Below are 53,933 nucleotides of genomic sequence, written 5' to 3'. Positions count from 1 at the left end.
TTTCCGCGAACGACGGAGCGGAACTCGAAAAAACCGTCGTGCCCGTCGTCTTCGGGCCGAAAATCGTCCCGGGCTACCGCAATTACCTCGAACACACCGTGGCGCAAGGCGAGACGCTCTGGAGCATCGCCAAGAAATACTACGGCTCCGGCAACCTCTACTACCGCCTCGCGGCGGCGAACCCCGGCACGATCACGAATCCGAACGTCATCAGCCCGGGGCAGGTCGTGCGCGTACCGCAAGGCGACTGACGACGCCGGACCGAATAAGAGGGGCGGCCGGTCTCCGCGAGCCCGCCGCCCCGGTGCGTTCTTCACCGACGAGACGAGGAACCCGCAGCAAGCGATCGAGGCGCGAACACGTCTCTCCTCGAGAATGCGAACTTCGAACCCGGCGCGGAATCCTGGTTCCGCTGCGACAAGTCCGAGGCAGTGAATTTCAGCGCGGAAAAGAACGTCTCCCTCGCGAAATCCGGAGACGCTTCTCTCAAGCCCCGGACCGCCGGCAAACGCGGTTCCCTGGCGCAGGACTTCACTCGAAGGCGTCCAGCGCCACGGCCCTCGCCTATCTGCCGGGTCCGCTGTTCCCCCGGCCGACGGCGTCAGCCCGCCTGGTCGTCAAGGCTGCGGGTGAACGCGACCCGGTCCAAGCCCGGCCCGTCGTAATCCGGAAGCACGCCGGACACCTCGAACCCGAGCCGCGCGTGGTACGCGCGCGAAGCGGCGTTCTGCGGACTGGTGATGCACTTCACCTTCCGCACCCCCGATTCCCGCACCTGCCCGAAGAACCATTCGTACAGCGAACGGCCGATCCCCTGCCCGTGCAGTTCCGGGTCGACGCCGACGAAGTGGATGTAGGCGGTGTCCGGGTCGGTCTGCGAGACGAAGCCGATCAGGAACGCCGCCAGCGTCCCGTCCGGACGTTCCACCAAGCGGCTCGTGGTGGTGAAATGCTGGAAGTACAGGCGCGGCACCAGCAGCGCCCGCTCCTTCGCGCCGGCTTCGCCCTTCAGCCCGCCCCACCACGGTCCCAGTGCGGCGAGCACGCGCGCGTGGTCGTTTTCGGTCGGCTGGCGGAAAGTCAGGTCGGCACTCATGCCCCGACCCTCTCGTTTCCGCGCCCGCCGGGCAACCTGGTTTACCGGCGCGGGTCTACGTGGATCTTCGGCGCCCCCGGCGGTCGCTGCCCGCCGAGCACTGCCGCGACGTCGCCCAGCCCGACCGTCGCCGCCACCAGCGGCCGCGGATCCACCTCGCCGGAGGCGTACGCGTCGATCGCCTGCGCCAAGCCCGGCGAACCGCTCAGCACGCCGATCGCGGTGACGTCCTTCAACGCCAGCATGCGGGTGTCCAGCAGGCTCGGCCGTCCGGACAGTCCGATGCAGACGATCCGCCCCGCCGGTTCGACGACCTCGGCCGCGAGCGCGGGGGCGGAGGGATCGCCGGTCGCGTCGACCACCGCGTCGAAAGGCGGCTCCGGAACGTTCGTGCTGGCGGAAAAACCCAAGCCGCGCGCGAATTCCACCGACCACGGCGTCGCGCCCACCAGATGGACCTCGCTGCCCGCGGCCTGGAGGAACAGGGCGGTGAGCAACCCGATCGTCCCCGGGCCGAGCACGAGCACCCGTTCTCCCGCGGCCGCTCGCGCTGCCCGGCAAGCGTTGCCGCCCGGTTCGGCCAACGCGCCCGCGACGGGATCCACCGTGTCGGGCAGTTCGTGCAGCGAGCGCACCGGCACGGCGAGGCGTTCGGCGAGCGCTCCCGCCCGGCCGCCGCGGATCCCGACCTCCTGCCGGTCCGCGCAGACGTGCTGGCGCCCGCCCCGGCACCGCCGGCAGTCGCCGCACCCGAGCATCGTGTCGCCGGTGACGCGGCGGCCGACCCACGCCGGATGCACGCCCCGGCCGACCTCCGACACCGTGCCGCACCATTCGTGGCCGAGCCGCATCGGGTACTCGGCGTGCCCGTCGGCGAGGTACTGCATCTCGCCGGTGAAGAACTCGACGTCGGTGCCGCACACCCCGGCCCGCTCCACGTCGACGACCACCTCGCCGACCCCGGCGGCCGGCTCCGGCACCTCGGCAGGCCCGGCCTCCCCCGGTCCGGTCACCACGAACGCCCGCATGGCCCCGATCGTAGCCGCGCTCAGCCGGTCACGCGCTCGCGCAAGAACGCCGCCGTCGCCGGATCGGCCGGGTAGAACGACTCGATCACCAGCTCGGCGACCGTCACGTCCAGCGGCGTCCCGAAGGTCGCGACCGTGCTGAAGAACGTCAGCTCCAGATCCCCGTGCCGGTAGCGCAGCGGCACGAAAATGTCGCCCGGGCCAGGGATCTCCACCTCGGGGACCTCGTCGTCGCACGGATATCCGCGCAGTTCCTCCAGCAGTTCGGCCAGCCCGGCGTCCGCGGTCTGCTCGACCTGACGGCGCAGCCTGCCCAGCAGATGGGCCCGCCACTCCCCCAGGTTCAGCACCCGCGGCGCCATGCCGTCCGGGTGCAGGGTCGCGCGCAGGACGTTCACCGGGCCGGTCAGCAGCGACGGCGCGATGCCTTCGGTGAGCACGCCGAGGCTGAGGTTGGCGTCGACGAGGTTCCAGCCGCGGTCGACCACCGCGGCCGGGTACGGGTCGTGCCCGGCGAGCAGCCGCCGGACGGCCTCGCGGATCACGGTCATCTCCGGCGCTCCGATGTCGGACTCGCCGTAGGCGGGCGCGTAGCCCGCGGCGAGCAGCAGGCGGTTGCGTTCGCGCAGCGGGATGTCGAGGTGCTCGCCCAGCCGCAGCACCATGTCCCGGCTCGGCTTGGACCGGCCGGTTTCCACGAAGCTCAGGTGGCGCGTCGAAATGTCCGCCGAAATCGCGAGGTCGAGCTGGCTGATGCGGCGGCGGTCGCGCCATTCCCGGAGCAGTTCGCCGATCGGGGCCTTCACCGTGGTCGTCACGCGTCCGACGCTACGGCGTCGCCCGCCGGGAGACCATTACTCCCGAGGTAACGGCGCGTGCACCACCAGCGCCTCGGCGAGCGGTTTGCGGTCGAGGTCGGGCACCTCGCAGTCCGGCGCGGGATAGCCGACCGGGAACAGGATGTACGGCCGTTCGGTGACCGGGCGCTCGAAGACCTCGTTGAGGAAACCCATCGGGTTCGGCGTGTGGGTGAGCGTCGCCAGGCCCATCGTGTGCAGTGCGGTGATGAACATGCCGCACGCGATGCCGACGCTCTCGTTGACGTAGTAGTTCTTCCGCAGCGAACCGTCCGGCAGCGGGGTGCTCTTCTGCGCGAACGCGACCACCAGCCACGGCGCGACTTCGAGGAATTCCTTGTGCTCGTCGGTTTCGAGCCGGGCGAGCGCCGCGTGCCAGTCCGGCGCGTTGCGTTCGCGGTAGAACTTCCGCTCCTCGACCTCGGCCGCCTCGCGCACCGCGCGCTTGACGTCCGGGTCGGCCGTCGCGACGAACGTCCACGGCTGGTGGTGCGCCCCGCTCGGCGCGGTGTTCGCGATCCGGACCGCGGTCTCGATCGCTTCGAGCGGCACCGGGTCCGGCGAGAACCAGCGGACCGACCGGCGCCGGTCGAGCAGCCGGTACAGCTCCTGCCCGCGGGCGAGGCTCTCCTCCGGGGACAGCCGCGGCGGCGTGTAGGGGACGAACGGGTGCTTGTGCCGGGTCATGCCCCGACCCTGCCGCGTCGGCGGTCATCGGTCCAGTTCACATTTCTCGTGAAGGACATAAGCTGAACTGATGTCTCCCTCGTTGCGCCAGCTCGAGTATCTGGTCGCGGTCGCCGACACCGGCGGCCTCACCGCAGCCGCGGACAGCTGCCACGTGTCGCAGTCGGCGGTGTCGCTGGCGATCGCTTCGCTGGAACGGACTTTGGGCGTGCAGCTCATCCTCCGCGGCCCCGGCCGCACGACCGCGCTGACCGACGCCGGCCGCCAGGTCGTCGGCGAGGCCCGCGCGGTGCTCACCTCGGTGGCGGAACTCGGCGCCACCGCCCGCGACTACGGCCGAGACCTCGCCGGACGCCTGAACTTCGGCTGCTACACCCCTCTCGCGCCGCTGCACGTGCCCGCCGCGCTGGCGACCTTCCGCGCCCAGCACCCGGAAGTCGACGTCTCCTTCGTCGAAGGCACCCTGCCTGACCTGCAGCACCTCCTGCTGGAGGGCCGCTGCGACCTCGCCGTGCTGTACCGGCAGGACCTGATGCCCGGGATCGCGGCGGACACGCTGTACGACCAGCCGCCGAGCGTGCTCCTCCCCTTGGCGCACCCGTTGGCCCGCCGCAAGACGGTTTCGCTGCGCGCCTTGGCCGGCGAACCGTTCGTCCTGCTGGACGTACCGCCGTCGGAACGCTATTTCCGGGACGTCTTCGCCGCTGTCGGCCTGCCGATGCCGGTCGCGCACCGGACGACGAGCTTCGAACTGGCGCGCGCGCTGGTCGCCCGGGGCCTGGGCTACACGCTTTCCGTGCAGCGGCCGCCGCTGGAACTTTCCGTCGAGGGCACGCCGTTCGCCGTACGTCCGCTGCGCGAGCGGGTTCCGACGACGCCGGTCGTGCTGGCCCGCGCGGAGGGCGCGCGGCTGACCCGGCGGGCGGAGACGTTTCGCGCTTTCTGCCGGGAGTTTTTCGGTTCTAGAGCGTGATTCCGCGTGGTTCGCGGCCGAGAAGCTCGGCCAGTACCGGGCTCGTCTCGGCGAAGTGGCCTTGCCGGGAGGCCTCGAACATCGACAGCTTCATCCGCGCCGCCTCTTCCGGCTCGCCCGCGACCCACTCCTCGTCCCCCACCACGACGCGCCGCACCGCACGCCCGCTGACCCGCGACGCGAGTTCGGCCACGTCGTCGAACGTCACCGCCTGCCGAGCGGTCAGCGTCACCGGTCCGTCGAATGCCCTGTCCCCGGCCAGAATCACCGCCGCCGCTTCCGCGGCATCCGCCCGATCGGTCCACGAAACCGGGCCGTCCGCCGGGGCCTCGATCACCCCGTCCTCCCGCCAGTTCCCGAGCAGCCAGCCGATGCTGTGCGCGTAGAACCCGTTGCGCAGCGCGGTCCACGCGACCCCGGACCCGGCGAGGATCCGCTCGGTCGCCGCGTGCTCCGGACCTGGCGGAAAAGGCGTGTCCATCCGGGAATTCTGATGACTGGTGTACAGGATCCGTTGCGCCCCGGCCGCTACCGCCGCCTCGATGCCCGCGCGGTGCAGACCGACTCCGTCCGCGTGCGGATCGTTCGAGGAGACCAGCAGGACTTTTTCCGCCCCTTCAAACGATTTCCGCAGTGCCGCGGGATCCTCGTAGGAGCCCTGCCGCACCCGCACACCCCGGTCCGCGAGGTGCCGCGCCTTGGCGACATCCCGGACGCTGACGCCGATCTCCTCCGCCGGGACGCGCTTGAGCAGATGCTCCACAGTCGCCCCGTTGAGCGCGCCGGTCGCCCCCGTGATCACGATCATGCCCGGATTCCCTTCAGCAATGGCAGCAGGATGTCGTCCACGAGATGCCGCAGGAACGGCTCGTCGCACGGCTCGCCGGCGAAGACGATCCGGTGCACGATCACTCCCGGCGCGACTTCGGCGAACAGCTCAGCCGCGCCAGGCGCCCATGCGGTGCGCGGCAGCCGATCCGCCATCGCCGTCTGGTCCCGGCGCAGGATCCGGCGCATCTCGTCCGCGAGCCGCGGATCGCTGCGCATCCCCGCGAACAGCGCGCCCAGCACCCCGATCTCCTGCTCGGCGATCTCGCGCGCCAGCCACCGCACGACGGCCAGCACGTTTTCCCGCAGTCCGCCGGAGACCGCCTCGGGCGGAACCGAGGTTTGCCGCTGCTCCACCGCCGCCGCGACGAGGGCCGCTTTGTCGCGGTACCGCCGGTAAACCGTCGTCTTGGCAACACCGGCACGGGCCGCGATCGCTTCGATGGACAGCTGGTCGTATCCGGCTTCGCGCAGCAGCGCCAAGGCCGCCTCGTGGATCGCGGCATCCCTGCGGGCATCGCGCGGCCTGCCCACTCCCGGCGCTTCCATCGGCTCCCTTTTCAATACGCTACCGTTTCGTATCGAAACTACGCCCGAGCCGGCACCCCCGTCAACCGGGCCACGGCAGAACGGTCAACTCCGGCCATTGTTCTTGCCAGCGCCGGGCTTTCGCCTCATAGCTGCTCCGCGGCGCGTGCCCGGGGTTCGGCCGCACGACGAGGTCGAACAGGTCCGAGAAGCCGTGCGGCGCGTAAACCCGCCACTCCTCTCCGACGAGGCGGATCCCGAGGCACGGCGTCGTGGAGGGGAACGAATCGATGGCCGCCTCGGTGGACGGGTACGGCGCGCACGGCACGCCGAAGCGGTCCTCGTACCAGAGGTGCACCCGCGCCTCGTTGCGGATCTCCACTGTCGCCGGGAGATCCCCGAACCTCCGGACGCCCTCCTCGATGACCGCGTTCTCCGCGTCCCAGCTGAGATCCGAATCGTCGAAGTAGAACAGGTCGTAGTCCTTGATGCCCTCGGCGGGCGGGCGTCCGGTCACCACGTTCCACACGGTCTGGCACAGGCAGCCCGCCGTCAGATACCAGCCGGGAAGAGCCGGCTCCGCCGCTCGCGCGAGCACTTCGGACACCAACTCGTTGCGTGTCACGATCTCGCGGAATTTCTCCAGTTGCCGGTCGATCGCCAGGCGGCCGTAGTCCATGCCCCGGTTTAGCACGGCGAACCGATTACCTCCCGCGTAATCGACCAGCCGCGGATCTTCGGACACGCTTGGCCCTGCCGAAAACGGGACGACACAAGGAGGACCCCGACATGACCGCCACCGCACCGACCGCGACCGACCTCGCCCGCCGCTACCTCGACGTCTGGAACGAGACCGACCCGCAGCAGCGCCGCAGGCTCGTCTCGGAGGTGTTCGCCCCGGGCGCGACCTACACCGATCCGCTCGGCGCGGTCACCGGACAGGACGAGATCGACGGATTCATCGGCACCGCGCAGGAACAGTTCGCCGGGCTGGTCTTCAGCCTGCCCGCGGAGCCGGACGCGCACCACGATCTCGCCCGGTTCCAGTGGTACCTGTCGGCTCCGGGCGCCCCCGAGCCGATCGCGATCGGGTTCGACGTCATCGAGATCGCCGACGGCCGGATCGCCAAGGTGCACGGTTTCCTGGACAAGATCCCGGGCTGATCCCCGGAAACGCCGGGGTTGTGGTCTTGACCACAGAGCCGAGGTTCAGACCTCCCGGGTGGTCTGAACCTCACCCGGCGAAGCCGCCACGCCGGAAAAGAGGCGTGGCCCTCCCCACTCTGTCCGTACCCCGCGGGGCGCCTGAGAGTTTCACCCGCGTGGATAGCCGGGTTTGCACCGTCGGCGGCATCGGCTGGTGGTCTCCTGCCGAGGCGCTTTCCAGAGGCGTCTCGTCCGCGCGGTCCAGGGTGCCTGAGAGGTTCCGGGGAGGACTTGCTCCTTCGGCGCCGGACCGGGGATGCCGGTTCGGTCTCTCCCGCGCGGGTTCGTCGATCGCGCGCCCAGTCTAGCGCGGACCAAGATCAGCCCGTGCGGCGGGCGTTGCGGCGCTGCGTCAGCTCGTCGGGCACGACGGCCTCGACCAGACCGCCGTCGGCGCGCTCGGCCGGGAACTCGTGGATCGTGCCGCTGATCTCCTGCATCGCCCCGCTGACCGCGATGCCGAACACGCCCTGGCCACCCTGGAGCAGATCCACGATCTCCTCCGGCGACGTGCATTCGTACACCGTGGTGCCGTCGGAGAACAGCGTGACCTTCGCCAGGTCGCGCACCCCGCGCACGCGCAGGTGGTCCACCGCGACGCGGATGTTCTGCAGGGAGACCCCGGTGTCCAGCAGGCGTTTCACGACCTTGAGGACCAGGATGTCCTTGAACGAGTACAGCCGCTGCGACCCCGAACCGTGCGCCGTCCGGATGCTGGGCGCTACCAGCTTCGTGCGCGCCCAGTAGTCCAGCTGGCGGTAGGTGATCCCGGCGATCTGGCAGGCCGCGGGACCGCGGTAGCCGACCAGCTCGTCGGGCAGCGAGGCGTCGGGGAACAGCTCGCCCTGCTCGCCGTCGGCGACAGGTCCGGCAGGTATCTCCGGACGACCAGCCTCGACCACCGCAAGCCTCCCCTCGCCCGGCCTCGCGGCGGGGCGTTCGACAGGCCGGTCGAGCCCAGGATCGGGATCGGCCGGGGAAAACTGCCACGAGCGCGCCGGGTCGGCGAATCACATCGTGGCGATTTACCGCCTTTGACGGTAAGGCTGCGCCGCGAGCCGGTCAACGCGACGCGCGGCGGACCTCAAGCCCGTGTCGAGGCTTTGGCCCGTTCGCCGTACGGGATTGACACTTTTTACTCAGCCAAGTAACTTGTTAGTCATGCAAGTAAACATCGACACGCAAGCCGAACTCGGCCTGAGCGTCACCGAGGCCACCACCCGGGCCCAGATCATCGGCGCGACCATCGCCACGATCGCCGACCACGGGTACGCGCGCACCACCTTCGCGCGCATCAAGGAACGGGCCGGGCTCAGCAGCACGCGGCTGATCTCCTATCACTTCACGAACAAGGCCGGCCTCATGCAGGCGGTGCTGAGCACGGTGTCCGAGACCAAATCGGAATACCTGCGCGAGCGCAGCCAGGGCGTCGACCCGGCGGACCGGCCGGGAAACCTGCGCGCGTACATCGAGACTTCCGTCGCGTTCCTCCGCGACTACCCGCAATGCGAGCGGGTGCTGGTCGAGATGGCCGCGCACGCCGACGACCGCGACGGATGGGCGATGACCGGCGTCATGGTCGGGCAGCTGCGCACCGGCGCGCTGCGGCGGCAGCTGGAACAGGGCCGCAAGGAAGGGGCGTTCGGCGACATCTCGCCGGAGATCGTGGCGCTGTCGATCGCGCAGGCCATCGACGGGGTCGCCGCCGCGTACGCCGCCGATCCGTCCGTGGACCTGGACCGCTACGGCCGGGAACTGGCGGACCTGTTCGCCCGCGCCACCGCGCGATGAGCTCGTGCCCGGCGGGAAACCGCCGGGCAGGGGCGATCAGGTGTCGGCGCCGCGGAAGTCTTCCGGGGACACCGAGTCGAGGAACTCGCGGAACTTCTCGACCTCGTCCTCCTGCTCGTCCGGGATGATCAGCCCGGCTTCCTCGAGCACGGCGTCGACCGCGTGGATCGGGACGCCGATCCGCAGCGCCAGCGCGACCGAGTCGCTCGGGCGGGCCGACACCCGGATGTCGCCGTCGAAGACCAGCTCGGCGAAGAACGTGCCTTCTTTGAGGTCGGTGATCACGACCTGCTCGAGCTCGCGCCCGAGCGCGCCGATGACCTCTTTGAGCAGATCGTGGGTGAGCGGCCGGGCGGGCCGCACGCCTTGCTGTTCCAGGGCGATCGCGGTGGCTTCGACCGAGCCGATCCAGATCGGCAGGTACCGCTCGCCCTCGGTCTCCCGCAGCAACAAGATCGGCTGATTGGCGGGCAGTTCGACCCGCACGCCGACGACGCGCATCTCGCTCATCGGGCTTCGCCTCCCTCTCGTGCACACGGGCCGCAGCGCTGGCGACGGCTGACGACCGTTGTCTCCGACGCTACCCGTCATCCGGGCGCTGTGCTCGCTCGCAGCGGACATTCTCGGTTCGTGGTCTCGCGAACCGTCTCTCACGGTACGGCATCCCGGCGCTGAGGTTCAGTCATTGACAAGTGACCGGAACCGCGTCTCGGGCATACGGGTCAGTCGCCGGCGACGCCGCGGATGCCGGCTTTGACGAGCAGCGTGTGCAGCGTGACCGACAGCGCGGCCAGTTCGCGCACGACCTCGTCCGCGCGCGCCTTCGCGTCCGCGTCCCGATGCCGGTACGCCGGGGTCACGATTTGCTCCAGCAGGCCGACCTCGCGGTCGGCCGCGGCGCGGAACGCGCGCAGGTGCCGCGGTTCGAGCCCGAATTCGGTCATCGCCTTGACGGTGCGGGCGATCAGGACCGATTCCGGGCCGAAAAAACCCGCCGCGCCGGGGCGCAGCAGGCCGTACTGGCACAGCTCGGCGAGCATCGCGTCGTCGATGCCCGCCTGGTCCAGCAGGTCTTCCTGGGTGAGCCGGAGCTCCGGCCCGGTCTCGAAGTCCGCCGCCGCGGGCAGTCCCGCCGGATCGCTCCCGTCGCCGAGCGGCACGAGCCGCCGCGGCAGCTGGGGAGCCGACGGGACCGGCGCGGGCGGTTGCGCACCCGCGTCGGCCGCGTCGAGCTGCTCCTTGATGACCTTGAGCGGGAGGTAGTGGTCGCGCTGCGCGGACAGCACGTACCGCAGGCGTTCCACGTCCGCGGGCGAGAACTGCCGGTACCCCGAGGGCGTGCGGCCCGGGCGGACCAGGCCTTCCGCCTCGAGGAAGCGGATCTTCGAAATCGTGACATCGGGGAAGTCCCCGCGCAGCTGCGCGAGCACCGCCCCGATGCTCAACCCGTCCCGCCGGGCCTCCTGACGACCGGGCTGCCCGGCCGCCGTCACTGCGCCCCCTGGCCCCCGTGCCCCGGGCCGGTCAGGAAGACCAGACGGAACTTGCCGATCTGCACCTCGTCGCCGCCGGCGAGGACGGCCTGGTCGACCGGCTCGCGGTTGACGTAGGTGCCGTTCAGGCTGCCGACGTCGATCACGACGAACTCCCCGCCCTCGCGCCGGAATTCCGCGTGGCGGCGGGAAACCGTGACGTCGTCGAGGAAGATGTCGCTGTCGGGGTGCCGTCCCGCGCTGGTGGTGTCGCGGTCGAGCAGGAAGCGGGAGCCCGCGTTGGGCCCGCGCTTCACGACCAGGAGGGCGGAACCCGGCGGCAGGGCGTCGACGCCCTGCACCGGTGCCTCGGCGGCCGGCGCGGACTCCTGCTGGCCTTCCATGTCGGCCAGGAAATCGGCCCGGAAGACAGAGGTCCGCTCCGGAGACTGCTCCGGGGGAACGCCGGGCCCGTCGTTCGTGCTCACCTGAGCTCTCCTCTACGCATGAAGTGTTGTCATCGACCAAGAACGTGCAGCTGTCAACGTACCGTGCCCGACCGGCCCGGAACCCTCGGGCTCCCCTTGAGGCTCACCGCGCCCGGCCGAACGGCTCAGCCCTTGATGAGCGCCTGGTACGCCTCGGCCTCGAGCAGCGCTTCGAGACCGGCCGGGTCGTCGAGCCGGATCTCCACGAGCCAGCCCTCGCCGTAGGGGTCGGAGTTGACGAGCTCCGGCGAATCGGCGACCGCGGAGTTGACCGCGACGATCTCGCCGTCGACCGGCGCGAACAGCTCCGAGACGCTTTTCGTGGACTCGACCTCGCCGAACGCGTCGCCCGCCCCGACCTGCTTGCCGACCTCGGGCAGGTCGACGAACACGACGTCGCCGAGCTGGTCCTGCGCGTATTCGGTGATGCCCACCCGCACGAGCGAACCCTCGCGGGTCGCGACCCACTCGTGCTCCTCGGTGTAGCGCAGTTCTTCCGGAGTGGTCAACGCCGCTCCCCTTCCTGGTGCTGGCTTTCGTGCCGACAATCTTCCATCACCGGGTGCGCAGCGCGCGAGCCGCCTGCACGACGTAGAGCGCCCCGGACCAGACATACAGGACGCCGCCCCACACCATGAACGCGTAGGCGATCGGCCGCGCGACCGCGGCGACCTCCGAGCCGCCCTGCGTGAGCAGCAGGAACGGGAAGGCGTACATGAGCACGAAGGTCGCGCCCTTGCCGATGTAGGTGACCTCGGGCGGCGCGAACCCGCCGCGCCGCAGCAGCATCACGCACACCCCGAGCACCAGCTCGCGCAGCACCAGCGGGACGACGACCCACCACGGGATGATGTCGCGGATCAGGAAGGCGACGAGCGTGGCGAGGATGTAGAGCCGGTCCGCGGCGGGGTCGAGCAGCTGCCCGAGCCGCGACATCTGGTCGAGCCAGCGGGCGAGCTTGCCGTCGAGCCAGTCGGTGAGCGCGGAGAAGATCAGCAGGGCGAGCGCCCAGCCGTCCTCCTTCGGGCCGAGCAGCAGCCACAGGAACACCGGGACGCCCGCCAGGCGCAGCAGCGACAGCAGGTTGGGGATGGTGAGCGCCTGCCGCCACAGGGAGGGCTCGGCCTTGGCCTCGTTCTTGGGCTCGTCGGGGACCGTGGTCACGCGGTCAGCCTAGAGCGAGCCGGGTCGCGAGGTTTCTCCCGGCGGGTGAAGTTCGGGGTTCCGCCTCGCCGGGCACCATGCCGAAGTCCGCGAGGGGAACTCTGATTCCCGCGGGGTTGCCCTCACGGACTTTCGCGGGAGCGACGCCGCAGCGCACCGCGCTGCCGGCGGCATTGGTGCGTCAGACGCGCCCAAAGCGGCATTGGGGCGCTCGGCCCGGCGGCGGATCGGAACGGCGCGGGCGGACCCGGCTCGTCCGGCACTGGGCCGCTTCCGCCGCGGCCGCGCGAGCGGATCCACAGCCCGGGGATGCGACGGCGCGGGCCGGCCGATGCCGGGAACGAATCGGCGCCGGGGACGAATCGGCGCGATGACGGGGAAAACGGCGGATCCGCCGGACGGCGGCCGGAACCCCTCCCCGGTTCCGGCCGCCGTCCGGCGGAAGTCTCAGCGGGCGCGGCGCCTGCTGGCAGCGCGGCGGTGGCTCCAGCCGCGGCGCTGCAGCTGCGCGTTGCTCAGCGTCTCGGGACGGCCGCGGCCGTCGGTGCCCACCCAGCGCGGGCGCACGGCTCCGGCTTCGAGAACGTAGGGGCGGCCGCCGCACCACACCACGCTGCAGGGTTCGGTCGGCGGGCCGGTCGGGGTGTCGGTCTCGGCTGCGGGGACGGTTTCGGTGCTCATGCTCTGGGTGACTCGTGCTCTCTGGCGTCGGGCTTCGGGGACCTGGAACGCGCGGGGCGCCTGCCCTCTACGTCGGCGCGGGACCGCCGGGCGTTAACCGCCTCGGGCCGGATTCCTCCGAACGATGCGTGCGGGCGATGCGGATTTCCCAGTCCGGAAACCGGAAAACAACCGTCCACAGTAGACAGAACCGGGTCCGTTCCGGTGTGTCGGTGCCGCTCAGCAGGGGCGCGAGGGGCCAGAATGGGCGCGACCCCGGAGAAAGGATCGCGGTGCTCCCGTCGAAAACCGTGTACGGGCCGCTGTGCGCGGCTGTGGTGGTTTTGCCCGCGCTCACCGCCTGTTCGGGGGATCAAGCGCCACCGGCGGCCGCCTCGTCGGCGCCCTCCGCGATCGCCTCGGCGGCGCCCAGCACGCACGCTCCCCCGCCGCTGCCGCAGACCGCGGGCGCGAGCAGTACGCCCGCCGCGCCCAGCAGCAGCGCGGCCGCGCCGAAGCCGTCGAAACAGGCGCCGCCGTCCGCTCCGGGCACGTGCGGCACGGTCACCGCGGCGAGCGGGATGACGTTGTACGTCTACGACGACAAAACCGTCCCGTGCGCGGACGCGATGGCGCTCGTCAAGAAGTTCCACCAGGCGATCAACGGCCGCCAGGCGGCGGGATCGAACAATCCGGTCAACGCGACCGTCGACGGCTGGCTGTGCGTTTCCGGCCCGCCCGCCGCGCAGGGCGGCACCACGTGCAGCAAGGGCGGGCAAACCGTGCTGGCGGCGGTGGTTCCGGCCGAGTAAGACCCCGGCCGGAACCACGGCTCAGGACTTGAGGTCCGGGAAGTCGTCCTCGCGGAACTCGCCCTCGGGCCGTTCGCCGCCCTCGCGGCCGCGCAGTTCGACCCGGCGGATCTTGCCCGAGATGGTCTTCGGCAGCTCCCCGAACTCGAGCCGCCGGATCCGCTTGTACGGCGCGAGGTGCTCCCGCGCGTACGCGAGGATCTCTCGCGCGGTCTCGGCGTTCGGCTCGCGTCCCGAGGCGAGCACGACGTACGCCTTGGGCACGGCCAGCCGGATCGGGTCCGGCGCGGGAACCACGGCCGCCTCGGCGACCGCTTCGTGCTCCAGCAGGACGCTCTCCAGCTCGAACGGCGAGATCCGGTAGTCCGACGCCTTGAAGACGTCGTCGGTGCGGCCGACGTAGGTGATGTAGCCGCGCTCGTCGATCGAGCCGACGTCGCCGGTGTGGTAGTAACCGTTCGCGAACGCGGCCGACGTGCGCTCGTCGTCGTCCGCGTAGCCCGCCATCAGGCCGACCGGCCGGTGCGCCAGGTCGAGGCAGATCTCGCCCTCGGTCGCGCGCTCGCCGGTCACCGGGTCGACCAGCGCGACCGCGAACCCGGGCAGCGGGCGGCCCATCGAACCGGCCACGACGTCCTGGCCGGGCGTGTTCGCGACCTGGACGCTGGTTTCGGTCTGCCCGAAGCCGTCCCGGATGGTGACGCCCCACGCCTTCTCGACCTGCTCGATCACCTCGGGGTTGAGCGGCTCCCCCGCGCCGACGACCTTCTTCGGCGGCGTCCGCAGCTCGGTCAGGTCCGCCTGGATGAGCATCCGCCAGACCGTCGGCGGCGCGCAGAAGCTGGTGACGGCGCACCGGTCCATCTGCGCCATCAGCGCGGCCGCGTCGAACCGCGCGTAGTTGTACAGGAAAACGGTCGCTTCGGCGTTCCACGGCGCGAAGAAGTTGCTCCACGCGTGCTTGGCCCAGCCCGGCGACGAGATGTTGAGGTGGACGTCGCCCGGTTCCAGCCCGATCCAGTACATTGTGGACAGATGGCCGACCGGATAGGACACGTGCGTGTGCTGCACGAGTTTCGGTTTCGCGGTGGTGCCCGAGGTGAAGTACAGCAGCAGCGGGTCCTCGGCGCGGGTGACCCCGTCCGGGGTGAATTCGGCCGACGACGCGTACGCGGTTTCGAAGGCGTGCCAGCCGGAAACCGGTTCGCCGACCGCGATGCGCGTGTAGCCGCCCGCTACGTCGGCGAACTTCTCCGCGTCGACGTCGCGCACGATCACGTGCTTCGCGTTGCCGCGCTCGACGCGGTCCACCAGGTCGGCCGGTCCGAGCAGCGTGGACGCCGGGATCACGACCGCGCCAAGCTTGATCGCCGCGAGGATGGTCTCCCACAGCTCGCCCTGGTTGCCGAGCATGACGATCACCCGGTCGCCGCGCGCGACGCCGAGGCCGCGCAGCCAGTTGGCGACCTGGTTGGACCGGGCCGACATCTCCGGGAACGTCCAGCGGTTCTCGGCGCCGTCCTCTTCCACGATCCACAGCGCGTACCGCTGCGCGTTCGCCGGATCCGCCGCGATCGCGTCGAACCAGTCGGTGGCCCAGTTGAACTCGTCCAGCCGCGGCCACGCGAACTCCCGGTAAGCGGTTTCGTAGTCCTCGCGGTGGGCCTGCAGATAGTCCCGCGCCGCGCGGAATGCCTGGTAGCCGGTGACCTCAGCGCCGTTGCTCACGTCGTACTCCTCGTGCTCGCTTTCCCGTGCCTGTTTTACTCGCCCTTGAATTCCGGCGCTCGTCGCTCCAGGAAGGCCTGCACGGCTTCCTGGAGGTCCTTGCTCGGCAGGAACGCGGAGTTCCACGCGGCGACGTAGCGCAGGCCCTCGGCGACCTGGCGTTCAGTGTTCGTCGACAGCACCTGCTTGGTGCCCTGGACGACCAGCGGCGGGTTCGCGGCGATCTCCGCGGCCAGCTCGCGGGCTTTGGCCAGCACGGTTTCCTGGTCCGGGTACACGTCGTTGACCAGGCCGATCTTCTCCGCCCGCGCGGCGTCGATGTCCTTGCCGGTCAGCGCGAGCTCGCGGACGTGGCCCTCGCCGACGATCGGCGCGAGGCGCTGCAGGCTGCCGATGTCGGCCACGATCGCGACCTTCACCTCGCGGACGCTGAACTTCGCGTCCGCACTGGCCAGGCGGATGTCGGCGGCGGTGATGACGTCCACGCCGCCGCCGATGCACCAGCCGGACACCGCGGCGACGACGGGTTTGCGGCATTCGGCGATCGAGCTGACCGCCTGCTGCAGCCGCTGGACCTCGCGGTGGAACTCGGTGCGCGGCCCGGCCAGCGCGTCGCCGGCCAGCAGCGGGGCCCAGCTGCCCATCATCGCGGGCAGGTCGAGGCCGTAGGAGAAGTGCTTGCCGCTGCCGGTCAGGACCACGGCGCGCACGCGCGGGTCGGCGTCGAGGGCGGCGAACACCTGCGGCAGCTCGCGCCAGAAGTCGGGGCCCATCGCGTTGCCCTTGCCCGGGCCGAGCAGGGTGACCTCGGCGACCGCGCCGTCGAGGTCGACGCGGAGCGAGGCGAGTTCGGGAAGGGCGGCTACTGGTTCGGTCATGCGGCCATCTTTACTCATCCCGGCCACCCCAGCTCATCCGGTTGACACTGTGCCAACGGCGCTGCGGGATGCTTTCCTGGAGACCCGAGGTGGAGAGGGAGGCGCCCGTATGGATCCGGCACCCGTGCCCGTCGCCGACGCCCCGCCGGCGGAACCCGCGGCGGCCCGCAGGGCGAGGCCGATCGAGCTGTCCGGCTCGTTCCGCCACGAGGGCCAGCGCCTGTGCTACACCGAATACGGCAGCGGCGACCGCGTCGTGGTGCTGATGCACGGGATCATGTTCACCCGGCGGATGCACGCGCCGCTGGCCAGGCGGCTCGCCCGCGCCGGGTTCCGCGTGGTGACCCTCGACCTGCTCGGCCACGGCGACTCGGACCGGCCGACGCAGTCGTGGCGCTATTCGATGCCCGCGTTCGGCGAGCAGGCCGTCGCGCTGCTCGACCATCTCGAGATCGAGGACGCGGTGGTCGGCGGCACCTCGCTGGGCGCGAACGTGGCGCTGGAGGTGGCGGTGGCCGCCCCGTCGCGGGTGCGCGGGCTGGTGGTCGAAATGCCGGTGCTGGACAATGCGATCATCGCCGGGCTGCTGACCTTCGCACCCCTGTTGTTCGCCGCGCGCTTCCTGCCCGCGACGGTGCGCGGGGTGGCGTTGGCCGCGCACCTGGTGCCGCACGGCAACCAGTGGGTGGACGTCATCACCGACACGCTGAGCCAGGAACCGGCTCCGATGGCCGCGTTGCTGCACGGCGTGCTGTTCGGCCGCGTCGCGCCGCCCAAGTCGATCCGGGGCACGATCACCACGCCGACGCTGGTGATCGGGCACGAGGGCGACCCGATCCACCCGTTCGGCGACGCGGGCAGCCTGGCCGAGGACCTGCCGAACGCCGAGTTCGTCCAGGCCCGCAGCCCGGTCGAGCTGCGCTTCGACCCCAAGCGGCTCAGCGCGGCGATCCGGGACTTCGCCTTTCGCCGCTACCCGGCCTGAGCCCGGAGCCTCGAGGTTCGTGCGGGGGTCCTGACGGAATCAAAGTCCCTCAGGACCCCCGCATGACCTTCCGCCGGGGCCATGTCAGTCGTCGTCGGGTAAGTGCGGAGGCGCCTGGAGGTCGTGTGCGCGGAACAGGACGGCGTGCTCCACGTCCATGGCCTTGCCGCTCATCGCCGCGAACTGCGGGATGAAGTCGGCGGGCGCGGGGTGGTCCGGGAGCGCGGCCAGGTACGCGGCGTGCGCCTCCAGAGACGCGACGCCGCGTTGCAGCGGTTCTCCCGTGACGTCGACACCGTGGGTCGCCCCGGAGCCGGGGAGGCCCGGGACGAGGTACCAGCGCGCCGAATGCGGGGCCAGGCCCTCGTCGTCGATCTGCTCCGGGAAGACCCACCGGTTGCCCGCGTCGCGGATCGCGTCGAGGGTCGCGAGTCCGACAGCGCGGTGGTCGGCCTGGTCGAAGCCGTAGGGCGTTTCGACGTCGAATCCGCAGCCGAGCACGACGTCGGGCTTGAACCGGCGGATCTCGCGGGAGATGTCCCGGCGCAGGTCGAGGCCGTAGACGAGCACGCCGTCCGGATGGTCGAGCACGGTGAGGCGCTCGACGCCGACGGCCGCGCAGGCGTTGCGCTGTTCGGCGACACGCAGGCGGGCCGTCTCCTCGGGCGGGTTCGGCATGCCTGCCTCGCCGCGGGTGAGCAGGAGGTAGGCGACCTCGATGCCGCGCGCGGTCCAGCGCGCGACGGCGGCGGACGTGCCGTACTCCATGTCGTCCGGGTGCGCGACGACGCAGAGCACGCGCCGGAATGACTCCTCGGGCAGGGCAGGCAAGGTCATACCGGACATCTTCGCGCGCGGACGGCGCGTTGTCCGGCGTTATCCGGCCTCATTCCGGTCAAGTCCGGCGACCGGGCCGAACACGATCACCGCGGGCGGGCGGACTCCCGCGGCCGCCGCCTCCTCGGCCACCGAGGCGAGCGTCGACCGCAGCACTCGCTGGGTCCGCATGGTCCCGTCCTCGATCACCGCGACCGGCGTGTCGCCGGGGCGGCCGCCTTCGAGCAGGGCGGCGGCGAACTTCGGCAGCCGTTCGACGCCCATCATCAGCACGATCGTCCCGCGCATCCGGGCCAGCAGCGACCAGTCCACCAGCGATCGCTCGTCCCCCGGCGCGACGTGCCCGGACACGACGACCACCTCGTGCGCGACCCCGCGGTGCGTCACCGGCACGTCCGCCACCGCGGGCACCGCGAAGGCCGAGGTGATGCCCGGGACCATCGTCACCGGCACGCCCGCCTCGGCGCACGCCTGGACCTCTTCGAACCCGCGGCCGAACAGGTACGGGTCGCCGCCCTTGAGCCGGACGACGAACTTGCCTTCCTTGGCCTTCTCGACGAGCGTCCGGTTGATCACCTCCTGGCTCGCCGCGCGGCCGTACGGGATCTTCGCCGCGTCGATGACCTCGACCTCCGGCGCGAGTTCGTCCAGCAGGTCTCGCGGGCCGAGCCGGTCGACGACCACGACGTCGGCGCGCGACAGCAGCCGCCGGGCGCGGACGGTGATCAGGTCCGGGTCGCCGGGCCCGCCGCCGACCAGCGCGACGCCGGGCAGCGTGCCTTCCGGATGCGGCTGGCGGCCGTCCTCGATCGTGCCCGCGTGCAGGCCGTCCAGCATCGAATCGCGGACCGCGGCCGAGCGGAGCGGCTCGCCGCCGGACAGGACGCCGAACAGGAGGCCGCCGTGCCGTCCGGTCGCCGGGGTCACCGCCGAACCGGACTCGCCCTCGTCGGCGCGGACGCAGAAGACGCGTTCCCGTTCGGCCTCGGCGCAGATCTCGGCGTTGGTTTCCGGGCTGTTCGTGCAAGCCAGCGCGTACCAGGCGGCCCGCAGGTCGCCCTCGGTGTAGCGGCGCCGGTGCCAGACCAGTTCGCCCGCGTCCGCCATCCCCTGCACCGACGGCGTCGTGTGCGGCGACACCAGTTCGACGCGGGCGCCCGCGCTGATCAGCCGGGGCAGCCGGCGCTGGGCAACAGAACCGCCGCCGAACACCACGACGCGGCGGCCGGTCAGGTTCAGGCCGGAAAGGTAGTGCGGGTCGTCCATGCGCGGAAGTTTATGGGCGGGGCGCCGTCTCGCACGCCGAGCGTGGGTCATGCCACGCCGGGGACGTCGCTTACGCCGCCAGGGTTAACACGACGGCAAAAATACGTCGGCTGTCCGCAGGCAAATCCGGCGCCACGGGAGTAATTCCGCGCGCAGGTCGTACCACCGCTGCCTCGGGAAACGACTGCTTGTCGCACACTGCCGCATCAGATGGGGAGTCATGATGACCAGGAACAGTGCGACCGGACGAAGACGCGCGTGCTCGCTCGCCGCCGCCCTGCTCGTGTTCGCGGGCGCGACGACCGGGACCGCCCGGGCCGATCCGCTCGCGCCGACTGATCTCGCTCCGCTGCCCGGGGACGACCAGAGCCTGGCGCTGGCGGTCAACGAGGCGGGGACGGCGGTCGGCACGTCGTCGGCGGGCCGCGACCCGCGCCTCGACCACCCGGTCCGCTGGGACACCGCCGGGCGCCCGACCGCGCTGCCGACCCCGGGCGCCGCTCAGGGACAGGCACGCGCCATCAACAGCCAGGGCGTCGCCGCCGGGTACGTGCTGACGCCGACCATCGCCATCCCGGCGCGGTGGGACGCCGCGGGCCAGGCGACCTTGATGCCGCTTCCGCCCGGCTACCACAACGCGATGGGCGAGAAGATCAGCGACACCGGCGTGGTCGTCGGGGAATGGCAGACGCCGGACGGCCTGCAGCACCCGTTCCGCTGGGACCCGGACGGCCAGGTCACCGACCTCGGGACGCTGCCGGGCGACACGTGGGCCGTCGCCACCGGCATTTCCGCCGACGGCACCATCGTCTCCGGCCAGGATTCCAACCCCGCGAAGGCGCACTCCGTGCGGTGGGTCAACGGCGGTCCGATCACCGATCTGGCCCCGGCCGCGTGGGCCAGCGCGAACAACGTCATGAACCGGAACGGCACGATCGCCGGGCACCTGACCGACGTCGAGCACGGGAGCTCTGCCCCGGTGACGTGGGACCGCGACGGGGTCCTGCGGCGCCTGCAATGGCCGAGCGCGAATCCGGTCTGGCTCAACCAGGTCAGCCCCGCCGGGTATGTGACCGGGAGCGGCTATCTCTATCCGCCGGACCGGGATTCGGTGCTGTGGGATCCGGACGGGAATGTGTATCTGATCGACGGAGACGTCGCCGGGGTCGACTCGAACGGGAACGCGGTGGGGGCTTCGCAGAACCGCGCGACTGTTTGGTACGACAACGGGAACACCGTGCGGTTCGGGATTCTGCCGGGCGGCAGTCACAGCAAGGGCGAGTGGATCACCGACAGCGGGTATGTGGTCGGGAGCGCGGACACCGCTGGCTACAAGATGCACGCGGTGGCTTGGAAACTCGGGTAGCGCCGGATGCGGCCGGGCGAGCCTCGCGCCCGTCCGGCCGTGTGGGCGGGGATCGCTCCGCGTTGCCTGTTTCTGTTGCTGCGGCGGCAATCCTGCGATCTGGCACCGGACTCACTCCACCCGGAAAACCGGACCGCGCGGCACGAACGGCAGCCGGGCGCCGCGCGGAACCAGGAACGCGTGTTCCCGCAACGGCCGCACGTGGTCGCATTGCGCGTCGGTGATGATCAGCACCGGGCCGTCCGCCGGGAAGTCCGGGGCGCGGCGCAGCAGGTCGACCCCGGGCTGCAGCCGGGTGCCGCCGCGGCCGCGGACTTTCACCTGGCCCGCGATGTCTTCCACGGCAAGGTATCCGGCGTCGTAGGCGGCCGCGTCGCAGAACACCACCCGGGCGGCCGGGACGTCGCGGGCGCGGGCGTACGACGCGATCGCGCCGAGTGCCTTGCCCAGCAGTTCCGCGTTCATCGACCCGGACGTGTCCAGCACGACGCCGAAGGTCGCGCGGCGCTCGAGCCGCTCCGGGCGGACCCGGCCCGGGCGCGGGATGTCCGGCGTCGCCGACTGACGGCGCGACGCCCGCGAGTAGCTGCGCACCGGCTGCTCGGCCCGGACGTGCTCGTCGAACCACTGGGCCAGCTGCGCGTCCCACGGCAGCGGCGGGTGGTCCAGCGCGCGGATCTCCTGTTCCAGCCCGAGCGGCAGCAGGCCGCGGCCCTGCGCTTGGTGATAGACCAGGCCCTGGCTGAGCGCGCGGCGATAGAACTCGTCCAGGTCGATGCCGCCGGTCCGGTCGCCGTCGCGCCACGGCAGCGGCTTGGGTTCGGTCCGGCGCGACGAGCGGCGGGCGGCCGCGTCCGGCTCGGACAGCCAATCGCCGAGGACGTCGCCCGCCTCGCGGCCGCCCAGCGTGCGCAGTTTGCGGGCGCGGCGCAGGTCCGTGGTCAGCGTGTCGTACACCGATTCCGCGGACAGTCCGGCTAACTGCGGATCGTGCAGCCCGTCGCCGGGCAGCTCGCCGACGCCGAGGGCGACCAGCCAGCCGTTGATCACGTAGTCGCAGGCGACGTTCCACAGGTACGGGTCGCGGCCGAGCGCGCGGCGGTCGTGCCGGAGCGCGGCGTGCAGCATCTCGTGGGCGAGCACGAACCGCCATTCCTCGGCGGTCAGCGCGGCGTGCGGGTTGACGTAGATCTCGCCGTGCTCGGCGTCGACCGCCGCGACGGAAATGTCCCAGGCGCGGACCACCTCCGGGTCGGCGGTCAGCGTGAACCCGGCGGCCACCGCGCCCAGCAGCGGGAACGACGAGGCGAACCAGCCCAGCGCGCGGTCCCACTCCCCCAGGCTCCGCCGGTGCCGGGTCTGGCCGCGCGCGTCGGCGGCCTGCTCCATCGCCTCGGTGGCCGAGGCGATCAAGCCGTGCGCGAACCGCTCGGTCCACGGCGCCGACTTCCCGCAGTACTGGGCGTGCCAGCGGCTCGGCGGCTCCGCGAGCGCGAGACACGGCCGATCGCCGCCGGTGCCGAGCGACCGGAAGACCTCCGGAACGCCGGTGTCGCGCCAAGCGCGGGCAAGGGAAAGCTCGTCCGTGCCGGGGAATTCGGGCAGGAGCGTGAGCGGGGTCCCGACTCGCACCGCCTCCGCGAACCGGTGCACCGCAACGCAACATGCCGCGCTGTAGCTCGCGTCGACTTCGCGGCCGGCAGCGATCGCGTCCGCCTCGGCGAGCTGCTCCTCGTCCAGATGACCGAGGCCCAGGTGCAGCAGCAGATGCGCGAACACCCACGCCCATTCGGCGGGTTCGGCGTCGCGGGCTCGGTTCGCGGTGACCAGGCCGCTGTCGGCGACCACGGCCCAAGCTTCGGAGCCGGTCAGGCTGGTGCGGTCCAGGCTCGCGCCCTCCGCGAGCCGTTTCAGGACGGTGTTCGCGCGGACCATCGCCCATCCCGCGTCGATCGCCTTGTTCCGGCGTTCGCGGAGGCGAGCGTCGGAGCGGACGCTGCTCATGCCGGCACCTCGAGGACGAGTTCCACGCTGGCCGACAGGGAGGTGCCAGCACGAATAACCATGATTCGCTCGCACGCTGCGCTCATGCCCGGGCCGCCACCAGCCGCGGCAGGTCGCGCGCGGCTTCGACCAGGAACCAGGACGGCAGGCGCGGGTTGCCCGCCTCGTCGTCCGCGATCACGAGCTGCGCCATCTCCAGCGAGATCTCCGCCAGTTCGACCAGCAGGCTCTTCGCGCGGAACGCGAACTGGCGCACCGCCGCCGACGCGTGCCGCTTGTCCGCGGGCAGGTCGCGGGCCAGCCGGACGCGGAAGGTCTCGGCGAGGAAATAGAGCAGGTCGCGCTCGCCCGGCTCGGCGGGCCAGCGCGCGTCGCCCTTGAGGATCGCTTCCAGGTCGTAGGCGTGCCGGGCGACCTTGAGATAGGACCGGAACGCGCCGGCGTGCTGCGGGGTGAGCGTGGCGTAGGCGAGCAGCCCGGCGGTCTCGTCGTCGAGCGGGTCGGCTGCCGAGTGCAGCAGGTCGGACAGCATGTGCCAGGACCTGGGCGTGGAGAACGGTTCCTCGGTCTTCGGCGGCTGGCTCCACAGGTGGTCCGGACGCTGGGCGAGGTACTCGACCACCGCCGGGTGGATGTCGTGGCCCGCCGCCCAGGCGAGCCAGTCGCCCGCCGACGCGCGCAGGTGCAGGTGGACCAGCCGGTTCACCAGCGCCGAGGCCATCGGCCGGGCGAGCGCCTGGTCGGTGGCGCGGTTTCCGGCGCCGATCACTACCGAACCGGGCGGCAGTTCGTAGGAGCCGATCCGGCGGTCGAGGATCAGCGAATAGAACGCCTTCTGCACGTCCGGCGACGCGGCGTTGAGCTCGTCGAGGAACAGGCAGTACGGCTCGTCGCGGGCGATCTGCTCGGGCGGGCAGAACCGGCTGCGGCCCTCGGAAATCTGCGGGACGCCGATGAGGTCCTCGGGCGCGAGCTGCGTGCCGAGCAGCGAGACGCATTCGAGGCCGAGCGCCGCCGCGAATTCCCGGACCAGCGACGACTTCCCGATTCCGGGCGCGCCCCAGAGGAAGACCGGCCGGACGACGGCGGTCGTGAGCAGGATGTCGGGCAGCTGGGCAGGCGTGACCGTGAGCTGGGCGTGCACAACGCGGACCTTTCCGGTGTCGGGACATCCTCGTGCGACGCCCGTTTCGTGCCGTTATGGTCCCGCGCCCGGCCCGCTGCCCGCATCCGGTTTTTCAGCTCCGCGCCGCCGTCGGGTACGGCAGCAGCGCCATCTCCCGCGCGTTCTTGATCGCGGTCGCCACCTGTTTCTGCTGCTGCGGCGTCAATCCGGTGACCCGGCGGGCCCGGATCTTGCCGCGGTCGGAGATGAATTTCCGCAGCAGGTCGACGTCTTTCCAGTCCACCCGGGTGATTCCGGCGGCGTGGAAGGGGTTCGGGCGGCGGCGCGGCGTCCGGTCCGGTTTCGGCATGGCGCTCACCAGCTCGACTTCGAGACGCCGGGCAGTTCCCCGTTGTGCGCCATCTGCCGCGTGCGCACCCGGGACAGCCCGAATTTCCGCAGGTATCCGCGCGGACGCCCGTCGGCGGCGTCGCGGTTGCGGATGCGCGTGCGGCTGGCGTCACGCGGCATGCGTTGCAGCGCAACGGCTGCGTCGGCCTTATCCTGCGGTGAAGCGGACGGCGACGCGATCAGCGCCTTGAGCGCGCGCCGCCGTTCGACATACCGCGCGGCGATCACCTTCCGCTGTTCGTTCTTCGCGATTTTCGACTTCTTCGCCATCAGCGCTCTTCCTTGAATTCGACGTGCTTGCGCGCAACCGGGTCGTATTTGCGCAGCACCATCCGGTCCGGATTGTTGCGGCGGTTCTTCTTCGTCACGTACGTGTAGCCGGTTCCCGCGGTCGACCGCAGCTTGATGATCGGCCGGATGTCGGTGCTTCTCGCCATCTAGAGCTTCACTCCCTTCGCCACGAGATCGGCGACGACGGCGTCGATGCCGCGTTTGTCGATCGTCTTCATGCCCTTCGCCGACACCCTGAGCCGCACGGTGCGGCCGAGGCTCGGCACGTAGTAGCGGCGCGTCTGCAGGTTCGGCTCCCAGCGTCGCGACGTGCGGCGATGCGAATGCGAGACCTGCTTGCCGTAGCCCGGCTTGCGGCCGGTGACCTGGCACACGGCTGACACGGACCCTCCCAAGTTGATAGTGACATTCATGTTCAACTACGCTCGGCACCGTACCCCGCCCCGTCGTCTGGAGATCCAGTGCCCCCACGTCCGCGTGTCCCGCTCGTGCTCTGCAGCGGGATCGCCCGCACCGAGGCTCTTGCCGCGCTCCTGCTCCGCGCGAGCCCCGGCACCGCCGTCGTCCACCACGACCTCCGCGACATCGGCTCCGGCGTCGTCCGCCGCCGGATCCTGCTGCGCGGCCGCGACGAGCTGACGCCGCTCGAACTGGCGCACGGCTGCGTCAACTGCACGCTGCGCGAGGACCTGCTGCCGCTGCTGCGCCGGCTGGCCCGGATGCCGCAGGTCGACCGCATCGTCGTGCGGCTGGACGAGGCGATGGAGCCGGAACCGGTGAGCTGGGCGATCCGCAACGTCCTGGTCGGCGACCGCCCGGTGAGCGACGACGTCGAGCTCGAAGCGGTGTTCACCGTGCTGGACTGCGCGACCTGGCTCGCCGACGTCACCGGAGACGACCTGCTCGCCGAGCGCGGTCTCCACGGCAGCCCGGAGGACGAGCGGACGGTCGCCCAGGTCGCACTGTCCCAAGTGGAATCGGCGGACGTGCTCGTGCTCGCCGGAGCCGCGCCGGACGCCTGGTGCGCCGCGAAGTCCTCCGCGGTGCTGGACCGGGTCGCGCCGTCCGTCCCGCGAGTCGAGCTGGCGCGCACCGACGCCGCCGGGCTGTTCGCCGCGATCCCCGCCGACGCCCGCCGCGGCGAGGTCACCGACCTGCACGGCGCGTTGCTGCGCGGCGCGCCGCCGCTGCATCCGGACTGCGGCATCGAACTGCTGCGGTTCACCGCACAGCGCCCGTTCCATCCGGAGCGCCTGCACGAGGCGATCGACCTGCTGCTCGACGGCGTGGTCCGCACCCGCGGCCGCGCCTGGGTCGCGAGCCAGCCGGACGTCGCGTTCTGGATCGAATCGGCGGGCGGCGGACTCGGCATCGGGCACGCCGGGCCGTGGCTCGCCTCGCCGGACGGACCGGACTGGGCCGACGTCTCCCCCGAACGCCGCACGCTCGCCTCGCTGCGCTGGGACCCAGTGCACGGCGACCGCGCGCAGGAACTGGTGATTGTCACCGATCAGGCCGCCCCGGCGGAAATCGAGAGCGCGTTGCGGGCAGCTCTGCTCACCGACGCCGAATTGGCCGAGGGCGAAGCGGCCTGGCGCGGGTACCCCGACCCGTTCGGGGACTGGCACGAAGACCCCTGCGAAGAAACCGAAGAACCCGACCGGCACGCCAACGCCGCCAACCAGAAGGACGAAACCCTGTGAAACCCGGCATCCACCCCGACTACCACCCGGTGGTCTTCAAGGACTCGTCGACCGGCGACGCGTTCCTGACCCGCTCCACCGCCACCTCCGACCGCACCATCGACTGGTCCGACGGCAACACCTACCCGCTCGTGGTGGTCGACATCAGCGCGTGGTCGCATCCGTTCTGGACCGGCACCCAGCGGATCCTCGATTCGGCGGGCCAGGTCGAGAAGTTCCACCGCCGCTACGGGCAGCGCCGCAGCGGGGGTGCGCGCTGATGGCCGTCCCGAAGCGGAAGATGTCGCGCAGCAACACCCGGTCCCGGCGCTCGCAGTGGAAGGCGGCGGTTCCGGACCTGGTGCCGATCGTCGTGGACGGCGAGCGGAAACTGGTGCCGCGCAAGCTGATCAAGCACTTCCAGCGGTTCGAGCGGTGAGCGTCCCGGTCACTGTCCTTTCCGGATTCCTCGGTGCGGGGAAGACCACGCTGCTCAACCGGATCCTGGCCAACCGCGAGGGCCTGCGCGTCGCGGTGATCGTGAACGACATGAGCGAGGTCAACATCGACGCCGCGCTCGTGCGGGACAGCGTGTCGCGGACCGAGGAGCGGCTGGTCGAGATGACCAACGGGTGCATTTGCTGCACCCTGCGGGAGGATCTGCTCGACGAGGTCGCGCGGCTGTGCGAGGACGGGCGGTTCGACCATCTGCTCATCGAGTCCAGCGGGATCTCCGAGCCGATGCCGGTGGCCGCGACGTTCTCCTTCCCCGCCGACGACGGCACTCCGGTGCTGTCGTCGGCCCGGCTGGACACGATGGTCACCGTGGTGGACGCCGCGAACTTCGCCAGGGAACTGGCCCGGGGAGACAGCCTGGCCGAGCGTCAGCTGGACCAGTACGACGGCGACGAGCGGACGGTCAGCGACCTGCTGATGGACCAGGTCGAGTTCGCGGATGTGCTGCTGCTGAACAAGGTTGACCTGGTCGCACCGTCCGAACAGGACCGCCTGCTGGCCTCGCTGCGGCGGCTCAACCCGGCCGCCGACGTCGTGTCCGCCGAGTTCGGCCGGGTGCCGTTGGAACGAGTGTTCGGCACCGGCCGGTACGACGCCGAACGCGCGCGGGAAGCGCCGGGCTGGGTGGCGGAACTGAACGGCGACCACGTGCCGGAGACCGAGGAGTACGGCATTTCCAGCGTCGTGTTCCGTTCCCCGCGCGCGTTCGACCCGGCGCGGTTGTGGGAGTTCGTGACCTCGCGGCTGGACTCCGGCGAGTTCGGCACCGTGCTGCGGTCGAAGGGATTCTTCAGTCTCAGCACCCGGCCGGGCACGCTCGGATTGTGGTCGCAGGCGGGCAGCGTGGCGCGGTTCGAACCGCAGGGCGTTGCCGAAGGGCCGCGGCAGGAGCTGGTGTTCATCGGTGTCGGGCTCCAGCACGCCGCGCTGCTTGACGCGCTCGAGGGATGCTTGTCCGAAGCCGCCGCCGCCGACGACCCGTTCCCCGGATGGGAACCCGTCCACGTCCATTAAGGACAGTTCCGGCTCACGGCCGCACCACCGTGAGCCGGAACCGGCCACCCGCCTCGGCCGCGTGCTGTACCGCCTCGCCGACCGCGGACAGCGCGAACTCGTCGACTTCGAACTGTGCCAAGTCCAGCAACCCGCACCGCGCCAGCGCGATGAGCTTCGGCACCGCGTCGCGCGGGTACATCCACCGGCCGCGCACCGTCACGCTGTTCAGCATCAGCCACGGGTACGGCAGCGCGATATCCTCTCCGACCCCGCCCATCAGCACCACACGGCCGAACTCCCGGACCGACATCGCGGCCGCGCGCGCCGCGGCGGCCGAGGCGGACGGCGGCAGCAGGTCCAGTACCAGGTCCACCGGGCCCGCGACCGACAGCATGGCCGCACGGTCCTCGTCTTCGCTGCCGCCCGACACGACCGTCCGGACGCGGCGGCCGAAACGCTGCTCCAGATCGGCCAGCGCGGCCCGGTTCCGGCCCGGCGCGATCACCCGGCCCGCACCCATCGCGAGCGCCACGGCCACTGCCGCGCCGCCGTACGTGCCGGTCGCGCCGCTCACCAGCACTGTCTCGCCAGGCTGCAATCCGCCGTCGAGCAGGCCGCCGTACGGCACCAGGCAGATTCCGAGCGCGGCCCACCGGCCCGCGTCGGCCTCGTCGATCTCGCCCAGCGGGGCCGCGTTCTCCGTCGGGACCATGATCCGCTCGGCGAACCCGCCGTTCCGGAAGTGGCGCTGCAACGCCAATCCCCCGTCGCCGCGCGCGGTGAGGCCTTGCAGGACGACGTCCGGCGTCACCGCGTCGTCGCGGGAGCGGACTGCCGGGTCGCAGCGGACCCAATCACCCGGCCGGAGCTTCGTCGCGTCCGGTCCGGCCGAACGCACCCGGCCGACCGCGCCGGCGCCCAGGATCGCGGGCAGGCCGAGCAGATACCGCCGGGCTCCGCTGACCACCTCGGCGGTGTAGTGCAGCACCGGCGCGGCGACGACGTCCACGACCACTTCGCCAGTGCCCGGCATCGGCTCCGCCACCTCCTCGACCGACAACGGACGCCCGAATTCCTTGAGCACAGCAGCCTTCACCGAATCCTCCTTCGTCCCGCTCTCATCGTCGGCAAGAAAGGGAAAGGCAACCAGGAGTGCGTCGCTACCAGGATGGTTCGTCCGTTTCGCACTAGTTGAACAGGCTAGGTTTATCAGTCTAGGCTGTCGATCGTGGCGGACCGGACGATCGACACCCAGGCACGGCACGGCGGGCGCTACAAATGGGTCGCGCTCTCCAACACGACGCTCGGCGTGCTGATGTCGGCGCTGGACGGGTCGATCGTGATCATCTCGCTGCCCGCGATCTTCCGCGGCATCGGACTGGACCCGCTGGCCCCGGCCAACATCGGCTATCTGCTGTGGATGATCCTCGGCTACCTGCTGGTTTCCGCGGTCCTGGTGGTGACGCTCGGGCGGCTCGGCGACATGTTCGGCCGCGTCCGGATGTACAACGTCGGGTTCGTGATCTTCAGCGTCGCCTCGGTGGCGTTGTCGTTCGACCCGTTCCGCGCGGGCGGCGGCGCGCTGTGGCTGATCGGCTGGCGCGTGGTGCAGGCCGTCGGCGGCGCGATGCTCACCGCGAATTCCGCGGCGATCCTCACTGACGCCTTCCCGCGCGAGCAACGCGGAACGGCCTTGGGCGTCAACCAGATCACCGCGCTCGCCGGGCAGTTCCTCGGGCTGGTCGCGGGCGGGCTGCTGGCCGAACTCGACTGGCGCGCGGTGTTCTGGGTGAGCGTGCCGTTCGGCATCCTCGGCACGGTCTGGTCGATCCGCAGCCTGCGCGAGGTCAGCAAGCCGCAACGGTCGCGGATCGACTGGGGCGGCAACGTCACCTTCGCGCTCGGCACCGCGGTCATCCTCGCCTCGATCACCTACGGCATCCAGCCCTACGGCGGCGCGGCGACCGGCTGGGGCAACCCGTGGGTGCTCGGCGGGCTCGGCGCCGGGATCGCGCTGCTGGCGGGGTTCTGCGTGATCGAGACCAGGGTGCCGTCGCCGATGTTCCAGCTGTCGCTGTTCCGCATCCGCGCGTTCACCGCGGGGAACCTCGCCGCGCTGCTCACCGCGATCGCGCGCGGCGGGATGCAGTTCATGCTGATCATCTGGCTGCAGGGGATCTGGCTGCCGCTGCACGGCTACGACTACGAGCAGACCCCGCTCTGGGCCGGGATCTACCTGCTGCCGCTCACCGCCGGGTTCCTGATCGCCGGCCCGGTGTCCGGCTTCCTCTCCGACCGGTTCGGCGCGCGGCTGTTCTCCACCGGCGGGCTGCTGCTGGTCGCCGGATCGTTCCTCGGCCTGCTCGCGCTGCCGGTGGATTTCAGCTATCCCGCGTTCGCGCTGCTGCTCGTGCTCAGCGGGATCGGCCAGGGCATGTTCTCCGCGCCGAACACCTCGGCGATCATGAGCAGCGTGCCGGACAACCAGCGCGGCGTCGCGTCCGGCATGCGCGCGACGTTCCAGAATTCCGGGACTTCGCTGTCCATCGGCGTGTTCTTCTCCCTCATGATCGCCGGGCTGGCCGGATCGCTGCCCACGACGCTCACCGGCGGGCTGCGGGCGCACGGCGTCCCGGCGGACGTCGCCGCGAACCTCGCCCAGCTGCCGCCGGTGAGCACCCTCTTCGCCGCGTTCCTGGGCAGCAACCCGGTGCAGCATCTGGTCGGACCCGGCGTGCTCGGCCAGCTCGCCCCCGCCGATTCCGCCGCGTTGACCGGCAAGGAGTTCTTCCCCACCCTGATTTCCGGGCCGTTCCACGACGGACTGGTCACCGTGTTCGTCGCGGCCGCGGCGATGGCGCTGGTCGCCGCGCTGGCGTCGGTGTCGCGGGGGAAGCGGTACTTCCACCAGGACCCGGTCAGTCCATCGTGAGCACGATCTTGCCGTGGATGTTCCCTGCCTGATACGTCCGCATCGCTTCGGCAGCCTCGGCGAGCGGGAACGTCGCCATGATGCGGTGCGTCAGCTCGCCTTTCGCGTACCGGCCCGCCAGCCGTGCGAGGCGAGCCGCCGAGCGGTCGTTCACCGTGAGCCGGATGCCCAGCTCGCCGGCGCGGTCGTGCTCGACCAGGGTCAGAATCCGGGACCGGTCCTCGATCAGGTCCACTGTGTACTCCAGCGCGGTCCCGCCGACCCCGTCGATCGCCGCCGTGACGCCGTGGGGCGCGACCCGTTCGACGAAATCCTCGCTGTAGGCAAGGGGAATCGCCCCGAGTGCCCGCACCTGCTCGTGCCACGCCGGACGCGCGACGCCGAGCGCCTTCGCGCCGCGCAGCCGGGACAGCTGCACCGCCATCGCTCCGACGGAGCCGGCCGCGCCGTGCACCAGCACTGTGTCGCCGGGGCCGACGTTGATCCGCTCGATCGCGATCTCCGCGGTCTGCGCCGCCGCGGTGAACGCGCCGGCGACCTCCCACGGCATCTCCGGCGGCTTGGCCACCACCTGGTCCTGTCCGGCGACGACCAGTTCCTGGTACGCGCCCAGCCTGCCGAAGCCGAGCACCTCGTCGCCCGCTTCGAACCCTTCGACGCCCTCCCCGACCTCGTCGACGATTCCCGCGAACTCGTTGCCCGGCACGGTGAACGCGCCCGGTTCCGGCACCGGGACGAGCCCCGCGAGCACCGCGACGTCGAACGCCTGCACCCCCGCGGCCTTCGTCCGGATCCGGACCTCCCCCGGCCCGGGACGGGGCTCCGGCACCTCCTCCAGCCGCAGCACTTCCGGCCCGCCCAGCTCGCGGAACCCCATCGCCTTGCTCATTCCTTGCCTCCAGCGCTCGTGTCGATCACCGCCAGTGTTCGACATCAAGCGGACTTGACGTCAAGGCTCGGGGTCGACCAGTCCCGCGCGATGGGCTAAGTTGACCGTCGATGACTACCGGGACGGCTTCGCGCCACTCACGGATCGGCTGCCCGGTGCTCTTCTGAGCGCCGCACGGGCCCCGCCTCCTTTCGTCGTGAGCACAGGAAACTCAACGACGACAGGAGAATTCATGCCCGGCAAAACTTTGCAGATCCCCGCCGCCGACGGACTTTCCGACGCCTTCGCGGCGTTCCCCGGCGACGGAAGACAGCATCCCGGCGTGCTGATGTACGCCGACGGTTTCGGCATCCGGCCCGTGGTCCGAGACCTCGCCGGCGAACTGGCGCGGCACGGCTATTACGTCCTCGTGCCCAACTATTTCTACCGGCACGGCCCGGCGCCGGTGCTCGACCTTCCGGAGTTCATCGGCGAAGACGAGCGTCCCGCCGTCTTCGCTCGAGTGCTGCCGATGATCGAAGCGCACACCCCTGAACTGGTGCGGCGCGATGCCGCCGCTTATCTCAAGTTCCTCACCGCCCAGCCCGAAGCGAGCACCGGGCCGGTGGGGGTCACCGGCTATTGCATCGGCGGGCTCCACGCGGTCCGCACCGCCGCGGCGCATCCGGATCAGGTGGCGGCGGTCGCCGGATTCCACGCGCCGGTCGGTGCGGCCGGACCCGAGAGTTTCGCTCAGCTCGCCGCTCAGGCGCACTTCGGGCATGCCGCATCCGACCTGACGCCGGAAACGCTCGGCGAGCTCAACGGGGCGCTGGACGCGGCGGGAGTCAGCTACACGTCCGAGATCTATCCCGGTACGGTCCACGGATTCACCATGGCCGACACGGATTCCTTCGACGCCGCAGGCCTGCGGCGGCATTGGGATCGGCTGCTTCCGCTCCTCAGCCGCACCCTCTGATGCCATCAGGCGGGAACAGTGCGGCTTGGCTGGTCGTGAGGGGAACCCTGAGGGAATCTTATTCCGTCAGGATTCCCCTCACGAACCGTTCGGCGTGTACAGCGCCCCGAGAAACTCCACCAGCAGCCGTTCCCGCAACGGTTCCGGCGCGGCGGCCAGCAGCGCGTTGATCGGAGCCATCCGTTCCGGCAGGCCGTCGCCGCCGGTCAGGCCCGCCGCCGCGAGCAAGCCGCCGAACTGTTCGGACGTCAGTGTTTCCGGGTCCAGTGCGGCCACGAACGCGGCGACGTCCGGATCGACCCGCACCGGGCCTTCCGCCCGCGCCGCCTCGACGGAAGCCGCCAGATCGGCGAGGAATTCCGGCTCGCTGCCGTGGTTCGCGGCGGTGACGGTGAGGTGCAGGTTCAGCGGCGAAGTCCCGTGCGCGAACTGCGGCTGGACGTACCAGCCCCGCATCTTCATCTCGTCGGCGACGGTGAACAGGTCGAAGCCGTCCGAGCCGGTGAACGCGACCAGCGTCGACACCGGATCGCCGAGTACGCGCAGGCCCGGAAGCGAAGCCACGCCGGCGCGAATCCGGCCCACGGCTTCCCGCGTGCGCGAGGCCAGCTGCAGGTAGCCGTCCTCGCCGAGATGGTGCACGACAGCCCACGCGGCGGCGAGCGGACCGCCGGAGCGGGTGCTCTGCAGCGTCGGGTTGAGCATCGTGTAGCCGGGCCAGGCCGCGCTCGCGAAGAAATGCGTCCGCCGCAGTTCCGCCGAGGCGTGCAGCAGCACCGAGACGCCCTTGGCGCAGTAGGCGTATTTGTGCAGGTCCACCGAAATGCTGGTGACGCCTGGAACGCGGAAGTCGAACGGCGGCAAGTCCGCGCCCAGCTTCGCGAAGTACGGCAGCACCCAGCCGCCGATGCACGCGTCGACGTGCATGCGCACCCCGCGTGCCGAAGCGGCGGCGGCGATCTCCGTGATCGGGTCGACGACGCCGTGCGCGTACGACGGCGCGCTCGCCACGACGAGCACAGTGGACTCGTCGATCGCCGCGGTCATCGCCGCCGGGTCCGCGCGGAAGGTGTCCGGATCGACCGGCACCACGACCTTCCGTACACCGAAAAGATGCGCGGCCTTGTGGAACGCGGCGTGCGCGGTTTCCGGGAGCACGATCGACGGCGCGGCGAGGTCCGGCCGCGCGTCACGGGCGGCGAGAACCGCCAGCAGGCACGATTCGGTGCCGCCGGACGTCACCGTGCCGACGGTCTCCGGTGTCCCGCCGAGCAGTCCGGCCGCGCGGGCGACCAGGTCGTTCTCCATCCGCAGCAGGCTGGGGAACGCGGTGGGGTCGAGTCCGTTGGCGGAGCTGGCCAGCGCGTGCGCGGCGGCGGCGATCTCGTCCACTTCGGACAGTCCGCTGTCGTACACGTAGGCCAGCGTGCGCCCGCCGTGCGTCGGCAGGTCGCCGGAGCGCAGTTCGCGCAGCCGCGCCAGGATGTCGTTCACGCCTGCTTCTCCAGGACCGAACGGCGCAGCAGCGGGATGCCGAGCGCGATCAGCACCGCGGGCAGCACCGACGCCCCGAGCACGATGGCGGTGATCGCCGAGGGCGGCTGCGGGACGGCGGTGGCGCCGGTGCTCGACACGTAGCTCCCGCCCTGCAGCACGAGCCCGAACAGCCCCGGCCCGAGCGCGAGCCCGAGCGTCTCGGACGCGGTCCACACGCCTGCCGTCACGCCCGCCCTGGTCTCGCCGGTCCGTTCCTCCTCGGCGCTGATCAGGTCGGGCAGGATCGCCAGCGGGAACACCGAAATGCCCGCGTAGCCGACGCCGGCGAGCGCGACGAACACCAGGGTCGCGGCGAACGGGAGCCGGTCGGCGAAGTACATCGCCACCAGGCCGAGGAAGAAGGACGCGGTGGCGATCCGGAAGCCGGCGAGCTTGCCCCAGCGCGCGCCCAGCCGCGGCCACAGCGGCATGGTGACGAGCGCGGGCCCGACGAAGCCGACGAACAGGTAGGTGCGGTAGCTCGGGTCGCCGAGCACGTGCTGCGCGAAGTACGGGATCGCGGCCAGCACGGTGCCGATGCCGAGCGCCTGGATGAAGTAGACGCCGAGCAGCCACCGGAACGAACGCCACTGCGCGATAGTGCGCGCCAGTTCCTTGAGCCGCACCGTGTTGGGCCGCAGCGAGCCGACCGGCGCGCCCTTCAGGCCGAAGTAGACGCCGAGCGTGGCGGCCAGGATGATCACCGCCATCACCAGGCCCATCACCCGGTAGCCCGCCACTCCGGGCAGCAGGTCGGTGATCGCCGGGGCGCCGCCGCCGGACACCAGCACCGCGACCGCCAGCACGCCGATCCGGACGCTGGTGAGTTTCGTGCGTTCCTCGGCGGAATCGGTCAGCTCGGCGGGAAGCGCGTTGAACGGCACCTGGAAGAACGCGTACGCGGTGGCGCACAGGAAGAACATGACCACGACGTAGGTCGCGTCCCACAGCGGGGTGCCGAAGCCGGGGTGCGCGAACAAGGCGAAGAACAGGATCGCGACGCCGATCCCGCCGCGCAGCAGGAACCGCCGCCTGCTTCCGGTGCGCGCGAGGTCCGCGTCGGACAGCCGCCCGGCGACCGGGTTGAAGACCACGTCCCACGCCTTGGGCACGAACACGATGATCCCGGCCGCCGCGGCCGGCACCGCCATGGTGTCGGTGAGGTACGGGAGCAGGAGCAGCCCCGGCACGGTGCCGAACCCGCCGGTGACGAAGGAGCCGAGCGAGTAGCGGAATCTCGTGCGGCGGGACAGCGACGCCAAAGGTCCTCCTCGAAGGCGGAACGACGAACGCATGCCTAATGGATCTTCGCCGGTTCCGGGTAGTGGTCGGGAGGAATCGTGCCACCGTCGTGATGCACCGGCCGTACCGGGCCGACTACGGCCTCGTGAGCGGCGAAGCCGGTTCTCGCCGGATTCGCCGCTCGCGAGGTGCCCGCGCTTCGCTTTCAGGACAGCGCTTTCGCCGCCTTCGCCAGCGATCCGGCGTCCCCGCGCAGCAGCAGCGTGGTCACCACCGTCTCTTCCCACGCCGCCAGCTCTTCCCGGATCTTGTCCGCGGGCCCGATCAGCGAAGTGTCCTCGACCAGCGATGTCGGGATCGCCTTGACCGCCTCTTCCTTCCGCCCCGCCAGGTACAGCTCCTGGACCTTGTCCGCGACGTCGGCGTAGCCGAGCCGGGCGAACACGTCGTGGTGGAAGTTCACGCTCTTCGCGCCCATCCCGCCGATGTACAGCGCCAGCGCGGGCTTGATGAAGCCGGCGGCCTCCTCGACGTCGTCGTGCACGATCACCGGCACCGACGCGGCGACCTCGAAACCGTCCAGGCCGCTTCGCCGCGCGCCCGGGCGGGCGAACCCCTCCTCCAGCGCGGCCCGGTAGAAGCCGTCGGACTTGGGCGAGAAGAACAACGGCAGCCAGCCGTCGCAGATCTCCGCGGCCAGCGCGACGTTCTTCGGGCCTTCGGCGGCGAGGTAGATCGGCAGGTCGGCGCGCAGCGGATGCACCGTCGGCTTGAGCGGTTTGCCCAGTCCGGTCCCGCCCTTGAGCGGCAACTGGAAGAACTGCCCGTCGATGGTCACCGGCTCCTCGCGGGCCAGCACCTTCCGCACGATCTCGACGTACTCGCGGGTGCGCGCCAGCGGCTTCGGATACGGCTGCCCGTACCAGCCCTCCACCACCTGCGGCCCGGACGCGCCCAGCCCGAGCACGAACCGGCCGCCGGACAGGTGGTCCATGGTCAGCGCGCTCATCGCGGTCGCGGCCGGGGTGCGCGCGGACATCTGCACGATGTTCGTGCCGAGCTTGATCCGGCTGGTCGCCGCGCCGACCCAGGCCAGCGGCGTGAACGCGTCCGACCCGTACGCCTCGGCCGACCACACCGAGTCGAACCCGAGCCGTTCCGCTTCGAGCACGGATTCCTGCGCGCCCGGGATCGGCCCGCTCCCCCAGTACCCGAGGTGAAAGCCCAGCTTCATCAAGCCCTCCTGATCTCGAAGCCCGTGCACGACGCGGGAATCAAGCTCCCGCGGCGGTCACGGCACGTCCGGCGAGTAGTGCTCCGGTTTCCCGCGCTCGGCGAGCGGGGGAAGATTGCGGCGCGGGGTTTCGACCGGCGGCGTCCCCGGGGCCAGTTCGCCGCGGGCGCGCCGCCAGCCCGCCCGTGCCCGCGGATGGTAGCGGCGATCATGCGGAAGCAGCGAAAACCCGGCGTTGATCAGCTTGCCGACGCGCCGGTGCCGGCGGGCGTCGCGCGCGGACCAGCGAAAGCCGAGCAGAGCGCGCACTTCCGGGTCGTACAAGCCGACGGTCAGCCACACGAACTGTTTCGCGATGATCTTCGCGACCGGTTTCCACAACGGATCCGGCAGCCACGGCAGGAACGGCGGTTTCGCGATCCCGCGGAGGTCGAGGACGTCGCGGGCGGCCTTGTTGTCCTCCAGCACCTCAGTGCACATGTGCTTCCAGTACCGCTGGAAGTCCTCCCACGACTGCGGCACCGGCCGCATCGTCATGTCGTACATCCGCCACCAGCGCACGTGCTCGTCGAACAGCGTGCGTTTCTCCTCTTCGCCGATGCCGCCCATGAAATTGTCCGCGATCAGGATGGTGCTGACGAAGAACGTCGAATGCGCCCAGTAATACGTGTCCGGGTCCAGCGCGTGGTAGCGGCGGCCCTTCTTGTCCACGCCCTTGATGCGGTCGTGGTAGCCGCGCACCTCCAGCGCCGTGCGGTGCGCGAGCGGACCGTCGTAGACCACGCCGCCGATCGGGTACAGCGAACGGAACAGCCGCTGCCAGCGTTCCTCGAAGAATTTCGAGTGTTCCTCGACGCCCGCGCCGAGGCCGGGGTGCATGTTCTGCATCGACCCGGCCCACAGCGCGATCAGCAGCCCGCGCCAGTCGCCGAAGTACTTCCAGGTCAGCGAGTCCGGTCCCAGCGGCTCCGGGGTGTCCCTCATCGCGGCTCCTCGGCGGGTCGGCGAAGTGACTACAGCTGTTGTCAGGTTAGGATGTGACAACATCTGTGGTCAACTCGGGACGGGAGCGGGTATGCCGGGCCGCACGTGGGCGGGCACGACGCTGGACGACCGCAAGGCCCAGCGCCGCGCGCAGCTGCTGGCCGCCGGGCTCGACCTCCTCGGGGCGCAGGGCAGCGCGGCGGTGAGCGTCCGCGCGGTGTGCCGGTCGGCGAAGCTGACCGAGCGGTACTTCTACGAAAGCTTCGCCGACCGGGAAAGCCTGGTCGCCGCTGTCTACGAGGACGTCGGAGACCAAGCCCGGCAAGCGCTGGCCGACGCGGTTTCCGGCGAAGCCGATCCGAGCCGCCGCGCCGAACGAGCCGTCACCGCGTTCGTGGAGCTCGTGCTGGACGACCCGCGCAAGGGCCGGGTGCTGCTGCTCGCGCCGCTGACCGATCCCGCGCTGACCAGCCGCGGCCTGCACCTCCTCCCGGCGTTCACCACGCTCGTCGGCGAACAGTTGTCGCGCGGCGACGAAACCGGCCGCCAGCTCGTGGCGATCGGTCTCGTCGGCGCGCTCAGCAACGTGTTCATCGCCTACCTCGACGGCACGCTGAAGGTGAGCCGCGAGCGTCTCGTCGAGCACTGCGTGCAGCTCGTGCTCGGCGCGGACGCTTTCGACTCGGGCGCTCACTGAGCGGCTGCCCGCTCGTCGCGCAGCCGCAGCGCGATGTCGATGATCATGTCCTCTTGGCCGCCGACGTAGCGCTCTTCGCCGACCTTGTAGAGGATTTCGTGCGCCGGGACTCCGTAGCGCTCGGCCGCGCGTTCGGCGTGCAGCAGGAAGCTGGAGTACACGCCGGCGTAGCCCTGGATGATCGACGACCGGTCCATCACCGGCAGCCGGGTCAGGTACTTCTTGACGACGTTCTCCGCCGCTTCCATCAGAACGTCTTTGTCCACACCGGTTTTGATGCCGAGCCGCTCGAACGTGGCCGCCAGGACCTCCGTCGGCGAGTTGCCCGCGCCGGCGCCGAGGGCGGCGAGCGAACCGTCGATCTGCCGGGCGCCCGCGCGGTACGCGAGCACCGAGTTGGCGACGCCGAAGCTCAGGTTCTGGTGCCCGTGGTAGCCGACCTGGGCGTCGTCGCCGAGTTCCGCGACGAGCGCGGCGACGCGGTCGGAGGCGTCGTCCAGGATCAGCGCGCCCGCGGAGTCCACGACGTAGACGCACTGACAACCGGCGTCGGCCATGATCCGGGCTTGCTTCGCCAGGTCCTCCGGCGTCGACATGTGCGACAGCATCAGGAATCCGACGGTTTCCAGCCCCAGATCGCGGGCCGCGCCGAAGTGCTGGATGGACACGTCGGCCTCGGTGCAGTGCGTCGCGATCCGCACCGCGCCCGCGCCGAGGTCGGCCGCCGCGCGCAGATCGGTGACCGTGCCGAGGCCGGGCAGCAGGAGCACCGCGATCTTCGCCTGCTTCGCCTCGTCGACCGCGGCGGCGATCAGCTTTCGCTCGTCCACCAAGGAAAAACCGTAGTTGAAGGTCGAGCCGCCGAGGCCGTCGCCGTGCGTCACCTCGATCAGCGAGATGCCCGCGTCGTCGAGCGCGCGGACGGTGTCGCGCACCTGCTTCTCGGTGAACTGGTGCGCCATCGCGTGACTGCCGTCGCGCAGAGTGGTGTCGACCAGCCGGACGTCGGTGTTGTTCACGCGGCCACCTCCTGAGCGGCGAAGAGGTCGCCGACGCGTGCGGCGGCGGCGGTCATGATGTCGAGGTTGCCCGCGTACTTGGGCAGGTAGTCGCCGTTGCCCGCGACCTCCAGGAAGACGCCCACGCGGGCCTTGCCGCTCCAGTCCGGCCGCGGCGGGTCGAACTGCGGGTCGGCCTTGAGCGTGTAGCCCGGCACGTACTGCTGGACGTCTTTCACCATGCGGTGCACGGATTCGCTGATCGCGTCGAAATCGGCGTCCGGGTCGACCGCGCAGAACACCGTGTCGCGCATGATCATCGGCGGGTCCATCGGGTTGATGATGATGATCGCGCGGCCTTTGTCCGCGCCGCCGACCTTCTCGATCGCGTGCGCGGTGGTCTCGGTGAACTCGTCGATGTTCGCGCGCGTGCCGGGTCCCGCCGACCGCGACGACACCGACGCGACGATCTCCGCGTACGACACCGGCGTCACCCGCGAAACCGCGTGCACGATCGGGATGGTCGCCTGGCCGCCGCAGGTGATCATGTTGACGTTGCGGTCGGTCAGCTGGTCGGGCGGGTTCACCGCCGGGCACGTCAGCGGGCCGACCGCGGCGGGCGTCAGGTCGATCGCGCGGATGCCCGCCTCGGCGTACCGCGGCGCGTTGGCCTTGTGCGCCTTCGCCGACGTCGATTCGAACACCAGCTGCGGCAGTTCCGCGCGCGACAGGAGCCAGTCGACACCCTCGGCGGACGTCTCGAGCCCCAGCTTCGCGGCGCGGGCGAGCCCGTCCGATGCCGGGTCGACGCCCACCATGTAGCGCACTTCCACGTGCTCGCTGCGCTGGAGTTTTGCCAGCAAGTCCGTACCGATGTTGCCCGGGCCGACGATCGCGGCCGTCACCTTGCGTTCCGCCATGCCTGCACGGTGCTCGCCGGGATGGGGCACACTCAACCCATGCGTACCACTGGACGGAACGGCGACGGCCTCGTGACCGCGCGGGTCGCCGCCGTGCTGGAAGCCTTCCGCCCCGGCGACGACGCGCTCGGCGCGTCCGAGCTGGCGCGCCGGACCGGCCTCGCGAAGACGACGGTGCACCGGCTGGCCGGACACCTGGCTGACACCGGCCTGCTGGAACGCGACGGCGCCTCGGTCCGGCTCGGACTGCGGCTGTTCGAGATCGGCCAGCTGGCGGTGCGCCGCCGCGGCCTGGTCGAGGCGGCGCGCCCGTACCTGGCGGACCTGCGGGAGGCCACGCGGAACACGGTCCATCTCGCGGTGCTGGAAGGCACCGAGGTCGTGTACCTGGACGTGCTGCGCGGGCCGGACGCGCCGGACCTGCCCTCGCGCACCGGCGGGCGGTTCCCCGCGCACGCGACTGGCGTCGGGAAGGCGATTCTGTCCTGCTCCCCCGACGACGTCGTGACGCGTGTGATCGACGCCGGACTGCCCCGGGTCAGCCCGCGGACGATCACCGCGCCCGGATTGCTGCGCCGCCAGCTGGCACGGATCCGCGCGGACGGGATTGCCTTCGAGCGCGAGGAATCCGGCGTCGGCGTGGTGTGCGCGGCGAGCCCGCTGGTGGACGCGAACGGGCTCGCGGTGGCCGCGGTGTCGATCTCCGGATGGGCGACGCGGATGCGGACCGAACGGGTCGCGCCCGCGGTGCGGACGGTGGCGCTGGCGTTGTCGCGGACGGTTTCCGAGACCTGATCAGCCCTTGCTCATCCGCAGGATCAACGCGACCGCGTCCTCCGAATGCCCCTCCGGGGTCAGCACTTCCTGCAACAGCAGACCGCGGATCGCGGCGACGGCGACGGTCGCCATGGTCCGCGCTTCCTTGGCGTCGCGCCCTTCGCGTTCCGCGAGCGAGGCCAGCTTTTCGGTCAGGTCGTCCAGCGAGTCGACCAACTCGCGAAAATCCTCCGGCCGGTACGCGGCCAGCCCTGCGACGTGGAAGAACCCGCGGACCCGTGACAGCTGCTCCGGGCGGGTGTAGGTCCGCCAGATCGCCAGGACGAAGTCGTCGAAGGTGCTCTGCTTCGCTGTTTCGAACAGCACCTCGTTGTCACGGGATCGCTGCGCTTTGAGCATCGCCGCCAGGACGCCCGGCAGCGACCCGAAGTGGTAGCGCAGCAAGGCATGACTGGTGTCCGCCCGGGCCGCGACCTCGCGCAGCGACACGTCCGGCGCGGGAAGAGTCCCTTCGAAGGCATCGAGGAGCCGCGTCAGGAGACGCTCGCGGGCATCGCCCTGGGGTTCCGTGCTTGACAAGGCCACCTCCGCAGTTTATCCATTGGAAAAGAGCAGTGCAACGGCGGAAGGACGGCTCGTGGAACGTTTCCAGGTAGTCGGCGCGACGGTCGCCGACGGGACGGGGCGCGATCCCGCCGACATCACCGTCCCGGTCGAAGACGGGCTGATCGCGCGACCCGGCGCTTCCGGCGAGCGCTTCGACGCCGACGGCCTGACGATGACGCCCGGCCTGATCGACGCCCACGTCCACCTGGGCCTGTCGAGCCCGATCGAACCGCAGTTCGCGTTTCGGCTGAGCGCTGCCGAGCTCGCGGCGGACATCTTCGCCACGGCCGGCGCGGCGCTCGACGCCGGTTTCACGACCGTCCGGGACACCGGCGGGATCGACGGCGGCGTCGTCACCACGATCGCCAAGGGCAAGGTCCGGGGGCCGCGCGTGCTGTCGTGCGGACCGGTCCAATGCCAGACCGGCGGCCACGGCTACTACGGAGCCGAGTGGGAGCCCACGGAACTGTGGAGCAGCCATCACATTCCTGGCCTCTGCGCCCTGTCCATGCAGTCGGGCAACGCGAACGAACTGCGCGGCAACGTGCGCGAGGCCTTCCGCCGCGGAGCCTCTTTCTTGAAGCTGTGCGTGACCGGCGGGGTGGTCAGCGGTCACGACCAACTGACCGACACTCAGTTCACCAGGGAAGAAATCGCGGTCGCTGTGCAAGAAGCCGCCGCGCGCGGCACTTACGTGACGGTTCACGCGCACAACAACGAAGGCATCCGTAACGCGGTCGAGGCCGGGGTGCGGTGTGTCGAGCACGGCACCGACATCGACGAGCCGACGGCCGCCCTCATGGCCGCGCGCGACGTCGCTCTCGTGCCCACGTTCGCCGTCGTCGAGCAACTGCTGCGCGACACCGCGGCCACCGGCCTCAACGAGTCGATCCGCGAGCGCGTGCTGGGTGTTCGCGAGCGGATGGCCGAGGCGCTCGCCGTCGCCAAGAATGCCGGGCTGCGGATCGGGCTGGGCTCCGACCTCATCGGTCCGGCCCAGAACCACCGCGGCGAAGAACTCGCCTTGCGCGCTGCCCTGGAGACCCCGATGGACGCTCTCGTGGCGGCGACGAAAACCAACGCCGAAATCCTCGGGCTCTCCGGCGAGGTGGGAGTCATCGCGCCCGGCTCGCAGGCGGATTTCGTGCTCTGGAACGGAAACCCGCTCGAAAATCCGCAGCTGTTCTCCGACCCGGCCAACGCGATCGTCGTCGTCAAGGCCGGCCGCGTAGTGAAGGACCTCCGATGAGCACCCTGTGGCACGGCTGCCTGGCCGGCACCGACTACTTCGAAATGCGTTCCGGCAGCGGATACGACTACGCCGTCTGGGTCACCACGCCGCCGGGCTACGACCCCGGCACGACGCGAGCACCTGCCTTGTACGTGCTCGACGGCAACTGGACCGTCGGCATGACCGCCCCGCTCATCGTCACCCAGGCGGATCCCATGCAGCAGATCCAGCCGTATCTCCAGGTCAGCGTCGGCTACGCGGGCGAGGAAGCCCAGCATTGGACCCGGCTGCGCAACCGGGACCTCGTGCCGCCCGGCGAGCCCATCGGCCCGGAGTTCGTGGATGCCGTGGAGATGAGCGTCCGCACGGGCAGGATGAGCCGCGAAGAGGCCGACGCCTACCTCGCCGAATTGCGCGACACCCGCGCCGACGTGTTCCTGGCCTTTCTCGCCGACGAACTGCACCCGCGCATCGAACGCGACTACGGCACGGCCGAGAGCGGGCACGGCCTCTTCGGGTATTCGTACGGCGGGCTTTTCAGTCTCTACGCCTGGCTCAGCGGCTGCCCGCTCTTCGAAAGCGTCGGAGCCGGCAGCCCCGGCGTGGTCGGGGAAGACAGCCAGATTTTCGCTCAGCTGCGCGAGCTTGGCGACAGACTGCCCGCCGCCAAGCTGCACGTGACTGTCAACGACCGAGAGCTTTTCGGAGACCTGGCCGTCTACCAGAACCTCGCGAAGAACACGGCCACGCTCCTGCACCGCCTCCCCTCGCGTGCTGTCACCAGCGAGGTCCTGCGCGAAACGCACGTGACCGGGTTGCAGGCCTCGTTCCTCAGCTATCTCAGGACTTGCCGCTCCGAGTAGCGACGTGGACTGCCGGCCGCCGGGATGCCCACGGCAGCGCTTCCTCCAGGAAAGCGGCGACCCGCAGCAGCAACGACTCCGAACACACCGGACCGCCCAGCTGCACCCCGATCGGCAATCCCTGCGAGGACTCTCCCAGCGGAAGGCTGATCGCCGGGGCACCAGTCTGGTTGAACAACGGCGTGAACGAGCAAGCGTCGAAAAGCTGCCTCGTCCACTCGTCCGCAGCCAGATCGGCGTTCGCGTCGAGCCGGCCCAGCGGCAGGGCCGGGGTGTTCGTCGTCGGAGTCAGCAGCAGGTCGTACTCGGTGAAAAACCGGCCAGCCGCCCGGGAAACGACGTTCATCGCACCCAGAGCCGCGGTCAGTTCCGTCCCGCTGACCGAGCGGCCGTACTCGACGCACGCCCACGTGGTGCGTTCGAGATTCTCCGGACTCGCGGCGACCCCGGTCATTTCCTCGATCCCGGCGACCGCACCGGCCAGGAATCCGGACCACAACACGTGATTCGCGTGCAGGAACGCTTCCCAGCCGAAGACCGGCGTCGCGCGTTCGACGTGGTGACCCGCCGCTTCGAGCAGCTCGGCCACGGCTTCGACGGCCCGCGCGACCTCCGGGTCGACGTAGCTGCCCGACCAGGATTCGGTGTGCAGGCCGATGCGCAGCCGTCCGGGGTCGGCGCCGACCTCGTCGAGCCACGGGCGCGCCGGCGGGGCGAGGATGTACGGGTCGCCCGGATAGCTCACTGCGACCTCGTCGAGCAGTGCCGCGGTGTCCCGGACCGTCCGCGACACCGCGAGTTCGACACCCATGCCGTACAGCGGATCGGCGTAGTCCGGGCCGGTCGGCACCCGGCCGCGGCTGGGCTTCAGGCCGACCAGGCCGTTGCAGGCGGCGGGCACGCGGATCGACCCGCCGCCGTCGTTGGCGTGCGCGATCGGGAGCGCCCCGGCCGCGACCAGTGCGGCTGACCCGCCGCTCGATCCGCCGACGCTGTGCCCGGTGTTCCACGGATTGCGCGTCGAACCGTAGGCCAGCGCTTCGGAGTTGCCGTTGAACCCCAGCTCCGGCGTGGTCGTGACGGCCAGCGTCGCGAGGCCCGCCGCGCGGAAGCGTTCCATGAGGTGGGTGTCGGCCGGCGGCACGATGCCCTTGCCGAGCAGCCGCGTGCCCATCCGGGTCGGCACTCCGGCGGCGTGCAGCACGATGTCCTTGATCGCGAACGGGACCCCGGCGAACCGGCCGCCGCGCGAGTAATCGAGCGGGCGCTCGAACGGGCCGTCCGCGACCGCGTTCAGCTCCGGGTTCACCTTGCCGATGGCTTCGGCCGCGAGCGCGGCGACCTCCTCGGCGGCGACCTCGCCGGAGGCGATGACCGCGGCCAGCGCGGTCGCGTCGAGGGCGGCGTATTCGTCGAGGTTCATCCAGTCTCCTTCAGCCGGGGAACCGGAACGCTACGAGCGGGCGCGGGCGGCGGCATCGGCCGAAAAGCCGTTCCGCCTCCGCCGCGGATGTGCGCCCCGTTGACATCCCGGACAGCGGCCGTTCATGCTCCGTCCGGCAGCGGAGGTTCGGAGATGACCGCGGATGTGCAGTGGTGGGCCCGGCTCGCCCGGGAAGTGCGCGCGGCGGGCCGCGGCGAACTGCCCGTCGAAACCCCGCTCCGCGCGGTGCGGGACAAACTCGGTTTCGCCTGCGTCGCGCTGGTGAGCGGCAGCAAGCAGCGCACCGCGACGGTCAACCTCGGCTACCCGGCGGACATGCTCGGCTATCTGACCACCACCTACCGCTGGAAGTGCCCGATCCACCGGCGCGCGGCCCGCTTGGGCCTGCCGCTGCGCTTCGCCGACATCCCGGAGGTCCACGAGACCAGGACGTACCGGGAAGGCATCCAGCCCTACGGTTTCCGCGAGGGCGTGACGCTGCCGCTCGCGCCGGGCACCGGTCCGGAGCGGAGTTTCATGGCGCTGAGTTCGACGCATGACCGGCCGCTGGACGACGGGTCCTTCCTCGCGCTCACGATGCTGTCGCACGACCTCGCCGCGCTGGCCGACCCCGGTGCCGAACCGGGCGATCCGGCGGCCGACGCCGTACTGCACGTTTCGCCGGCCAAGGTCGATGTGCGTTCGGCAGTGGTGGAGCGGCTGCCGCTGAGCGAGCACGAGCTCCGGCTCGCCGCGCGGTGCGCCGCGGCCGAGCGGACCGGCTTCCGCCACCGGGACGCGGACGGCGTCTGGTGGCAGGTGCGGGCGCGGGCGCGCCGTCCGGACGGAGCGCTGCTGCGGCTCTCCCGCCTGCCCGATCCCGGGCCGCTGACCGGGCGGGAACTGGACGTCGTCGGGCTGGTCGCGCGCGGATGGTCGAACGAGCGGATCTCGGCGGCGCTCGGCATCGCGGTCCGCACGGTGCGCAGCCATGTCGAGTCGTCCCTGGTCAAGCTCGACTGTCCGAACCGGACCGCGCTGGCCCGCCACGCGCTCGAGCACGACCTCGACACGCTCAGCGCATCGGAGGCCGCACACCGCTGATTGTGTCACAATCCTTGCGCTCGGGATGGGTGCGTGTTTCACTCCTCCTGCCCAAGAGTTCCCCAAACGCCGGTGCAGCACGCAGTTCACCGGCTCGCGATTGTGTACCGATTTCTCGGCGGCCAGGAGGCAGTGGATGACCACGTTCGAACCCGAGCACCTGCCCCGGCGGGCGATCAAGCGGCGGATGCCCCGGCCGTCGGAGATCCGGCCGCTGCTCAAGTTCCGGCAGCCCCGGTTCGACGCCCGCGAGCGCCGCCTCGCCACCGCGCACACGATCGACGACCTGCGCACCATCGCCCGCCGCCGCACGCCCCGGCCGGTTTTCGACTACGTCGACGGCGCGGCGGAGCAGGAAATCAGCCTCGGCCGGGCGCGGCGGGCCTTCGAGAACGTCGAGTTGCGTCCGCGCGTGCTCCAGGACGTCACCGAGGTGGACGCGTCGACGTCAGTCCTCGGTGGACAGTCCGCGCTGCCGCTGGTGCTGGCGCCAACTGGTTTCACGCGCATGATGCACCACGAGGGCGAGATCGCCGTCGCCCGCGCGGCCGCCCGCGCCGGGATCCCGTACGTGCTCTCGACGATGGGCACCACCGATCTCGAAGAAGTCCGGGCCTGCGCGCCTTCCGCACGGCAGTGGTTCCAGCTCTACCTCTGGAAGGATCGCGCCGCGAGCGAAGCACTGGTCGAACGCGCGGCTCGAGCCGGGTACGAAGCGCTCGTCCTGACCGTCGACACCCCGATCGGCGGGGCGCGGATGCGCGATGTCCGGAATGGACTGACGATCCCGCCGACGCTGACCATCCGCACGCTGGCCGGGATCGCGGTCCGGCCGTCCTGGTGGCTGAACCTGCTGACCACCGAACCGTTGCAGTTCGCCGCGCTGAACAACTTCGACGGCACGGTCGAGGAACTGATCGGCACGATGTTCGACCCGTCGCTGACCGTCGAGGACCTGCGGTGGCTGCGCGGATTGTGGCCGGGAAAGCTGATCGTCAAAGGGATCCAGAGCGTCGCGGACGCCAAGGAGATGGCCGCTTCCGGCGTCGACGCCCTCGTGCTCTCGAACCACGGCGGCCGCCAGCTCGACCGCGCGCCGACCCCGCTCGAACTGCTGCCGCGCGTCGTGGACGCCGTCGGGGACGACTGCGAGGTCATCCTCGACACCGGCGTCCGGACCGGCGCCGACCTGGTCGCCGCGCGGGCCATGGGCGCGTCGGCGGCGATGGTCGGCCGGGCTTACCTGTACGGCCTGATGGCGGCCGGCGAGCAAGGCGTCGAGCGCTCGATCGAGATCCTCCGCGCGGAGTACGTGCGGACGTTGCGGCTTCTCGGCGTCACGCGCACCGACGAGATCACCGCGGAACACGCCTCCCTGCGGCTGCCCGCCCGGCTGTGACGGCGGGCTCGGCTAAGATCGGCAGTCGCTGTGGGAAGTTCTGCTGAAACGAGTGGCGAAGTGCGCGAACAGGCGGGCAGTACGCCGGGAAGCATCGCGCAAGCCCTCCGCGACGATCTCCTGGACGGCCTCCTCGAACCCGGGACGCGGCTCACCGAGGAATCGCTGAGCGCCCGCTTCGGAGCCGGACGGCATTCGGTGCGCTCCGGCCTGCAGACGCTGGTGTCCGAGGGCCTCCTCGAACACCAGCGCAACAAGGGGATCGTCGTCCCCGCGGTGACGACCGAACGCATCGACGCGATGTGCTCGTACCGCTCCATCCTGGAACTCGGCGCGCTCCGGCTCGCTCTGCTCCAGAACGCGAACTTCGACGCCGTCGACGAGGCAGTGCGGCGCCTGGAGTCGATGACCGCCGAAACGCCGTGGCGGCACGTGATCGAAGCGCACAGCGCGGTGCACACGGAAATCGTGACGGCCAGCGGAAACCCTCGCGTGCTGGCGGCGCACCGGGCCTGCGCGAACGAACTGAACTGCATGCTCGCGACCATCCGCGCCGAGTCCTCCGCCGAGCACCTGGCGACAACCCACCGGCACCTCGTCGGCCAGCTCCGCGCTGGCGGCGAGTCGGCTTTGAAGGCGCTCGACGACGACCTGGAACTCGGCGGCCGCGCGATGATGCACCTCGCACTGCGCCGCCGGAGCGAGGCGCCCCACCTGCTCTCGTGAGTGTCTGTGCCGGTGAGAACCGGCATCACCACTCACGATCGCACCACCGACGCCGTCACATCCGTCAGCGCGAGCCCGAGCGTGCGGGAACTCGTGAGTGTTTATCCCGGTTAGAACCGGGATAAACACTCACGACCATCCCTACTGCGCAGCCACCGCGCTCTCCCCCGGCACCGCCCGCAACACCGGCGCCTCGTCCAGCAACCCGCGCCGCCCCAGCTCCGGCCGCACTCCCTCGCCGAACCAGTACGCCTCCTCCAAATGCGGATACCCGGACAGCACGAACTCCGACACCCCGGCGTCGTGATACTCCTCGATCAGATCCGCGATCTCCGCGTAACTGCCCACGAGCGCCGTCCCCGCCCCGCCGCGGACCAGTCCGATCCCGGCCCACAGATGCGGATGGATCTCCAGATCCCGCGCAGTCGTGCCGGCCTTGCCGCCGTGCAGCGCGACCATCCGCTGCTGCCCCACCGACTCGCTCGCCGCCAGCTGCGACTGGGCCTTGGCGATCTGCTCCGGGCTCAACGCGTCGAGCAGCTTCTGCGCCTCCGCCCAAGCCTCCGCCGAGGTGTCGCGCGCGATCGTGTGCAGCCGGACGCCGAACCGGACCGTGCGACCGGCCCGCTCGGCCAGTTCCCGCACCTTGCCGATTTTCTCCGCGACCTGCGCGGGCGGTTCGCCCCAGGTCAGGTAGACGTCGGCGTGCCGCGCGGCGACCGGGAGCGCTGCCGCCGAGGAACCGCCGAAGTACAGCGGCGGCACCGGATCCGGCGCGGCGAGCGTCGTGGCTCCTTCGACGCGCAGGTGGTCGCCGGCGAAGTCGAACGGCTTGCCGGACCACACGCCGCGCACGATCGACAGGAACTCGTCGGTCCGGGCGTAGCGGGCGTCGTGGTCGTGCCAGTCGCCGAACCGGCGCTGTTCGATCGCGTCGCCGCCGGTCACGATGTTCAGCAGAACCCGGCCGCCGGACAGCCGCTGGAACGTGCCGGCCATCTGCGCGGCGAGCGTCGGCGAGATGACGCCCGGCCGGAACGCGACCAGGAACTTCAGCCTGCTCGTCTCGCGGATCAGCGCGGCGGTCGTCAGCCAGGCGTCCTCGCACCAGGTCCCGGTCGGGGTCAGCACGCCCTCGAAGCCCAGCCGCTCGGCCGCGCGGGCGACCTGCGCGAGGTAGTCCAGGTCCGCGGGCCGCTGTGCGCTCGGGCCCTGGGATTTGTTGGCGTGGAAGCGTTCCACGATCGTCCGGCCGTCCCCCGTGGTCGGCAGGAACCAGTGCAGTTTCACGCTCATCCGTTCCTCCTCGCGGCTTCGATGTCGGGCCCGTAACGGCGGTCGACAAACGCCGCGAAGTCGACCTTCCCGGGCAGCGTGCCCTCGTTCGTGAACGCGTCGGAGAGCTGTTGTTCGGACGCGACCACGGCGTCGTCCAGCGGAATCGGCCGGTCCCGTCCAGCGGAGACGGCCTTCTTCGCCACTTCCGGCTTCAACCCGGTTTCCGCCGCCCACGCGCGCGCCCATTCGTCGGGGTGCGAGTTGGACCAGAGCTGGGCTTTCACCACGCGCTGCACGAAATCCTTGATCGCCGAGTTCTTGCCGGGGTCGGCCAGCGCGGTCGTGCTGGCGGTCTCGAAGGCGAGCCCGTTGGACGCGCCGCGACCGTCGGCGAGCACCCGGGCGTGCGCCTCGAGCTGGGCTTGTGCGGTGTAGGGGTCCCAGATCGCCCAGGCGTCGATCTGGTGCTGGGTGAACGCCGCGAAGGCCTCGGACGGCTGCAGGAACGAGATCTTGATGTCCTTTGTGGAGAGACCGGCCTTCTTCAGCGTGTTGAGCAGCTGCCCGTGCGCCGAACTCCCCTTCGCGACCCCGACCGTCTTGCCCCGCAGGGACGCGACATCCGTCAACGGCGAATCCGGCGGCACCAGAACGGTTTCCCGCTCCACATTGCTCTTCGCCACGCTCACCACGGAAATCTTCGCCTTCGACGCGGCCGCGAAAATCGGCGGCGTATTGCCGACTCGGCCGACGTCGATCGCCCCCGCAGAAGCCGCCTCCAGCAGCGGAGGCCCGGAAGTGAACGTGGACCATTCGATCCGGTAGGGTGTGCCGTTCAGCTGGTTCGCCGCCGTGAGCAGGGATTTCACCCCGCCTTTCTGATCGCCGACGCGCAGCGTGACCTTCTTCAGCTCCGCGGGCGAAACCGCGGCGGGCACCGGCGCACGACCGTCCGAAGCGGACGACGAGCAGGCGGCGAGCCCGGTCAGCAGAAGCGCTGCGGCCAGGACGTTACGCAGGTGCACCTTCGGTCACTCCCAGATCGGCCAGGACGCGGCTGCGCACCTCGGCATTGTCGGCGGCCTTCCGCGGACGCGGCTGGCCGAGAACGTGTTCGGCGACGATGCGGCCGTCGCCGAGAACGAGGACCCGGTCGGCGAGCACGAGTGCTTCGTCGACGTCGTGGGTCACCAGCAGCACGGCGGGCTCATGCGTGCGCCACAAGTCCTCGACGAGCCGGTGCATCGCGAGCCGGGTCAGCGCGTCGAGCGCGCCGAACGGTTCGTCCAGCAGCAGCAGATCCGGCTCGCGGACCAAGGCCCGGGCGAGCGAAACCCGTTGCGCCTCACCGCCGGACAGCGTGAGCGGCCACTTGTCGGCGTGCTCGGCCAGCCGCACCTCGGCGAGCGCTTTCTCCGCGACGGAGCGGTCGTTGTCCTGGCGCAGGCCGAGCACGATGTTGCGCCAGACCTTGCGCCACGGCAGCAACCGGGGCTGCTGGAACGCGACGGAAACCGTCCCGCGGACGCTGGCCGTGCCCTCGATCTCCTGGTCCAGTCCGGCCAGCACCTTCAGCAGCGTCGACTTCCCGGACCCGCTCCGCCCGAGCAACGCGACGAACTCGCCGCGGCCGATCTCCAGGTCAAGTCCATTAAGGACAGTTCGGTCATCGAACTTCTTCGCGAGGTCACGGACCTCGGCTACCGGGCTCGCCATCGCAAGGCCCTCCTTTCGAGCAGCCGGACGAGCGCGTCGGTGACGAGGCCCAGCACGGCGTAGACCACGAGTCCGACCACCACGACGTCGGTGCGCAGGAATTCGCGGGCATTGTTGATGAGGTAACCGATCCCGGCGTCCGCGTTGACCGTCTCGCCGACGATCAGCGCCAGCCACGCGACCCCGAGCGACTGCCGCAGCCCGACCAGTGCCTGCGGCAAGGCACCCGGCAGGACGACGTGCCACAGCCGTTCGGCGCGGGTGAATCCCAGCGCCCGAGCGGCTTCCTCGAGCTGCGGATCGGCGGTCCGGATTCCCGAGTGGACATTCAGATACAGCGGGAACGCCACGCCCAGCGCCACCAGGAAGATCTTGGTCTCTTCGCCGATCCCGAACCACAGGATGAACAACGGGATCAACCCGAGGAACGGCAAGGTCCGCAGCATCTGCACCGGCGGATCGACCAGCGCCTCGCCCCAGCGCGACAACCCGGCGACCGCCCCGAGCAGCAGGCCGGCGAGCGCCCCGAGCGCGAACCCCGCGCCGACGCGGCCCAGCGAAACCGCGAAGGCGCTGCCGAGTTCGCCGCTGCGGGCGACGTCGGCACCGGCTTGCAGAACGGTCCAGGGCGAGCTGAGCTTGTCGGGCGGCAGCGCGCCGGTCGAGCTGGCGATCTGCCACGCCGCGACCAGCACGACCGGGCTGATCCAGCGGCGCAGCGACGGCAGCCGCCGCTGCGCGCGCTTCGGCGCGGCCGTTTCGGCGCGCGGCAGCACGCCCGTGGTGGAAATCGACACGGATTTCTCCCGGGTGGAGTTTTCGGTTCAGGGAAAGGAAATCAGCGGCGGGACAGACAGACCGCGCTCGCCTGCTGCCGGAGGTCGACGTGCAGGCGGCACACGAGGAGGACGCCGCGCTTCATGTCCCCGAGCTTCGATCCCCGGACGGGTGAAGTCAATGTCGTGCCGGACGGCTCTCACGCACTGGAATCCGCGCGGCGGTGTACGGGGTTTGTTCGCCGGGCGGGCACCCGGATGCCCGGGATGCGGAACGGGTTTCCCGGTGCGCTGCCGAACATCGGGCGTGCCAGGCGGTTGCGCGGCCGCCCCGAGCCGCCGCGGCGACTGACCGATCCCGTCTCCGCATCACCGGTCGGCGTCGAGCACCGGCGGCCCGCGCTCAGCCCGGAATTGTCGGTGCTGTGCGGTACAAGATCACTATGGTCATTTTCCAGGCGCTGCAAGCGCTCTTCGCCCGCAACCCGCTCCGGCCGTCCGAACCCGGCTCAGCCGCCGAACATCATCCGCCATTCCTCGAGAGACCGGGGCCGGAACACGAAATTCGAGCTCTTCACCCGCGACAAAGACGCCGAAGACTCGGGCGAGTACTGGTGTCCCGGATACACCACCGGATCGCCCGGCAGCGTCGCCAGCCATTGCAGGCTGCGGAAAATCGCGTCCGCGTCGCCGCCGGGGAAATCGGTCCGGCCGCAGCCCTCCAGGAACAGCGTGTCCCCGGAGACCAGCCGGTCGCCGACCAGGAAGCACTGGCTGCCCGGCGTGTGCCCGGGCGTGTGGAGCAGCCGGATGCCGATCGAGCCGACCGTCACGACGTCGTCGTGCTCGTGCGCGCGCAGGTCGGTGCCCGACACCCCGGTCACCCGGCGCACCCACTCGGTTTCCTGCGCGTTGACGTGGATCGGCACCGGACGCAGCGCGAGCAGTTCCGCGATCCCCGGCAGCGAGAAGCCCATCATGTCGCCGCCGACGTGGTCGGGGTGGTGATGCGTCGCGAGCACGCCGGTCAGCCGCATCCCGTCGGCTTCCAGCGTCTCGACCAGGTCGCCGACCGCGTACGCCGGGTCGACCAGCACCGCTTCGCCCGATTCGCGGTCCCCGATCAGATAGGCGAAGTTCACCATCTGGGTCGCGACGGGGTCCCCGACGGCGAAATCGCGGCCGGCGAGCAGTTGGCGGAAGTAGAGCTGGTCTGCCATGCCCGCAGCGTAACGTCACTCCCCCACGGAGCCGTCGGCCAGTTCCCGCAGCGCGTCGAGGTGCCCGACGTGCCGAGCGGTCTCCTGCACGACGTGCGCCAGCACCCAGCGGACGGTGAACTCCCCCGACCGGCGCGTCCGGTCGTCGGGCGCGAGCCCGGCCAGCGCCGCTGCCGCCCGTTCCCATTCGGCGCGATAAGCCGCGACGACCGGCGCGACGTCGTCTTCCGGCGTCAGCTCCCAGCTCGGGTCCGGCGAGCCCGGCCACAGCGAAGGCTCATCGGAACCGCCCGCCTCGATCACCAGCCACCACCGCTCGACCGCGGTCAGATGCTTGAGCACGCCCAGCGCACTGGTCCGCGGCGAACTCGGCAGCGGCGCCGCGGCCGCTTGCTCCCGGGTCAGCCCGGTGATCTTCTGCAGCGCGGTCGCCCGGAGGAAGTCCAGGAAGCGCGTCTGCACGGTCATCTCGTCGCCGTCGAGCGGATCCGGCCAGACGCGCTCCACCTCCGCCATGGCCCCGAGCCTACCGCCGCCGGGCAGGAATACTCTCGGCGTCATGGTGTGGGGATTTCTGTGCGCGCTGCTGTCCGCGGTGGCCTACGGCGTCGCTTCGGTGATGCAGGCAGTGGCCGCGAAGGCAGCGCCCGACGAGGGCGGCGCCGGGGTCGACCCGCGCTTGCTGCTCCGGGTGCTGAAGCAGTGGAAGTTCGTCGTCGGGCTTCTCCTCGACGGCGTCGGCTTCATTGCCCAGATCGCCGCCCTGCAC

General features: G+C 70.8%; 62 protein-coding genes and 1 riboswitch (2 of these 63 running past the window's edge). Of the genes, 21 read left to right on the top strand and 41 right to left on the bottom strand.

The genetic code is table 11. The features are described 5' to 3' along the window. On the top strand, positions 1-251 hold the 3' portion of the coding sequence (locus H4281_RS01735) for a LysM peptidoglycan-binding domain-containing protein (RefSeq protein WP_182889079.1). Its footprint begins 244 nt before the window's first position; the window shows 251 of its 495 coding nt (coding positions 245-495); its start codon lies off the left edge, out of view; it ends in the stop codon at positions 249-251. 350 nt (positions 252-601) lie between these two features. On the opposite strand, the gene H4281_RS01730 is transcribed toward H4281_RS01735, so the two are convergent. Genes H4281_RS01730 through H4281_RS01715 form a run of 4 tightly spaced genes read right to left on the bottom strand, consistent with a single transcriptional unit; the run spans position 602 to position 3,668 of the window. Continuing rightward, on the bottom strand, positions 602-1,096 hold the full coding sequence (locus H4281_RS01730; protein WP_182889078.1) for a GNAT family N-acetyltransferase: 495 nt from the start codon (positions 1,094-1,096) through the stop codon (positions 602-604). Between the two features lie 41 nt (positions 1,097-1,137). Beyond that, entirely contained in the window at positions 1,138-2,124 is a 987-nt protein-coding gene (locus H4281_RS01725; RefSeq protein WP_182889077.1) for a zinc-dependent alcohol dehydrogenase, read from the bottom strand. 20 nt (positions 2,125-2,144) lie between these two features. Then, positions 2,145-2,942, bottom strand: coding sequence for a helix-turn-helix domain-containing protein (locus H4281_RS01720; protein WP_043834352.1), 798 nt, complete (start codon positions 2,940-2,942; stop codon positions 2,145-2,147). A gap of 36 nt (positions 2,943-2,978) precedes the next feature. Then, positions 2,979-3,668, bottom strand: coding sequence for a nitroreductase family protein (locus tag H4281_RS01715; RefSeq protein WP_182889076.1), 690 nt, complete (start codon positions 3,666-3,668; stop codon positions 2,979-2,981). A gap of 70 nt (positions 3,669-3,738) precedes the next feature. Here H4281_RS01715 and H4281_RS01710 point away from each other — a divergent pair, with 70 nt between their 5' ends. After that, positions 3,739-4,641 (top strand): LysR family transcriptional regulator, encoded by a 903-nt coding sequence (locus H4281_RS01710; protein WP_182889075.1) that lies wholly within the window; start codon positions 3,739-3,741, stop codon positions 4,639-4,641. On the opposite strand, the gene H4281_RS01705 is transcribed toward H4281_RS01710, so the two are convergent. The 3 genes from H4281_RS01705 to H4281_RS01695 form a co-directional block, all read right to left on the bottom strand. Further along, on the bottom strand, positions 4,631-5,449 hold the full coding sequence (locus H4281_RS01705; protein ID WP_182889074.1) for an NmrA family NAD(P)-binding protein: 819 nt from the start codon (positions 5,447-5,449) through the stop codon (positions 4,631-4,633). The two genes, H4281_RS01710 and H4281_RS01705, sit on opposite strands and share 11 nt — an antisense overlap. Next, positions 5,446-6,018 (bottom strand): TetR/AcrR family transcriptional regulator, encoded by a 573-nt coding sequence (locus H4281_RS01700; protein WP_182889073.1) that lies wholly within the window; start codon positions 6,016-6,018, stop codon positions 5,446-5,448. The genes H4281_RS01705 and H4281_RS01700 overlap by 4 nt, the downstream gene beginning before the upstream one ends. Before the next feature lie 61 nt (positions 6,019-6,079). Then, positions 6,080-6,676 carry a nucleotidyltransferase family protein gene (locus tag H4281_RS01695; RefSeq protein WP_182889072.1) on the bottom strand — a complete coding sequence of 199 codons (597 nt, stop codon included), beginning with the start codon at positions 6,674-6,676 and terminating at the stop codon, positions 6,080-6,082. Positions 6,677-6,786: 110 nt separating this feature from the next. Here H4281_RS01695 and H4281_RS01690 point away from each other — a divergent pair, with 110 nt between their 5' ends. Then, positions 6,787-7,161, top strand: coding sequence for a nuclear transport factor 2 family protein (locus H4281_RS01690; protein ID WP_182889071.1), 375 nt, complete (start codon positions 6,787-6,789; stop codon positions 7,159-7,161). Between the two features lie 229 nt (positions 7,162-7,390). Then, positions 7,391-7,490: riboswitch (glycine riboswitch) on the bottom strand. A 33-nt stretch (positions 7,491-7,523) separates the two neighbouring features. Here H4281_RS01690 and H4281_RS01685 read toward each other — a convergent pair. Next, positions 7,524-8,105: a MerR family transcriptional regulator gene (locus tag H4281_RS01685; protein ID WP_009078853.1), complete on the bottom strand. Its 582-nt coding sequence runs from the start codon at positions 8,103-8,105 to the stop codon at positions 7,524-7,526. A gap of 259 nt (positions 8,106-8,364) precedes the next feature. Here H4281_RS01685 and H4281_RS01680 point away from each other — a divergent pair, with 259 nt between their 5' ends. Next, positions 8,365-8,994 (top strand): TetR/AcrR family transcriptional regulator, encoded by a 630-nt coding sequence (locus H4281_RS01680; RefSeq protein WP_182889070.1) that lies wholly within the window; start codon positions 8,365-8,367, stop codon positions 8,992-8,994. Between the two features lie 36 nt (positions 8,995-9,030). Here the strand turns inward: H4281_RS01680 and H4281_RS01675 are convergent, their stop codons facing one another. The 7 genes from H4281_RS01675 to H4281_RS45375 form a co-directional block, all read right to left on the bottom strand. Beyond that, on the bottom strand, positions 9,031-9,504 hold the full coding sequence (locus tag H4281_RS01675; RefSeq protein WP_009078856.1) for a bifunctional nuclease family protein: 474 nt from the start codon (positions 9,502-9,504) through the stop codon (positions 9,031-9,033). A gap of 212 nt (positions 9,505-9,716) precedes the next feature. Further along, a complete protein-coding gene (ftsR, locus tag H4281_RS01670; RefSeq protein WP_182889069.1) occupies positions 9,717-10,487 on the bottom strand; it encodes a transcriptional regulator FtsR in 771 nt (256 codons plus the stop codon). Further along, entirely contained in the window at positions 10,484-10,954 is a 471-nt protein-coding gene (gene garA, locus H4281_RS01665) for a glycogen accumulation regulator GarA (protein ID WP_009078859.1), read from the bottom strand. Before garA ends, ftsR begins: the two co-directional genes overlap by 4 nt. Before the next feature lie 125 nt (positions 10,955-11,079). Next, on the bottom strand, positions 11,080-11,463 hold the full coding sequence (gcvH, locus tag H4281_RS01660) for a glycine cleavage system protein GcvH (protein WP_037805718.1): 384 nt from the start codon (positions 11,461-11,463) through the stop codon (positions 11,080-11,082). Between the two features lie 46 nt (positions 11,464-11,509). After that, positions 11,510-12,118: a cardiolipin synthase ClsA gene (gene clsA / locus H4281_RS01655; protein WP_182889068.1), complete on the bottom strand. Its 609-nt coding sequence runs from the start codon at positions 12,116-12,118 to the stop codon at positions 11,510-11,512. 447 nt (positions 12,119-12,565) lie between these two features. After that, positions 12,566-12,799: a hypothetical protein gene (locus H4281_RS01650; RefSeq protein ID WP_182889067.1), complete on the bottom strand. Its 234-nt coding sequence runs from the start codon at positions 12,797-12,799 to the stop codon at positions 12,566-12,568. A 352-nt stretch (positions 12,800-13,151) separates the two neighbouring features. Then, a complete protein-coding gene (locus tag H4281_RS45375; protein WP_246411244.1) occupies positions 13,152-13,346 on the bottom strand; it encodes a hypothetical protein in 195 nt (64 codons plus the stop codon). A gap of 13 nt (positions 13,347-13,359) precedes the next feature. Between H4281_RS45375 and H4281_RS45370 the strand changes: the two genes are divergently transcribed. Further along, positions 13,360-13,590 carry a hypothetical protein gene (locus tag H4281_RS45370; protein WP_237600011.1) on the top strand — a complete coding sequence of 77 codons (231 nt, stop codon included), beginning with the start codon at positions 13,360-13,362 and terminating at the stop codon, positions 13,588-13,590. Between the two features lie 21 nt (positions 13,591-13,611). On the opposite strand, the gene H4281_RS01640 is transcribed toward H4281_RS45370, so the two are convergent. Both H4281_RS01640 and H4281_RS01635 read right to left on the bottom strand, forming a co-directional pair. Beyond that, positions 13,612-15,318: an AMP-binding protein gene (locus tag H4281_RS01640; protein WP_182889065.1), complete on the bottom strand. Its 1,707-nt coding sequence runs from the start codon at positions 15,316-15,318 to the stop codon at positions 13,612-13,614. A gap of 35 nt (positions 15,319-15,353) precedes the next feature. Further along, a complete protein-coding gene (locus H4281_RS01635; protein WP_182889064.1) occupies positions 15,354-16,196 on the bottom strand; it encodes a crotonase/enoyl-CoA hydratase family protein in 843 nt (280 codons plus the stop codon). A gap of 109 nt (positions 16,197-16,305) precedes the next feature. Here H4281_RS01635 and H4281_RS01630 point away from each other — a divergent pair, with 109 nt between their 5' ends. Then, positions 16,306-17,181 (top strand): alpha/beta fold hydrolase, encoded by an 876-nt coding sequence (locus H4281_RS01630; RefSeq protein WP_182889063.1) that lies wholly within the window; start codon positions 16,306-16,308, stop codon positions 17,179-17,181. A gap of 84 nt (positions 17,182-17,265) precedes the next feature. Here H4281_RS01630 and H4281_RS01625 read toward each other — a convergent pair whose 3' ends face one another. Together H4281_RS01625 and cobA are read right to left on the bottom strand one after the other, a co-directional pair. Further along, positions 17,266-18,027 carry a PIG-L deacetylase family protein gene (locus H4281_RS01625; RefSeq protein WP_220506580.1) on the bottom strand — a complete coding sequence of 254 codons (762 nt, stop codon included), beginning with the start codon at positions 18,025-18,027 and terminating at the stop codon, positions 17,266-17,268. Between the two features lie 30 nt (positions 18,028-18,057). After that, a complete protein-coding gene (gene cobA / locus H4281_RS01620) occupies positions 18,058-19,284 on the bottom strand; it encodes a uroporphyrinogen-III C-methyltransferase (protein ID WP_182889061.1) in 1,227 nt (408 codons plus the stop codon). A 223-nt stretch (positions 19,285-19,507) separates the two neighbouring features. On the opposite strand from cobA, the gene H4281_RS01615 reads away from it, so the two are divergent. Further along, positions 19,508-20,650: an HAF repeat-containing protein gene (locus H4281_RS01615; protein ID WP_182889060.1), complete on the top strand. Its 1,143-nt coding sequence runs from the start codon at positions 19,508-19,510 to the stop codon at positions 20,648-20,650. Positions 20,651-20,761: 111 nt separating this feature from the next. On the opposite strand, the gene H4281_RS01610 is transcribed toward H4281_RS01615, so the two are convergent. The 6 genes from H4281_RS01610 to rpmB form a co-directional block, all read right to left on the bottom strand. Then, positions 20,762-22,654: a vWA domain-containing protein gene (locus H4281_RS01610; protein ID WP_182889059.1), complete on the bottom strand. Its 1,893-nt coding sequence runs from the start codon at positions 22,652-22,654 to the stop codon at positions 20,762-20,764. 82 nt (positions 22,655-22,736) lie between these two features. After that, a complete protein-coding gene (locus H4281_RS01605) occupies positions 22,737-23,798 on the bottom strand; it encodes an AAA family ATPase (RefSeq protein WP_182889058.1) in 1,062 nt (353 codons plus the stop codon). A 94-nt stretch (positions 23,799-23,892) separates the two neighbouring features. After that, positions 23,893-24,138 (bottom strand): 30S ribosomal protein S18, encoded by a 246-nt coding sequence (gene rpsR / locus H4281_RS01600; RefSeq protein ID WP_182889057.1) that lies wholly within the window; start codon positions 24,136-24,138, stop codon positions 23,893-23,895. Continuing rightward, on the bottom strand, positions 24,135-24,440 hold the full coding sequence (gene rpsN, locus H4281_RS01595) for a 30S ribosomal protein S14 (RefSeq protein ID WP_182889056.1): 306 nt from the start codon (positions 24,438-24,440) through the stop codon (positions 24,135-24,137). Before rpsN ends, rpsR begins: the two co-directional genes overlap by 4 nt. Beyond that, a complete protein-coding gene (rpmG, locus tag H4281_RS01590; RefSeq protein WP_182889055.1) occupies positions 24,440-24,607 on the bottom strand; it encodes a 50S ribosomal protein L33 in 168 nt (55 codons plus the stop codon). The genes rpsN and rpmG overlap by 1 nt, the downstream gene beginning before the upstream one ends. Continuing rightward, complete coding sequence (rpmB, locus tag H4281_RS01585; RefSeq protein WP_182889054.1) at positions 24,608-24,844, bottom strand: 50S ribosomal protein L28; 237 nt, start codon at positions 24,842-24,844, stop codon at positions 24,608-24,610. It lies immediately after the preceding gene. 78 nt (positions 24,845-24,922) lie between these two features. Between rpmB and mrf the strand changes: the two genes are divergently transcribed. Genes mrf through H4281_RS01565 form a run of 4 tightly spaced genes read left to right on the top strand, consistent with a single transcriptional unit; the run spans position 24,923 to position 27,673 of the window. Beyond that, entirely contained in the window at positions 24,923-26,164 is a 1,242-nt protein-coding gene (gene mrf / locus H4281_RS01580; RefSeq protein WP_182889053.1) for a ribosome hibernation factor-recruiting GTPase MRF, read from the top strand. Next, positions 26,161-26,424, top strand: a complete 264-nt coding sequence (locus tag H4281_RS01575) for a type B 50S ribosomal protein L31 (protein WP_182889052.1) — start codon at positions 26,161-26,163, stop codon at positions 26,422-26,424. Before mrf ends, H4281_RS01575 begins: the two co-directional genes overlap by 4 nt. Next, positions 26,424-26,582, top strand: coding sequence for a 50S ribosomal protein L32 (gene rpmF, locus H4281_RS01570; protein WP_182889051.1), 159 nt, complete (start codon positions 26,424-26,426; stop codon positions 26,580-26,582). Before H4281_RS01575 ends, rpmF begins: the two co-directional genes overlap by 1 nt. After that, positions 26,579-27,673, top strand: a complete 1,095-nt coding sequence (locus tag H4281_RS01565; protein WP_182889050.1) for a GTP-binding protein — start codon at positions 26,579-26,581, stop codon at positions 27,671-27,673. The genes rpmF and H4281_RS01565 overlap by 4 nt, the downstream gene beginning before the upstream one ends. Before the next feature lie 13 nt (positions 27,674-27,686). Here the strand turns inward: H4281_RS01565 and H4281_RS01560 are convergent, their stop codons facing one another. Continuing rightward, positions 27,687-28,751, bottom strand: coding sequence for a zinc-binding dehydrogenase (locus H4281_RS01560; RefSeq protein WP_182889049.1), 1,065 nt, complete (start codon positions 28,749-28,751; stop codon positions 27,687-27,689). Positions 28,752-28,883: 132 nt separating this feature from the next. On the opposite strand from H4281_RS01560, the gene H4281_RS01555 reads away from it, so the two are divergent. After that, positions 28,884-30,587, top strand: coding sequence for an MFS transporter (locus H4281_RS01555; protein ID WP_182889048.1), 1,704 nt, complete (start codon positions 28,884-28,886; stop codon positions 30,585-30,587). Here H4281_RS01555 and H4281_RS01550 read toward each other — a convergent pair. Beyond that, a complete protein-coding gene (locus tag H4281_RS01550) occupies positions 30,574-31,476 on the bottom strand; it encodes an NADP-dependent oxidoreductase (RefSeq protein WP_182889047.1) in 903 nt (300 codons plus the stop codon). The genes H4281_RS01555 and H4281_RS01550 overlap by 14 nt on opposite strands. Before the next feature lie 232 nt (positions 31,477-31,708). Here H4281_RS01550 and H4281_RS01545 point away from each other — a divergent pair, with 232 nt between their 5' ends. Continuing rightward, complete coding sequence (locus H4281_RS01545) at positions 31,709-32,434, top strand: dienelactone hydrolase family protein (RefSeq protein ID WP_182889046.1); 726 nt, start codon at positions 31,709-31,711, stop codon at positions 32,432-32,434. 78 nt (positions 32,435-32,512) lie between these two features. On the opposite strand, the gene H4281_RS01540 is transcribed toward H4281_RS01545, so the two are convergent. The 4 genes from H4281_RS01540 to H4281_RS01525 all read right to left on the bottom strand — a co-directional run bounded on the left by H4281_RS01540 (position 32,513) and on the right by H4281_RS01525 (position 37,430). Beyond that, positions 32,513-33,928, bottom strand: coding sequence for a pyridoxal phosphate-dependent decarboxylase family protein (locus H4281_RS01540; protein ID WP_182889045.1), 1,416 nt, complete (start codon positions 33,926-33,928; stop codon positions 32,513-32,515). Beyond that, complete coding sequence (locus tag H4281_RS01535; RefSeq protein ID WP_182889044.1) at positions 33,925-35,232, bottom strand: MFS transporter; 1,308 nt, start codon at positions 35,230-35,232, stop codon at positions 33,925-33,927. The genes H4281_RS01540 and H4281_RS01535 overlap by 4 nt, the downstream gene beginning before the upstream one ends. A 185-nt stretch (positions 35,233-35,417) precedes the next feature. Next, positions 35,418-36,446 (bottom strand): LLM class F420-dependent oxidoreductase, encoded by a 1,029-nt coding sequence (locus H4281_RS01530; RefSeq protein WP_182889043.1) that lies wholly within the window; start codon positions 36,444-36,446, stop codon positions 35,418-35,420. Between the two features lie 57 nt (positions 36,447-36,503). Further along, positions 36,504-37,430 (bottom strand): oxygenase MpaB family protein, encoded by a 927-nt coding sequence (locus H4281_RS01525; protein WP_182889042.1) that lies wholly within the window; start codon positions 37,428-37,430, stop codon positions 36,504-36,506. 91 nt (positions 37,431-37,521) lie between these two features. Between H4281_RS01525 and H4281_RS01520 the strand changes: the two genes are divergently transcribed. Next, the gene (locus H4281_RS01520; RefSeq protein WP_182889041.1) at positions 37,522-38,127 is read left to right on the top strand and encodes a TetR/AcrR family transcriptional regulator; all 606 of its coding nucleotides are present in this window, start codon (positions 37,522-37,524) and stop codon (positions 38,125-38,127) included. Here the strand turns inward: H4281_RS01520 and dmpG are convergent. Then, the gene (gene dmpG / locus H4281_RS01515; RefSeq protein ID WP_182889040.1) at positions 38,121-39,146 is read right to left on the bottom strand and encodes a 4-hydroxy-2-oxovalerate aldolase; all 1,026 of its coding nucleotides are present in this window, start codon (positions 39,144-39,146) and stop codon (positions 38,121-38,123) included. The two genes, H4281_RS01520 and dmpG, sit on opposite strands and share 7 nt — an antisense overlap. Beyond that, a complete protein-coding gene (locus H4281_RS01510) occupies positions 39,143-40,045 on the bottom strand; it encodes an acetaldehyde dehydrogenase (acetylating) (protein ID WP_009078908.1) in 903 nt (300 codons plus the stop codon). Before H4281_RS01510 ends, dmpG begins: the two co-directional genes overlap by 4 nt. A 39-nt stretch (positions 40,046-40,084) precedes the next feature. Here H4281_RS01510 and H4281_RS01505 point away from each other — a divergent pair, with 39 nt between their 5' ends. Beyond that, the gene (locus H4281_RS01505) at positions 40,085-40,840 is read left to right on the top strand and encodes an IclR family transcriptional regulator (RefSeq protein ID WP_182889039.1); all 756 of its coding nucleotides are present in this window, start codon (positions 40,085-40,087) and stop codon (positions 40,838-40,840) included. On the opposite strand, the gene H4281_RS01500 is transcribed toward H4281_RS01505, so the two are convergent. Then, the gene (locus tag H4281_RS01500; protein WP_182889038.1) at positions 40,841-41,407 is read right to left on the bottom strand and encodes a TetR/AcrR family transcriptional regulator; all 567 of its coding nucleotides are present in this window, start codon (positions 41,405-41,407) and stop codon (positions 40,841-40,843) included. 52 nt (positions 41,408-41,459) lie between these two features. On the opposite strand from H4281_RS01500, the gene H4281_RS01495 reads away from it, so the two are divergent. Together H4281_RS01495 and H4281_RS01490 are read left to right on the top strand one after the other, a co-directional pair. Beyond that, positions 41,460-42,677 (top strand): metal-dependent hydrolase family protein, encoded by a 1,218-nt coding sequence (locus H4281_RS01495; protein ID WP_182889037.1) that lies wholly within the window; start codon positions 41,460-41,462, stop codon positions 42,675-42,677. Continuing rightward, positions 42,674-43,522, top strand: a complete 849-nt coding sequence (locus tag H4281_RS01490; protein ID WP_182889036.1) for an alpha/beta hydrolase — start codon at positions 42,674-42,676, stop codon at positions 43,520-43,522. Before H4281_RS01495 ends, H4281_RS01490 begins: the two co-directional genes overlap by 4 nt. Here H4281_RS01490 and H4281_RS01485 read toward each other — a convergent pair. Beyond that, complete coding sequence (locus H4281_RS01485) at positions 43,500-44,945, bottom strand: amidase (protein ID WP_182889035.1); 1,446 nt, start codon at positions 44,943-44,945, stop codon at positions 43,500-43,502. The two genes, H4281_RS01490 and H4281_RS01485, sit on opposite strands and share 23 nt — an antisense overlap. Before the next feature lie 153 nt (positions 44,946-45,098). Here H4281_RS01485 and H4281_RS45105 point away from each other — a divergent pair, with 153 nt between their 5' ends. The 3 genes from H4281_RS45105 (at position 45,099) to H4281_RS46500 (ending at position 48,174) form a co-directional block, all read left to right on the top strand. Next, the gene (locus H4281_RS45105; RefSeq protein ID WP_220506576.1) at positions 45,099-46,049 is read left to right on the top strand and encodes a helix-turn-helix transcriptional regulator; all 951 of its coding nucleotides are present in this window, start codon (positions 45,099-45,101) and stop codon (positions 46,047-46,049) included. A 136-nt stretch (positions 46,050-46,185) separates the two neighbouring features. Continuing rightward, a complete protein-coding gene (locus H4281_RS01475; protein WP_182889034.1) occupies positions 46,186-47,448 on the top strand; it encodes an alpha-hydroxy acid oxidase in 1,263 nt (420 codons plus the stop codon). 60 nt (positions 47,449-47,508) lie between these two features. Then, on the top strand, positions 47,509-48,174 hold the full coding sequence (locus H4281_RS46500; RefSeq protein WP_182889033.1) for a GntR family transcriptional regulator: 666 nt from the start codon (positions 47,509-47,511) through the stop codon (positions 48,172-48,174). A 141-nt stretch (positions 48,175-48,315) separates the two neighbouring features. On the opposite strand, the gene H4281_RS01465 is transcribed toward H4281_RS46500, so the two are convergent. The 6 genes from H4281_RS01465 to H4281_RS01440 form a co-directional block, all read right to left on the bottom strand. Next, on the bottom strand, positions 48,316-49,470 hold the full coding sequence (locus H4281_RS01465; protein WP_182889032.1) for an LLM class flavin-dependent oxidoreductase: 1,155 nt from the start codon (positions 49,468-49,470) through the stop codon (positions 48,316-48,318). Beyond that, positions 49,467-50,477 (bottom strand): ABC transporter substrate-binding protein, encoded by a 1,011-nt coding sequence (locus tag H4281_RS01460; protein ID WP_182889031.1) that lies wholly within the window; start codon positions 50,475-50,477, stop codon positions 49,467-49,469. Before H4281_RS01460 ends, H4281_RS01465 begins: the two co-directional genes overlap by 4 nt. Next, on the bottom strand, positions 50,464-51,168 hold the full coding sequence (locus H4281_RS01455; protein WP_182889030.1) for an ABC transporter ATP-binding protein: 705 nt from the start codon (positions 51,166-51,168) through the stop codon (positions 50,464-50,466). Before H4281_RS01455 ends, H4281_RS01460 begins: the two co-directional genes overlap by 14 nt. Continuing rightward, positions 51,153-51,965, bottom strand: a complete 813-nt coding sequence (locus H4281_RS01450; RefSeq protein WP_182889029.1) for an ABC transporter permease — start codon at positions 51,963-51,965, stop codon at positions 51,153-51,155. The genes H4281_RS01455 and H4281_RS01450 overlap by 16 nt, the downstream gene beginning before the upstream one ends. A 488-nt stretch (positions 51,966-52,453) precedes the next feature. After that, entirely contained in the window at positions 52,454-53,164 is a 711-nt protein-coding gene (locus tag H4281_RS01445; protein ID WP_182889028.1) for an MBL fold metallo-hydrolase, read from the bottom strand. A 15-nt stretch (positions 53,165-53,179) separates the two neighbouring features. Then, a complete protein-coding gene (locus H4281_RS01440; RefSeq protein WP_182889027.1) occupies positions 53,180-53,680 on the bottom strand; it encodes a mycothiol transferase in 501 nt (166 codons plus the stop codon). 43 nt (positions 53,681-53,723) lie between these two features. Between H4281_RS01440 and H4281_RS01435 the strand changes: the two genes are divergently transcribed. Continuing rightward, a protein-coding gene (locus H4281_RS01435) for a DMT family protein (protein WP_182889026.1) crosses the window boundary here: on the top strand, positions 53,724-53,933 show its beginning. Its footprint extends 681 nt past the window's final position; only the first 210 of its 891 coding nucleotides appear in the window; it begins with the start codon at positions 53,724-53,726; its stop codon lies off the right edge, out of view.

It is taken from the genome of Amycolatopsis dendrobii, from assembly GCF_014145675.1.
GTDB lineage: Bacteria > Actinomycetota > Actinomycetes > Mycobacteriales > Pseudonocardiaceae > Amycolatopsis > Amycolatopsis dendrobii.
The sequence above is the reverse complement of the archived record's forward strand: the minus strand, read 5'-3'. Positions and strand labels throughout refer to the sequence as shown.

Bases quoted from the DNA above. Each gene is read 5' to 3' on its own strand.
- H4281_RS01730 (WP_182889078.1), bottom strand. From the start codon at position 1,096: ATGAGTGCCGACCTGACTTTCCGCCAGCCGACCGAAAACGACCACGCG.
- H4281_RS01725 (WP_182889077.1), bottom strand. From the start codon at position 2,124: ATGCGGGCGTTCGTGGTGACCGGACCGGGGGAGGCCGGGCCTGCCGAG.
- H4281_RS01715 (WP_182889076.1), bottom strand. From the start codon at position 3,668: ATGACCCGGCACAAGCACCCGTTCGTCCCCTACACGCCGCCGCGGCTG.
- H4281_RS01710 (WP_182889075.1), top strand. From the start codon at position 3,739: ATGTCTCCCTCGTTGCGCCAGCTCGAGTATCTGGTCGCGGTCGCCGAC.
- H4281_RS01705 (WP_182889074.1), bottom strand. From the start codon at position 5,449: ATGATCGTGATCACGGGGGCGACCGGCGCGCTCAACGGGGCGACTGTG.
- H4281_RS01700 (WP_182889073.1), bottom strand. From the start codon at position 6,018: ATGGAAGCGCCGGGAGTGGGCAGGCCGCGCGATGCCCGCAGGGATGCC.
- H4281_RS01695 (WP_182889072.1), bottom strand. From the start codon at position 6,676: ATGGACTACGGCCGCCTGGCGATCGACCGGCAACTGGAGAAATTCCGC.
- H4281_RS01690 (WP_182889071.1), top strand. From the start codon at position 6,787: ATGACCGCCACCGCACCGACCGCGACCGACCTCGCCCGCCGCTACCTC.
- H4281_RS01680 (WP_182889070.1), top strand. From the start codon at position 8,365: ATGCAAGTAAACATCGACACGCAAGCCGAACTCGGCCTGAGCGTCACC.
- H4281_RS01675 (WP_009078856.1), bottom strand. From the start codon at position 9,504: ATGAGCGAGATGCGCGTCGTCGGCGTGCGGGTCGAACTGCCCGCCAAT.
- H4281_RS01650 (WP_182889067.1), bottom strand. From the start codon at position 12,799: ATGAGCACCGAAACCGTCCCCGCAGCCGAGACCGACACCCCGACCGGC.
- H4281_RS45370 (WP_237600011.1), top strand. From the start codon at position 13,360: ATGACGTTGTACGTCTACGACGACAAAACCGTCCCGTGCGCGGACGCG.
- H4281_RS01635 (WP_182889064.1), bottom strand. From the start codon at position 16,196: ATGACCGAACCAGTAGCCGCCCTTCCCGAACTCGCCTCGCTCCGCGTC.
- H4281_RS01630 (WP_182889063.1), top strand. From the start codon at position 16,306: ATGGATCCGGCACCCGTGCCCGTCGCCGACGCCCCGCCGGCGGAACCC.
- H4281_RS01625 (WP_220506580.1), bottom strand. From the start codon at position 18,027: ATGTCCGGTATGACCTTGCCTGCCCTGCCCGAGGAGTCATTCCGGCGC.
- cobA (WP_182889061.1), bottom strand. From the start codon at position 19,284: ATGGACGACCCGCACTACCTTTCCGGCCTGAACCTGACCGGCCGCCGC.
- H4281_RS01615 (WP_182889060.1), top strand. From the start codon at position 19,508: ATGACCAGGAACAGTGCGACCGGACGAAGACGCGCGTGCTCGCTCGCC.
- H4281_RS01610 (WP_182889059.1), bottom strand. From the start codon at position 22,654: ATGAGCAGCGTCCGCTCCGACGCTCGCCTCCGCGAACGCCGGAACAAG.
- rpsN (WP_182889056.1), bottom strand. From the start codon at position 24,440: ATGGCGAAGAAGTCGAAAATCGCGAAGAACGAACAGCGGAAGGTGATC.
- rpmG (WP_182889055.1), bottom strand. From the start codon at position 24,607: ATGGCGAGAAGCACCGACATCCGGCCGATCATCAAGCTGCGGTCGACC.
- rpmF (WP_182889051.1), top strand. From the start codon at position 26,424: ATGGCCGTCCCGAAGCGGAAGATGTCGCGCAGCAACACCCGGTCCCGG.
- H4281_RS01550 (WP_182889047.1), bottom strand. From the start codon at position 31,476: ATGAGCAAGGCGATGGGGTTCCGCGAGCTGGGCGGGCCGGAAGTGCTG.
- H4281_RS01545 (WP_182889046.1), top strand. From the start codon at position 31,709: ATGCCCGGCAAAACTTTGCAGATCCCCGCCGCCGACGGACTTTCCGAC.
- H4281_RS01530 (WP_182889043.1), bottom strand. From the start codon at position 36,446: ATGAAGCTGGGCTTTCACCTCGGGTACTGGGGGAGCGGGCCGATCCCG.
- H4281_RS01525 (WP_182889042.1), bottom strand. From the start codon at position 37,430: ATGAGGGACACCCCGGAGCCGCTGGGACCGGACTCGCTGACCTGGAAG.
- H4281_RS01520 (WP_182889041.1), top strand. From the start codon at position 37,522: ATGCCGGGCCGCACGTGGGCGGGCACGACGCTGGACGACCGCAAGGCC.
- H4281_RS01510 (WP_009078908.1), bottom strand. From the start codon at position 40,045: ATGGCGGAACGCAAGGTGACGGCCGCGATCGTCGGCCCGGGCAACATC.
- H4281_RS01505 (WP_182889039.1), top strand. From the start codon at position 40,085: ATGCGTACCACTGGACGGAACGGCGACGGCCTCGTGACCGCGCGGGTC.
- H4281_RS01490 (WP_182889036.1), top strand. From the start codon at position 42,674: ATGAGCACCCTGTGGCACGGCTGCCTGGCCGGCACCGACTACTTCGAA.
- H4281_RS01485 (WP_182889035.1), bottom strand. From the start codon at position 44,945: ATGAACCTCGACGAATACGCCGCCCTCGACGCGACCGCGCTGGCCGCG.
- H4281_RS45105 (WP_220506576.1), top strand. From the start codon at position 45,099: ATGACCGCGGATGTGCAGTGGTGGGCCCGGCTCGCCCGGGAAGTGCGC.
- H4281_RS01475 (WP_182889034.1), top strand. From the start codon at position 46,186: ATGACCACGTTCGAACCCGAGCACCTGCCCCGGCGGGCGATCAAGCGG.
- H4281_RS01465 (WP_182889032.1), bottom strand. From the start codon at position 49,470: ATGAGCGTGAAACTGCACTGGTTCCTGCCGACCACGGGGGACGGCCGG.
- H4281_RS01455 (WP_182889030.1), bottom strand. From the start codon at position 51,168: ATGGCGAGCCCGGTAGCCGAGGTCCGTGACCTCGCGAAGAAGTTCGAT.
- H4281_RS01445 (WP_182889028.1), bottom strand. From the start codon at position 53,164: ATGGCAGACCAGCTCTACTTCCGCCAACTGCTCGCCGGCCGCGATTTC.
- H4281_RS01440 (WP_182889027.1), bottom strand. From the start codon at position 53,680: ATGGCGGAGGTGGAGCGCGTCTGGCCGGATCCGCTCGACGGCGACGAG.